The sequence below is a fragment of the Nocardia sp. CWNU-33 genome, assembly GCF_046764895.1.
Lineage (GTDB): Bacteria > Actinomycetota > Actinomycetes > Mycobacteriales > Mycobacteriaceae > Nocardia.
Window position 1 is genome coordinate 1 of the sequence record NZ_JBKOQN010000013.1, and the last position, 55841, is coordinate 55841.

56 protein-coding genes, 1 pseudogene and 1 riboswitch (1 of these 58 running past the window's edge) are annotated in these 55841 nt (G+C 66.2%); of the genes and pseudogenes, 30 read left to right on the top strand and 27 right to left on the bottom strand.

All coding sequences use genetic code 11. The features are described from left to right. From thiG to thiO, 3 genes and pseudogenes are all read right to left on the bottom strand, one after another. Positions 1-134: pseudogene (gene thiG / locus ACLMAL_RS19255) on the bottom strand (thiazole synthase); the annotation flags it as partial. Further along, positions 127-345, bottom strand: coding sequence for a sulfur carrier protein ThiS (gene thiS, locus ACLMAL_RS19260; RefSeq protein ID WP_328406919.1), 219 nt, complete (start codon positions 343-345; stop codon positions 127-129). The gene thiS and the pseudogene thiG, both read right to left, overlap by 8 nt. After that, complete coding sequence (gene thiO, locus ACLMAL_RS19265; protein WP_412000330.1) at positions 342-1439, bottom strand: glycine oxidase ThiO; 1098 nt, start codon at positions 1437-1439, stop codon at positions 342-344. Before thiO ends, thiS begins: the two co-directional genes overlap by 4 nt. 56 nt (positions 1440-1495) lie before the next feature. On the opposite strand from thiO, the gene thiE reads away from it, so the two are divergent. Then, positions 1496-2194: a thiamine phosphate synthase gene (gene thiE / locus ACLMAL_RS19270; RefSeq protein WP_412000331.1), complete on the top strand. Its 699-nt coding sequence runs from the start codon at positions 1496-1498 to the stop codon at positions 2192-2194. 47 nt (positions 2195-2241) lie between these two features. Here thiE and ACLMAL_RS19275 read toward each other — a convergent pair whose 3' ends face one another. After that, the gene (locus ACLMAL_RS19275; RefSeq protein WP_412000472.1) at positions 2242-2955 is read right to left on the bottom strand and encodes an NUDIX hydrolase; all 714 of its coding nucleotides are present in this window, start codon (positions 2953-2955) and stop codon (positions 2242-2244) included. A gap of 117 nt (positions 2956-3072) precedes the next feature. Between ACLMAL_RS19275 and ACLMAL_RS19280 the strand changes: the two genes are divergently transcribed. The 5 genes from ACLMAL_RS19280 (at position 3073) to ACLMAL_RS19300 (ending at position 9814) form a co-directional block, all read left to right on the top strand. Then, the gene (locus ACLMAL_RS19280; protein WP_412000332.1) at positions 3073-4446 is read left to right on the top strand and encodes a hypothetical protein; all 1374 of its coding nucleotides are present in this window, start codon (positions 3073-3075) and stop codon (positions 4444-4446) included. Then, on the top strand, positions 4443-5420 hold the full coding sequence (locus ACLMAL_RS19285) for a glutamate ABC transporter substrate-binding protein (protein WP_412000333.1): 978 nt from the start codon (positions 4443-4445) through the stop codon (positions 5418-5420). Before ACLMAL_RS19280 ends, ACLMAL_RS19285 begins: the two co-directional genes overlap by 4 nt. Positions 5421-5426: 6 nt before the next feature. Further along, a complete protein-coding gene (locus tag ACLMAL_RS19290; protein WP_412000334.1) occupies positions 5427-7955 on the top strand; it encodes a serine/threonine-protein kinase PknG in 2529 nt (842 codons plus the stop codon). Between the two features lie 129 nt (positions 7956-8084). Then, complete coding sequence (locus tag ACLMAL_RS19295) at positions 8085-8459, top strand: hypothetical protein (protein ID WP_412000335.1); 375 nt, start codon at positions 8085-8087, stop codon at positions 8457-8459. Positions 8460-8614: 155 nt separating this feature from the next. After that, positions 8615-9814 (top strand): cytochrome P450 family protein, encoded by a 1200-nt coding sequence (locus tag ACLMAL_RS19300; RefSeq protein ID WP_412000336.1) that lies wholly within the window; start codon positions 8615-8617, stop codon positions 9812-9814. A gap of 41 nt (positions 9815-9855) precedes the next feature. Here the strand turns inward: ACLMAL_RS19300 and ACLMAL_RS19305 are convergent, their stop codons facing one another. The 5 genes from ACLMAL_RS19305 to pta all read right to left on the bottom strand — a co-directional run bounded on the left by ACLMAL_RS19305 (position 9856) and on the right by pta (position 15974). Continuing rightward, on the bottom strand, positions 9856-10821 hold the full coding sequence (locus ACLMAL_RS19305; protein ID WP_412000337.1) for an AraC family transcriptional regulator: 966 nt from the start codon (positions 10819-10821) through the stop codon (positions 9856-9858). Between the two features lie 353 nt (positions 10822-11174). Then, complete coding sequence (locus ACLMAL_RS19310; RefSeq protein ID WP_412000338.1) at positions 11175-12041, bottom strand: alpha/beta fold hydrolase; 867 nt, start codon at positions 12039-12041, stop codon at positions 11175-11177. 139 nt (positions 12042-12180) lie between these two features. Next, on the bottom strand, positions 12181-12285 hold the full coding sequence (locus ACLMAL_RS19315) for a hypothetical protein (RefSeq protein ID WP_412000339.1): 105 nt from the start codon (positions 12283-12285) through the stop codon (positions 12181-12183). Positions 12286-12557: 272 nt separating this feature from the next. Further along, complete coding sequence (locus ACLMAL_RS19320; protein WP_412000340.1) at positions 12558-13775, bottom strand: acetate kinase; 1218 nt, start codon at positions 13773-13775, stop codon at positions 12558-12560. 126 nt (positions 13776-13901) lie between these two features. Further along, positions 13902-15974, bottom strand: a complete 2073-nt coding sequence (pta, locus tag ACLMAL_RS19325) for a phosphate acetyltransferase (protein ID WP_412000341.1) — start codon at positions 15972-15974, stop codon at positions 13902-13904. Positions 15975-16056: 82 nt separating this feature from the next. Between pta and ACLMAL_RS19330 the strand changes: the two genes are divergently transcribed. Then, positions 16057-16563 (top strand): nitroreductase family deazaflavin-dependent oxidoreductase, encoded by a 507-nt coding sequence (locus tag ACLMAL_RS19330; protein ID WP_406234154.1) that lies wholly within the window; start codon positions 16057-16059, stop codon positions 16561-16563. Between the two features lie 99 nt (positions 16564-16662). On the opposite strand, the gene ACLMAL_RS19335 is transcribed toward ACLMAL_RS19330, so the two are convergent. Then, entirely contained in the window at positions 16663-17082 is a 420-nt protein-coding gene (locus ACLMAL_RS19335) for a hypothetical protein (RefSeq protein WP_412000342.1), read from the bottom strand. A gap of 145 nt (positions 17083-17227) precedes the next feature. Next, entirely contained in the window at positions 17228-18238 is a 1011-nt protein-coding gene (fgd, locus tag ACLMAL_RS19340) for a glucose-6-phosphate dehydrogenase (coenzyme-F420) (protein ID WP_412000343.1), read from the bottom strand. 438 nt (positions 18239-18676) lie between these two features. On the opposite strand from fgd, the gene ACLMAL_RS19345 reads away from it, so the two are divergent. Both ACLMAL_RS19345 and ACLMAL_RS19350 read left to right on the top strand, forming a co-directional pair. After that, positions 18677-19432, top strand: a complete 756-nt coding sequence (locus ACLMAL_RS19345; protein WP_412000473.1) for an HAD-IIA family hydrolase — start codon at positions 18677-18679, stop codon at positions 19430-19432. 66 nt (positions 19433-19498) lie between these two features. Continuing rightward, positions 19499-19912 carry a hypothetical protein gene (locus ACLMAL_RS19350; RefSeq protein ID WP_412000344.1) on the top strand — a complete coding sequence of 138 codons (414 nt, stop codon included), beginning with the start codon at positions 19499-19501 and terminating at the stop codon, positions 19910-19912. Positions 19913-20026: 114 nt separating this feature from the next. Here the strand turns inward: ACLMAL_RS19350 and ACLMAL_RS19355 are convergent, their stop codons facing one another. The 6 genes from ACLMAL_RS19355 to ACLMAL_RS19380 form a co-directional block, all read right to left on the bottom strand. Then, positions 20027-20482, bottom strand: coding sequence for a MarR family winged helix-turn-helix transcriptional regulator (locus ACLMAL_RS19355; protein WP_412000345.1), 456 nt, complete (start codon positions 20480-20482; stop codon positions 20027-20029). A gap of 108 nt (positions 20483-20590) precedes the next feature. Then, entirely contained in the window at positions 20591-21232 is a 642-nt protein-coding gene (locus ACLMAL_RS19360; protein ID WP_412000346.1) for a type 1 glutamine amidotransferase family protein, read from the bottom strand. Positions 21233-21470: 238 nt separating this feature from the next. Next, the gene (locus ACLMAL_RS19365) at positions 21471-21917 is read right to left on the bottom strand and encodes an RpiB/LacA/LacB family sugar-phosphate isomerase (RefSeq protein ID WP_328406939.1); all 447 of its coding nucleotides are present in this window, start codon (positions 21915-21917) and stop codon (positions 21471-21473) included. Positions 21918-22011: 94 nt separating this feature from the next. Beyond that, positions 22012-23226, bottom strand: a complete 1215-nt coding sequence (locus ACLMAL_RS19370) for an O-succinylhomoserine sulfhydrylase (RefSeq protein WP_412000347.1) — start codon at positions 23224-23226, stop codon at positions 22012-22014. Beyond that, positions 23223-23639: a rhodanese-like domain-containing protein gene (locus tag ACLMAL_RS19375; RefSeq protein ID WP_412000348.1), complete on the bottom strand. Its 417-nt coding sequence runs from the start codon at positions 23637-23639 to the stop codon at positions 23223-23225. Before ACLMAL_RS19375 ends, ACLMAL_RS19370 begins: the two co-directional genes overlap by 4 nt. 14 nt (positions 23640-23653) lie before the next feature. Beyond that, a riboswitch (SAM riboswitch) is annotated at positions 23654-23770 on the bottom strand. 62 nt (positions 23771-23832) lie between these two features. Then, positions 23833-24288 (bottom strand): hypothetical protein, encoded by a 456-nt coding sequence (locus ACLMAL_RS19380; protein WP_412000349.1) that lies wholly within the window; start codon positions 24286-24288, stop codon positions 23833-23835. A gap of 340 nt (positions 24289-24628) precedes the next feature. Here ACLMAL_RS19380 and ACLMAL_RS19385 point away from each other — a divergent pair, with 340 nt between their 5' ends. From ACLMAL_RS19385 to ACLMAL_RS19405, 5 genes are all read left to right on the top strand, one after another. Continuing rightward, positions 24629-26017 carry an FAD-dependent oxidoreductase gene (locus tag ACLMAL_RS19385; RefSeq protein ID WP_412000350.1) on the top strand — a complete coding sequence of 463 codons (1389 nt, stop codon included), beginning with the start codon at positions 24629-24631 and terminating at the stop codon, positions 26015-26017. A gap of 101 nt (positions 26018-26118) precedes the next feature. Next, positions 26119-26994: an amidohydrolase family protein gene (locus tag ACLMAL_RS19390; RefSeq protein WP_412000351.1), complete on the top strand. Its 876-nt coding sequence runs from the start codon at positions 26119-26121 to the stop codon at positions 26992-26994. 182 nt (positions 26995-27176) lie between these two features. Further along, complete coding sequence (locus ACLMAL_RS19395; RefSeq protein WP_412000352.1) at positions 27177-27788, top strand: SMI1/KNR4 family protein; 612 nt, start codon at positions 27177-27179, stop codon at positions 27786-27788. Between the two features lie 154 nt (positions 27789-27942). After that, on the top strand, positions 27943-29658 hold the full coding sequence (locus ACLMAL_RS19400; RefSeq protein ID WP_412000353.1) for a hypothetical protein: 1716 nt from the start codon (positions 27943-27945) through the stop codon (positions 29656-29658). A gap of 149 nt (positions 29659-29807) precedes the next feature. Further along, positions 29808-29918: a helix-turn-helix domain-containing protein gene (locus ACLMAL_RS19405; protein ID WP_412000354.1), complete on the top strand. Its 111-nt coding sequence runs from the start codon at positions 29808-29810 to the stop codon at positions 29916-29918. Positions 29919-30241: 323 nt separating this feature from the next. On the opposite strand, the gene ACLMAL_RS19410 is transcribed toward ACLMAL_RS19405, so the two are convergent. Both ACLMAL_RS19410 and ACLMAL_RS19415 read right to left on the bottom strand, forming a co-directional pair. Continuing rightward, positions 30242-30898, bottom strand: a complete 657-nt coding sequence (locus ACLMAL_RS19410; protein WP_412000355.1) for a hypothetical protein — start codon at positions 30896-30898, stop codon at positions 30242-30244. Between the two features lie 128 nt (positions 30899-31026). Next, the gene (locus tag ACLMAL_RS19415; RefSeq protein ID WP_412000356.1) at positions 31027-32154 is read right to left on the bottom strand and encodes a cysteine hydrolase family protein; all 1128 of its coding nucleotides are present in this window, start codon (positions 32152-32154) and stop codon (positions 31027-31029) included. Between the two features lie 206 nt (positions 32155-32360). Here ACLMAL_RS19415 and ACLMAL_RS19420 point away from each other — a divergent pair, with 206 nt between their 5' ends. The 3 genes from ACLMAL_RS19420 to ACLMAL_RS19430 are packed head-to-tail and all read left to right on the top strand — an operon-like array spanning position 32361 to position 33443. Beyond that, positions 32361-32963: a hypothetical protein gene (locus ACLMAL_RS19420; RefSeq protein WP_412000357.1), complete on the top strand. Its 603-nt coding sequence runs from the start codon at positions 32361-32363 to the stop codon at positions 32961-32963. Positions 32964-32974: 11 nt separating this feature from the next. Continuing rightward, positions 32975-33241: a hypothetical protein gene (locus tag ACLMAL_RS19425; protein WP_412000358.1), complete on the top strand. Its 267-nt coding sequence runs from the start codon at positions 32975-32977 to the stop codon at positions 33239-33241. A gap of 4 nt (positions 33242-33245) precedes the next feature. Further along, positions 33246-33443 (top strand): TrmO family methyltransferase, encoded by a 198-nt coding sequence (locus ACLMAL_RS19430; RefSeq protein ID WP_412000359.1) that lies wholly within the window; start codon positions 33246-33248, stop codon positions 33441-33443. 76 nt (positions 33444-33519) lie between these two features. Here ACLMAL_RS19430 and ACLMAL_RS19435 read toward each other — a convergent pair whose 3' ends face one another. Beyond that, positions 33520-34002: a DUF456 domain-containing protein gene (locus tag ACLMAL_RS19435; protein ID WP_412000360.1), complete on the bottom strand. Its 483-nt coding sequence runs from the start codon at positions 34000-34002 to the stop codon at positions 33520-33522. 494 nt (positions 34003-34496) lie between these two features. Here ACLMAL_RS19435 and ACLMAL_RS19440 point away from each other — a divergent pair, with 494 nt between their 5' ends. Then, on the top strand, positions 34497-35438 hold the full coding sequence (locus tag ACLMAL_RS19440; protein WP_412000361.1) for a hypothetical protein: 942 nt from the start codon (positions 34497-34499) through the stop codon (positions 35436-35438). 352 nt (positions 35439-35790) lie between these two features. Beyond that, positions 35791-36891 carry a CaiB/BaiF CoA transferase family protein gene (locus ACLMAL_RS19445; protein ID WP_412000362.1) on the top strand — a complete coding sequence of 367 codons (1101 nt, stop codon included), beginning with the start codon at positions 35791-35793 and terminating at the stop codon, positions 36889-36891. Positions 36892-36933: 42 nt separating this feature from the next. Here ACLMAL_RS19445 and ACLMAL_RS19450 read toward each other — a convergent pair whose 3' ends face one another. Beyond that, positions 36934-37638, bottom strand: a complete 705-nt coding sequence (locus ACLMAL_RS19450; RefSeq protein ID WP_412000363.1) for an NUDIX hydrolase — start codon at positions 37636-37638, stop codon at positions 36934-36936. Between the two features lie 370 nt (positions 37639-38008). Then, entirely contained in the window at positions 38009-38827 is an 819-nt protein-coding gene (locus tag ACLMAL_RS19455; protein ID WP_412000364.1) for an SDR family NAD(P)-dependent oxidoreductase, read from the bottom strand. A gap of 132 nt (positions 38828-38959) precedes the next feature. Here ACLMAL_RS19455 and ACLMAL_RS19460 point away from each other — a divergent pair, with 132 nt between their 5' ends. From ACLMAL_RS19460 to ACLMAL_RS19480, 5 genes are all read left to right on the top strand, one after another. Further along, positions 38960-39544, top strand: a complete 585-nt coding sequence (locus ACLMAL_RS19460) for a TetR/AcrR family transcriptional regulator (protein WP_412000365.1) — start codon at positions 38960-38962, stop codon at positions 39542-39544. A gap of 329 nt (positions 39545-39873) precedes the next feature. Then, positions 39874-40542 (top strand): DUF3558 family protein, encoded by a 669-nt coding sequence (locus tag ACLMAL_RS19465; RefSeq protein WP_412000366.1) that lies wholly within the window; start codon positions 39874-39876, stop codon positions 40540-40542. 276 nt (positions 40543-40818) lie between these two features. Continuing rightward, positions 40819-41070 (top strand): DUF4158 domain-containing protein, encoded by a 252-nt coding sequence (locus tag ACLMAL_RS19470; RefSeq protein ID WP_412000367.1) that lies wholly within the window; start codon positions 40819-40821, stop codon positions 41068-41070. A gap of 39 nt (positions 41071-41109) precedes the next feature. Then, complete coding sequence (locus ACLMAL_RS19475; protein ID WP_412000368.1) at positions 41110-42054, top strand: RNA polymerase sigma-70 factor; 945 nt, start codon at positions 41110-41112, stop codon at positions 42052-42054. 80 nt (positions 42055-42134) lie between these two features. Beyond that, positions 42135-43319: an NAD(P)/FAD-dependent oxidoreductase gene (locus ACLMAL_RS19480; protein WP_412000369.1), complete on the top strand. Its 1185-nt coding sequence runs from the start codon at positions 42135-42137 to the stop codon at positions 43317-43319. 161 nt (positions 43320-43480) lie between these two features. On the opposite strand, the gene ACLMAL_RS19485 is transcribed toward ACLMAL_RS19480, so the two are convergent. Continuing rightward, complete coding sequence (locus ACLMAL_RS19485; RefSeq protein ID WP_412000370.1) at positions 43481-44986, bottom strand: PLP-dependent aminotransferase family protein; 1506 nt, start codon at positions 44984-44986, stop codon at positions 43481-43483. Between the two features lie 62 nt (positions 44987-45048). Between ACLMAL_RS19485 and ACLMAL_RS19490 the strand changes: the two genes are divergently transcribed. The 3 genes from ACLMAL_RS19490 to ACLMAL_RS19500 all read left to right on the top strand — a co-directional run bounded on the left by ACLMAL_RS19490 (position 45049) and on the right by ACLMAL_RS19500 (position 46880). Then, positions 45049-45399, top strand: a complete 351-nt coding sequence (locus tag ACLMAL_RS19490; RefSeq protein ID WP_412000371.1) for a hypothetical protein — start codon at positions 45049-45051, stop codon at positions 45397-45399. Further along, positions 45396-45968 (top strand): methylated-DNA--[protein]-cysteine S-methyltransferase, encoded by a 573-nt coding sequence (locus ACLMAL_RS19495; RefSeq protein ID WP_412000372.1) that lies wholly within the window; start codon positions 45396-45398, stop codon positions 45966-45968. The genes ACLMAL_RS19490 and ACLMAL_RS19495 overlap by 4 nt, the downstream gene beginning before the upstream one ends. 78 nt (positions 45969-46046) lie before the next feature. Continuing rightward, positions 46047-46880 carry an alpha/beta fold hydrolase gene (locus tag ACLMAL_RS19500; RefSeq protein ID WP_412000373.1) on the top strand — a complete coding sequence of 278 codons (834 nt, stop codon included), beginning with the start codon at positions 46047-46049 and terminating at the stop codon, positions 46878-46880. A gap of 47 nt (positions 46881-46927) precedes the next feature. On the opposite strand, the gene ACLMAL_RS19505 is transcribed toward ACLMAL_RS19500, so the two are convergent. After that, on the bottom strand, positions 46928-48085 hold the full coding sequence (locus tag ACLMAL_RS19505) for an MFS transporter (protein ID WP_412000374.1): 1158 nt from the start codon (positions 48083-48085) through the stop codon (positions 46928-46930). Between the two features lie 82 nt (positions 48086-48167). On the opposite strand from ACLMAL_RS19505, the gene ACLMAL_RS19510 reads away from it, so the two are divergent. After that, positions 48168-48602, top strand: a complete 435-nt coding sequence (locus tag ACLMAL_RS19510) for a MarR family winged helix-turn-helix transcriptional regulator (protein ID WP_412000375.1) — start codon at positions 48168-48170, stop codon at positions 48600-48602. A 231-nt stretch (positions 48603-48833) separates the two neighbouring features. On the opposite strand, the gene ACLMAL_RS19515 is transcribed toward ACLMAL_RS19510, so the two are convergent. Together ACLMAL_RS19515 and ACLMAL_RS19520 are read right to left on the bottom strand one after the other, a co-directional pair. Then, positions 48834-51437, bottom strand: coding sequence for a LuxR C-terminal-related transcriptional regulator (locus ACLMAL_RS19515; RefSeq protein ID WP_412000376.1), 2604 nt, complete (start codon positions 51435-51437; stop codon positions 48834-48836). A gap of 147 nt (positions 51438-51584) precedes the next feature. Continuing rightward, a complete protein-coding gene (locus ACLMAL_RS19520; protein ID WP_412000377.1) occupies positions 51585-52874 on the bottom strand; it encodes an adenylosuccinate synthase in 1290 nt (429 codons plus the stop codon). 287 nt (positions 52875-53161) lie between these two features. On the opposite strand from ACLMAL_RS19520, the gene ACLMAL_RS19525 reads away from it, so the two are divergent. Both ACLMAL_RS19525 and ACLMAL_RS19530 read left to right on the top strand, forming a co-directional pair. Continuing rightward, entirely contained in the window at positions 53162-53821 is a 660-nt protein-coding gene (locus tag ACLMAL_RS19525; RefSeq protein ID WP_412000378.1) for a hypothetical protein, read from the top strand. Then, entirely contained in the window at positions 53818-54606 is a 789-nt protein-coding gene (locus tag ACLMAL_RS19530) for a site-2 protease family protein (protein ID WP_412000379.1), read from the top strand. The genes ACLMAL_RS19525 and ACLMAL_RS19530 overlap by 4 nt, the downstream gene beginning before the upstream one ends. Positions 54607-54927: 321 nt before the next feature. Here ACLMAL_RS19530 and ACLMAL_RS19535 read toward each other — a convergent pair whose 3' ends face one another. Then, on the bottom strand, positions 54928-55841 hold the 3' portion of the coding sequence (locus tag ACLMAL_RS19535) for an FUSC family protein (RefSeq protein ID WP_412000380.1). 199 nt of this gene lie beyond the right edge of the window; the window shows 914 of its 1113 coding nt (coding positions 200-1113); its start codon lies beyond the right edge, outside the window; the stop codon is at positions 54928-54930.

Sequence of the window (55841 nt, forward strand, 5' to 3'; positions counted from 1 at the left end):
ATCGCGACCGTGGTGAGTTCGGTACCGGAGGCGAGCAATGCCTCCTCGAGCACGGCGAGGTTGTCCGCGCCGCCGGTGCCCATGATCAGCCGGGAGCCGAACTGCTTGCCCGCGATCTCCAGTGCGTCAGCCACCCTGGACCGCCGTGAGCACCTCGATCTGCCAGCCGCGCCCGACCGGCTCGCCCCAGCGGGACTTCGGGAACACCGCACCGTCCACCGCGAGCGCGACGCCCTGATTAGGCAGCCCGAGTCGGTCGAGCAGCTCACGCACGGTCAGTGCTTCGGCGAACTCGTGGTCGGCGCCGTTCACGGTGACACCGATGGGGATTGACGTCGCGGTCATCGAATTCCTCCTGCGGACGACGATAGAGACGGCGCACCGCGCGCCGAAAAGCGTTGCGGATCGGCGGCTTCCGCTGCCGCGAGCACTGTGCCGTCGAGCACGCTCAGCACCGCGTCGGCGGTGAGTGGGACGGCGAGCATGCCGTTGCGGCCGTGTCCGGTCGCGGCGACGATCCGGTCGGTGAGCCGGCCGATCAGCGGCAGATTGTCCGGGGTGCCCGGCCGTGAACCCGCACTGGCCTCGGCCAATTCGTACTCGCCGATGCCGGGCAGCACCGCCTCGGCGTCCGCGATCAGGTCACGGACACCGGCCACGGTCACCGCAGTGTCGAAGCCTGCCTCGTATTGTGTCGCGCCGACAACGATTCCGTCCGCGCGCGGCACCAGATAGACCGGCCTGCCGTGCACGCGGGCGCGGATCACCCGCGTCGGCGGGGGTGTCGCGCCAGGCCGATGCCGTAGGCGCAGGATCTCCCCCTTGACGGGACGGACCGGTAGCTGCGGCCACAAGCCTGCGGAGGCCGCGCCCGCCGCGAGCACGATCTGATCGTGTGGTAGTGCGTCGAGTGCGGCAACCGATTCGGCGCGGAACTCGACCCCCTCGGCCACGCAGGCCTGCCGCAAAGCATCGAGCAGCCGCCGGTTGTCGATGGCGGGCTCCGCGGGTGCGAGCAGACCGGCACGCACCGTGCGGGCCAGTGTCGGCTCGCACGCCCGCACGCCTGCCCGATCCAGCAGGTGTAGCTCGTTACCGCGACCGCCCACCCAGTCGGCCACCGTACGCAGGTCAGCGACATCGGCTCCGTCGAGCGCGACGGTCAATGTCTCATCGGCGACGAAGACATGCACTCCGGTGGCGGCCTCGACACGCCCGGCGAAATCCGGCCAGCGGGCCAGTGAGGCGGCGCCGAATTCGAGGACGCGATCCTCCCCCGGCCAGCCTTCCGACAGCGGTGCCAGCATGCCCCCCGCAACCCATGAGGCGCCGGATCCGACGGCGGGGTCGAAGTTTGTGACCGTCCAGCCAGCCTGTGCGGCCCGCCAGGCCACGGCGAGTCCGATGGCGCCGCCACCGACGACAGCCAAAGTCCGCATCCGTTCCACCTGCCTTCTATTCGCATCCCCACGGTAGCGCGGCTACGGTCGAGGACGTGCAACCCTCCCACCCCAACCGCTCCCTACCGCCCAGGGAGCGTCTGGCAACCGCGCGGCTCTATCTCTGCACCGACGCTCGCCGGGAGAAGGGCGATCTGGCCAAGTTCGCCGAAGCCGCCCTCGCAGGCGGCGTCGACATCATTCAGCTCAGAGACAAGGGCTCGCCCGGCGAGGCGAAGTTCGGTCCGATGGAGGCCAAGGCCGAGCTCGGCGCGCTCGCTGAACTCAAGGCCGCGGCCCGCAGACACGGTGCGTTGGTCGCGGTGAACGACCGCGCCGATATCGCACTCGCGTGCGGCGCCGATGTGCTGCACCTCGGACAGGGCGACCTGCCGCCCTGGTACGCCAGGCGCATCCTCGGACCCGATGTGGTGATCGGGCGCTCCACCCACAATCGCGCGCAGGCCGGACTTGCTGCGATCGACGAGCACATCGATTACTTCTGCACCGGTCCGGTGTGGACGACCCCGACCAAACCCGGCCGCCAGGCCGCCGGACTGGATCTGGTGCGCTCCACCGCCGACGCCCACCCGACCCGGCCCTGGTTCGCAATCGGCGGTGTGGACGGCCCTCGCTTGCCGGAGCTGCTGGCAGCCGGGGCCGACCGCATTGTCGTGGTGCGAGCGATCACCGAAGCCCGTGATCCGGAGGCCGCGGCCCGAGAACTCAAGGCCACGCTGCTCGAAAACGCGTAGGCCGCAGCGCCCCGGCCCGACATCCCGTCGACTTCGGTCCGCGAGCTTTAGGACACCACTTGGACGCGGGTGAGCGAAAGGACCGGGTCGGGCATCGCGGTATCGGCGACCGAGGTCGATTCCGATGCTGCCGCCCTAGCGCCGGCTTCGCGCACGGCCGGGTCGACGATTCTGGCGTAACCACCGGGGCCATCCGGATCCGAATGCAGCCAGACGAACCCTTCGTCGGCCAAATCGACGGTGCGCGGTAGCGCGGCCGCAACGGCGGGGGCGTCCACTACATCGTCCAAGCAGACGCGAGCGGGCGCGGCACGCAGCGACGGCCAGGAGGCGGCGAAGCCGGGGTGCAGCGGACGGGCGTCGACCTCGTCTTCCGGCACCCAGGCCAACGCGGTGCTCTCGCGGTTGCGGCTGGTCGGCAGAGTCATCACGGCATCGGCGACCACGGTCGTATAGGTCCAGCCGCTCGATGAGGTGGCTGTGACCCGCTCCCCGCGCACCCGGACGTCGGCGGGATCGATACCCGCCTCCTCCCATGCCTCGCGTACTGCGGCGTACACGGGCGTCTCGTGGCTGTCGCGCGCGCCGCCCGGCAACGCCCAGGTGCCGCCCTGATGACTCCACAGCGCGCGATGCTGCAGCAACACCGCGGAACCACCGCCGGCCAGCGGAGCGCGCAGCAGCAGGCCGGCCGCGCCGAAGCGGCCCCAGTGCCGCAAGCCGTCGGGGTCATCCGACCAACCGTCGCCGTCACCACGCATCTGCCAAACCATCCTCATCCAGCCATGGCAGGGGTGTTTCACACGCCACGGCACCGGTAAGACCACAATAAACTCCGACACGGCGCGTACGTGCGCCACAAAACCGGGGAGGTGGAGATGGCTCGCACCGAGGAGGCGACGGCTGCGCAGCCGCCGTCGGTCGTTACCGAGCCCGCGCGCAAGCATCTCGGTGCCGCGCGCAACTCGGCGGTGCGTGAGCATCTCGACCCGGCCAATCTGCGATCATTCGCGCAGTCCTCACCGGGGCGGCTCATCGCGATCGGCCTGGTCCTCATCGGCCTATGCATTGCAGCGGGCGTCGTTTCCGCGGTGACGGTGAGCGAACGTCAGCAGGCGCTCGACATCCTGCTCGACGACACCGAGCCGGACGCGCAATCCGCACAGCGGCTCTACACCACGCTGTCCATCGCGGACGCCGCGGCGAGCACCGCGTTCATCGCGGGCGGCCTGGAACCCGAGGCCGTGCGCGACCGATACAGTCAGGCACTCGGCGAGGCATCCTCGGAGCTGGTGATCGAGTCCGGGCCCGCCTCGACGGCATCCGCCGACCCCGACACCAGGCTACGGACCGGGATCGCCACCGGCCTGCCCGTGTATTCGGGTCTCATCGAGACGGCCCGAGCGAACAATCGCAGCGGATATCCGGTCGGCGCAGCGTATTTGAGCGAGGCATCGAATCAGATGCAGACGACGCTGCTGCCGATGGCTCAGGAACTACAGGATCATCGATCGGGCGCGGTCGACGCGGCCCAGCGCCACCATGCGCGGCCACCGTGGCCCGCCATCGTGCTGCTGATACTCGGCTTGGCGTTTTTGGTCTGGGCGCAAATCGAGCTGGCCAAGCGCTGGCACCGCGTGGTCAATCCCGGACTGCTGCTCGCCTCCGCCGCGATGGTGACCCTGTTGGCCTGGACCGTGGCCGCCGGGTCGATCTCGGCCGTGTCGATGATCAACGGCCGCGACGGCGCGGCGGTGCCGGCCTCCCGGTTGACCGAGAGCCGAATCGTGACCCAGCAGGCGCGTTCCGCCGAAACTTTGAAACTGGTGCGACGCGACGCGACCGGCGACTACGACCGCACCTATGATTACAGCATCGCCCGGCTGACCGAACTGCTCGACGGCTACCCGACGCGCGCGCCCGCAGCTGGGGACGTGGCGAATGCCCGTACCGCACTCGCCCGTTGGCGCGCCGCGCACCAGCGAATGAACGAAACTCTCGCCCACGGCGACTTCGACGGCGCGGCAGCGGTCGCGACCGGACCCGGCACCGCGGACGCTGCCGCCCAGGTGGATGCGCTGGACAGGTCGCTCGGCGCGGCGCTCGCGAAGACAAGGGACACCCTGCGCGGCAAGATCTCCCAGAGCGCCCGAGTGCTCGACTTCCTTGCTCCCGGCGCGATGGTGCTCAGCATCCTCGCCGCGAGTTTGGTCGGCCTCGGTCTCTGGCCCCGACTGCGGGAGTACCGATGAAAACCACCCGCGGCATCCTGGCCGCCGCCCTGCTCGCCGTCGCCTGTGCCGGCGGTTGTGCCGGCGACTCGCTCTCGAGCGCGCCGGCCAAGATCATCCGATACGACGAACCGCCGCTGCCGGCCAAGGCCGTTCCGGTACTGCCGAATACACCGATCACGCCACTCGTCGACACGCAATGCGGCGATCCGACCGCCAGCCTGCGGCCGACGGGCTCGGCGGTCGGTGGGCCGACCATCGATGCCATCCGCGCTCGTGGCCGACTGGTGGTCGGACTTGACACCGGCAGCAACCTGTTCAGCTTCCGTGATCCGGTCAGCGGCGCCGTCGTCGGCTTCGACGCCGACATCGCCAGGGAGGTCGCACGCGACCTGCTCGGCAGCCCGGACCTGATCGAATACCGCAGTCTCGGCTCCGCCGACCGCGAGCGGGCGCTGCAAAATCACACCGTCGACCTGGTCGCCAAGACCATGACGATCAACTGTGAACGACGGCAGAAGGTGACGTTCTCCACGGTGTACCTGCGCGCCTACCAGCGCGTGCTCGCGGTGAAGAATTCCGGCATCAACGGCCTCGCCGACCTCGCGGGCAGGCGGGTGTGCGTGGTGCCCGGCACCACCTCACTGGAGCGGATCCGCCACGAACAGCCGGGCGCCACCATCCTTGCGGTGCCGACTTGGGCAGATTGTTTGGTGGTTCTGCAACAGCGCCAGGTCGACGCGGTAAGCACCGACGACGCCATCCTGGCCGGCCTCGCCGCGCAGGATCCCTACTACACCCAACTGGTGGGCGGCAGCATCAGCTTCGAGCCCTACGGCATCGGTATCCCCAAAGGCAACGACGATCTGGTGCGTTTCGTCAACGGGACGCTGGAGCGGATCCGGGCCGACGGCACCTGGACCAGAATCTATCGACAGTGGCTTTCCGTGCTCGGCCCCCCACCGGTGCCGCCGGAACCGACCTACCTGGACTGACCGCCGATGACGAGCCAGCACGGCGCCGACCCTGACAATTCCGCCCGTTCCGGTAGGAATGGTTCGCCTGCGCCGCAGGAGGATTCGGCCGACCACGACCTAGCGGGCACCCAGGCGGTCCGACCTGGGCACGAACCCGCGGCCGAGGAGAACATCGGACCCGACACCATTGCCGCCGAAACCGTTGGACCGGGCACCACCACCGAGGAAACCGTCGCGCCGGACAACATAACCGTCGCGCCCGGCCCCACAGCTGACGATACCGCTGGGCCGGGCACCACCGCATCCGAAGCCGCCGGACCAGGCACCACCGCATCCGGCTTCACCGTCAGCACGCGGCGTCCGCAATCGGAGCCGAACTCGAACGCCACGATGCGGACCTCCGGCCGCAGCGTGCGTAGCACGCGCACCGTCCGCTCACGCCCGACGGTGCGCAAGCTCGGCGGGGGACTGGTGCCCATCCCGACCATCGTGCCCGCCGATCCGCGCGACGCGGTGCTCACCGATCCGGTCGTCTCCGAAGGCAAGCGCTTCTGCTGGCGTTGTGGGAGCCCGGTCGGCCGGGCCACCGCGGTCCGGCCTGCGACGACCGCGGGGACCTGCCAAACCTGCGGCGTCAAATACGATTTCCGACCCTTGCTGTTCCCGGGCGACCTGGTCTCGAACCAGTACGAGATCCAGGGCTGCATCGCACACGGCGGACTCGGCTGGATCTACCTGGCGATCGACCGCAATGTCAGCGACCGCTGGGTGGTGCTCAAGGGCCTGCTGCACGCGGGCGATGCCGAGGCACAGGCGGTGGCCGTGGCCGAGCGCCAATTCCTTGCCGAAGTGGCCGATCCCAGCATCGTCAAGATCCACAATTTCGTCGAGTACACCGGCCAGGACGGCGAGCCGGTCGGGTATATCGTCATGGAATATGTCGGCGGCAAATCGCTGCGCGACATCCTCGACACCTATCCGCGGCCACTGCGGATGCCGGTCGCCGAGGCCATCGCCTATCTGCTGGAGATCCTGCCCGCGCTGGACTACCTGCATTCCGTCGGATTGACCTACAACGATCTCAAGCCCGACAACATCATGATCACCGAGGACCAGGTGAAACTGATCGACCTCGGTGCCGTCGCCATTATCGAAGCGTACGGAAATCTCTACGGCACCCGGGGGTTCCAGGCGCCGGAGATAGCAAGGACAGGGCCGACTGTGGCGTCGGACATCTACACCGTCGGGCGGACGCTCGCCGTGCTTACATTGAGCATGCCGATGGAGCAGGGCCGCTATCTGGATGGAATTCCATACCCCGCAGCACATCCCGTGCTCGAGCGCAACGAGTTCTTCCATCGGTTGCTGTTGTCGGCGACCGACCCCGACCCGCAGCGGCGCTTCCCCTCCGCTCGCGCCATGTCCGCCCAGATGGCGGGCGTGCTGCGCGAAATCCTGGCCTTGCAGACCGGGACCGAGCATCCCCAGCTGTCCACGGTGTTCAGCCCGCAGCGCGCCAGTTTCGGCACCGAGGAGCTGATCAGTCAGACCGATGCCTACGCCGACGGCATCGGCCGCAGCACTCGGCTCGAGGCACGGGAAGTCGCTGCGGCCCTTTCTGTTCCGCTCATCGATCCGGCGGATCCTGCCGCGCCGCTGCTCGCCGCCGCCGCCGTGCACCACGACCCGCAGCAGGCACTGGAAGCACTGCGCGAAGCACGCGAGCGCGCCGAATCCGATCCCGAGAATGCTCCGGAGAGTATGGATCTGGAGCTGACGCTCGCGGAGACGCGGGCGTACCTCGATCTCGGCGAGTCGGCCACTGTGCTGGATATGCTGTCGCGAATACCCGCCGATAACGATTGGCGTATCGATTGGCACACCGGTCAGGCCCAGCTGCTGGAACAGGATTACGAAAAGGCTTTCGCCAGTTTCGACGCGGTGCTGCAGGTGCTGCCTGGCGAAATCGCGCCGAAGCTGGCGCTGGCGGCCACGGCGGAACTGATATTGCAGCAGTGGGATTCCGACGATCCGGAGCAGTGGCGGGTCTACGCCGAGAAGTTCTACGACTCGGTGTGGCGCACCGACCGCGCGGTGGTGAGCGCAGCCTTCGGCCTGGCCAGGCAGCTGGCCACGGCGGGCCGGGTCACCGATGCGGTGCGCGCGCTCGACGAGGTCCCCGTCGCGTCGCGGCACTACACCACAGCACGCCTGACCGCCGTGCTGCTGTTGCTCACCTGCGCGCCGGTGGGCGAACTCGAGGAAGCGACGCTGCACATCGCGGCCTCCCGAATGCTTGTCATACCGAAGGGCGAAGGCCGCGCGGTCCAGATGCGCGTCCTTGTCCTCGGCGCGGCCCTGGCCTGGCTGCAGGCGGGCAATACGCCGAAACGGCAGGACGCCACCCTGTTCGGCGCCCCCTTCACTGACCGCGACCTGCGCGAAGGCACCGAAGCCAGCCTGCGGGCCCTGGCCCGAAGCGCGCCGGGCCGAAACCATCGCTACGCCTTGGTCGACCTGGCGAACGCCATTCGAGCCAAGACCTGGATCTAAGTAAACGTCCGCTCAGCCAGCACCGCACCACGAAACCATGGTCTACCTCGCGACAATCATGACCATGTCACGGTGATCGGCCCTCAACAAACTGGCAGCCGGATCCATGAACCGCGCTAGCATCGCGCGATGGTGAAAGAAAGCCGCCGCCGAGTCCTTACGGTGGGTGAGCAGCAGTACCGCTGGAAGACCTACCACCAGCATGTAAACGGCTGCGAGGAAGTCCTGCGGCTGCGACAACTCGGGTCGGTGGCAGGCCTGACACTGGTCTTCCGCCCCGATGGTGAGCGCAATGTCTCCGACGGCGGGCCGGGCCCGACCGGTGTCATCTGGATTGGTGACCGTTTGCTGAACCTGAACAAGCCCGGCGTGGTTCGCGCGTTCGCCGACGCGGCCGTCGACGCGGGCTGGATGGCCGGGGCATGCACAGTCGGCCGCCGCAATGGCTGGGACCTATTCGATGACGCGTACACCAGCAATACCAACGGCTCATCGACGGTATAGGCACCGGGACCAGATCTGCCCGAGTTCTCGGACACTCACTTTCGTTTTGGTTTCTTCCGGTTCCGGTCTGGGGCCGGAAACTCGCGTATCGCGCGCTCCGCACGCCCGGACGACCGAGAATTCCCTCAGCAATCCGAAATTTGTTGGGAGACAGCATGACCGAGCACGCGATCCAGCTGCCCACTGCGGGAGAGTCCACCTACGACACCTATGACCGAATTCGTGAGCGCGGCGAGGTCGTTCCTATCGAATTGCCGGGCGGGGTGCCCGCCTGGATCGCGACCAGCTACCAGGCCGTCAGTGAAGTCCTTGATGACAAACTGTTCAGTAAGAGTGCCGCGCAGTGTCCCGCCCTGCACGACGGCACCATTCCGGCCGATTGGCCCATGCGCGCACTCACCGATATCGACCACATGCTCAACAAGGACGGCCTCGACCACCGGCGGCTGCGCAAGACCATCAGCCAGGCGTTCACCCCCGCCAGGGTCGCCGCGCTCGAACCGCGCATCGAGAAGATCGCCGCGAACCTGATCGCAAACTTTCCCAGTGGCGACCGGATCGATCTGGTCTCGGCCTTCACCACGCCGTTCCCGGTCCGGGTGATCTGTGAACTGTTCGGCGTGCCGACAGCGGTACAGCCGCAGCTCAAAGACTGGACCACCACGCTCATCTCGCACACCAGTACCGGCGAACAGGCACAGAATGCGATGGCGGGCATGCTCGGCTACTTCGCCGAATTGCTGGAGAGTAAGCGGCGGGAGCCGGGCGACGATCTCACCACCGCACTGCTGCAAGCCAACGCAGAGAACGAGCTGACCGACGACGAGCTGTGCAACATGCTCTGGATAGTGATCGTGGCCGGACACGAGACCACTGTGCATCTGCTGGGCAACGCCGTCGTCACGCTGTGCACCCATCCCGAACAACTCGCCAAGGCGCTGGTCGAGGACCGATGGTCCGATGTCGTAGAGGAAGTGCTGCGGTACAAGTCATCTGTGGTCGGTGCCCTCATGCGATACGCACGCCATGATGTGACGGTGGCGGGAGTCGACATTCCCGCGGGCAGCATGATGATGTGGTACGGCGGAGTAGGCAGGGACGCGCGGCACTACCCGGACGCCGGTACGTTCGATATCGACCACGACCACCGGGACCAGTTGGCGTTCGGTCGCGGACCGCACTTCTGTCTCGGTGCGCCACTGGCCCGACTGGAGAGCCGCATCGCACTTTCCATGCTGTTCAATCGCTTTCCGCGGTTGAGCCTCGCGGGTGATCCGGCGGATATCGAGTACGCCCCGCAGATCAGCACCAACGGACCACTCACGCTTCCGGTGCGGCTCGATTCCGCCACCTAGACGATGTGCGGGCTTCTGGCATCGGGCCCGAGCGGCTCCGGTCAGCGCGCCGCCACCGACTCCGCCACACCGCCGCGCTCGGTGAGTTCGGCCATCCTGCGGCGCCGGAAATCACTTGGCGTCTCGCCGAACCGCGCTTTGAACGCCGTGGAGAACCAGGCGGGGGTGAAGCCACTGCGGATGGCGAGGTCGCGGATGGGCACTGCCTGCCTTGTCGGGTCCTCGAGCAGGTCACGGGCGGCGCGCAGTGCCTCGTCCCGACGCACATCACGGAACGTGGTACCCGACTGCTGCAGGACCGTTCGCAGCTGCCGTGGAGACCAGCCCAGTGCCTGTGCCGCCGCGGGCAATCGCACGTCACCGTGGCCGACGTTCGCCCGCACATATCGCCGAACATGCTCGGCTATCTGCGCATGCTGAGACCGCTGCGGATGGGTGTCTCCGAGCGAGATCAAGGACAGCAGTTCGGCGATTCGATCGCAGACCGCGTTGAACTCACGGTCGGACAGGTTCGACTGTTCGGCGTGGGCACTACGGATCATCGCCTGTGTGATGCGGCCGAGGCCGGAGTTCAGGTCGAGCACCCTGGCGCCTGGGCCGGAAGACCCTGCTCGATGGTCGATCTCGGTGCGTGGCACCTGGAACGCGTACGCCGACAAATCCGGAATGTGTAGCTGGCACACGTCATCGAGGGCGGTCAACGCGGCATGCCCGGGATGCGTCCACGTCACCTCATCCCGATAACGGACCGAGTACAAGCCCTGTTCGGGGAGGACGACCCAGTAGAAGTCGTCGCAGGGACCTCGGCGGATGTGCGTTCGCGTTCGGTAGGAGGTGCTGGTTCCACGCTGCTCCCAGCGCAACAACCGATAGACGGTCGACTCCTGAACCGTCAGCCCCGAATGCCAGCGCTCGGGGTCACGGTACTGATAGTCCATCCCGACGAAGCTGTTGGCGACGGTCGTCCACGACTGCGAATCGCTCGCGGTCACGCGATAGCACTTCATAGTGACCACCCTCGCCGTCGGCTCGCAGATATCGTATTGTGCACCAGCACATGACGTCTGCACCACGATTTACGCCCGGCCAGCTGGTCACCGTTTGCGGGCCGCGAACCTCATTGACCCGCAAGCACATTCGCCGATACAGCACCACCGAGCCCAGCATGGCCGATCCGCAGGCAACTCACCACCAGCCACGGCTGACGATAGTTTCGAACGCTCACCAAGAAAAACCCGGCTGGGGGAAGACCGGTCGGGTCGGAGCTGCCGGAACAGTCGGCACGAAACCCCGGGAGCTACCAGATGCCACGGCCTGTGCCGGTGGCTGCACATTACAGCCACCAGGTCCGGTCGATTCCCTACCCCGCCAGCACCGCACGCAACTTGGTGGCGAAGCCGTCCGGGTCACCCTGCTGGCCGAACTCGCCGCCGAGGAAGCCGCCGTGGTTGCTGGGGAAATCCACCGGCGTCGAGCCCAGCTGTTCGGCGACGGCTACGCCGGCCCGGTAGGCCAGTTCTCCTTCCGATTCCACGCCGATGGCGACGACGATGCGGGTGGCGACGGCGCGCAGTGCTTCGAAATCGTGGATGTAGTGGGTGGTCGGGACGATGTTCTGGCCGACGAGTGCGTCGTTGCGGGAGCCGTCGTCCTCGGTCGGGAGGCCGAACATGGTGGGATCGACCGGGAGGGCGGAGAACTCGGCGGGGATTTCGCCTTTGAGGCTGATCAGGGTGATGAATTTCGCCATGGCGAGGCCGAAGCCGTCGCTGAGGTAGGTGTCGTGGATGTGCGTGGTGGCCGCCAGTGCCTGCTCGCTGTCGGGGAGGTAGCGGACGGCGGGGGGCTCGTGTGCGACGAGGGTGCGGACGTGGTCGGGATGCTTGGCGACCAGGGCGAGGGCATTGACCGCGCCGCCGCTGCTGGCGAAGAGGTCGATCGGGCCGCCGCCGACCGCGTCGATGACGCGACGCAGGTCGTCGGCGTGCAGGTCAGGGTTGGATTCGCTGGTGGGGTCGGTCTTTTCGCTGCGGCCGGTGCCGCGCGGGTCATAGGTGACGACCGTGCGGTCGGGGAAGCGGGCGGCCAGGCTGACGAATCCACTGGCGTCCATGGGCGAGCCGATCATCATCAGGATCGGCTCGTCGCGGGCCTGCTCTGCTTGGCGTACGTCGTAGGCGATTTCGGCGCCGGGGGTTTCGACGGTGTAGGTCTCGAGCTCGGTCATGGTGGTCGCTCCTTCTTTGTTGGTTGTTCGTACAGACGAAGGGGGGCATCGAAACTCATCGGTCGGTCCGCAGAAGCCTGCACGAGAACACCGAGCGTCCGCCGCACCGGTGGACTGGTGCGACTGCCTCGATCCGTGACTACTTGATGATCTTGGTGATCTGGCCTGCGCTTACTGTTCGGCCGCCCACACGGATGGGGAACTTCAGCCCGAGCTCCATGGCGATCGGCTGAATCAGCTGCACGTGAGCAGTTTGTCCACAGGCACCAAGAAAAAACCCGGCCGGAAGGGAAGACCGGCCGGGTCGGATCTGTCGGAACAGTCGGCACACCGAAACCCCGGGAGCCGCGTGCACTCAGCGAGCTCCGGGGGCAGCCGGAGCGAGCAATTCGGGAGGGGCGAGGGCATCGCTGACCCGAGAGCACGCGGAGCGGGTCGCCCGGGATTTCGGTGGGCCGGCGAACTCGATCCGATACCAATACTGGCGTATCGACCATGAGGTTTTCGTGAAGGTTTCTAGACCTGTTCGGCGGCCACCACGCGCTGCGCCGCGCGGGCGATGGCCAGCTCCTCATTGGTCGGAACAACCAGCACGGCCACTTCGGCTCCCGGTGCCGAAATATGCCGGGCCGTACGGTCTTTCGCGGTGTTGAGCGCGGGTTCGACCGCAATGCCGAAGCGGGAGAGCTCGGCGAGGGTGTCGGCGCGAACCTGTGGGCTGTTCTCCCCGACACCCGCGGTGAAGGTGATGGCGTCGAGGCGACCCAGCTCCACCAAGTACGCGCCGAGGTAGCGGCGCAGTCGGTGGATGTACACGTCGTAGGCGAGCTTCGCCGCGGCGTCACCCTGATCGATGAGCCGTTGCAGCTCACGGAAATCGTTGACACCCGAAAGCCCTTTCAGGCCCGAGTTCCGGTTCAGGAGCTCGTCGACCTGGTCGATATTCAGATCGGCCGAGCGCATGAGGTGCGGCACGATGCCCGGGTCGAGATCGCCGGACCTGGTGCCCATCACCAAGCCCTCCAACGGGGTCAGACCCATTGTCGTGTCGACCGGCTGACCGCCCTTGATCGCCGAGGCCGAAGCGCCGTTACCCAGGTGGAAGACAATCTGATTCAGGTCGGCGGGATCGCGATCGAGCAGCTGCGCGACCCGCCCGGAGACGTATTCGTGCGAAGTGCCGTGAAAACCATATTTCCGAATGCCCTGCGCGGCAGCGACCTTCGCATCGATCGCGTAGGTCTTCGCGGCATCGGGCAGGCTGTGGAAGAACGCGGTGTCGAACACCGCGACCTGCGGTACGCCCGGCAATAGCCTCCTGGCACTCTCGATGCCCGCAACATTGGCCGGATTGTGCAGCGGCGCAAGCGAAGACAGCTCCGAAATCGCGGTGACCACGGCATCATCGATCAGCGTCGGCTGGTAGAACACCTCGCCGCCGTGCACCACTCGATGCCCGACCGCGTGCACGCCCTCACTCGCCAGATCGCGTCCGGTCTCGGCAAACATCTCGAAAACCAGCCGCAGTCCGGCGGTGTGATCGGCGACCGGCTCATGACGCTCGACGGTCATTCCCTCGGCACGATGCTCGATCCCGGCGTTCGCCTCGCCGATCCGGTCGACCATGCCCGAAGCCGCGACAGCGCTCGACTCCGGGTCCAGCAGCTGGTATTTGATCGACGACGAGCCGGAATTGATGACCAGCACCAGACCATCGGCACGTTCGCTGCTCATGACGCCTCCTGTGTCCCGCGAGAGTTCACATCGCCTCCAGCGTCCTGCGGTGCTCTCGCACACGTTCAGCAACCGCGATCACGATGCGAATGTTCCGCATTGCCCCTGTGCCGCGGGACACCCCCGTCACTCTCCGTGCGCCTGAATCGCGGTGATCGCCACGGTGTTGACGATGTCGGCGACCAGAGCGCCGCGGGACAGATCGTTGACCGGCTTGCGCAGCCCCTGCAGCACCGGGCCGATGGCGATCGCGCCCGCACTGCGCTGCACTGCCTTGTAGGTGTTGTTGCCGGTATTGAGATCGGGAAACACGAACACCGTTGCGCGGCCTGCCACCTCGGAATCCGGCAGCTTGGTGGTGGCGACGGTCGGCTCGATCGCTGCGTCGTATTGAATCGGGCCCTCCACCAGCAGTTCCGGCGCACGCTCGCGGACCAGTTTGGTCGCCACCCGGACCTTGTCCACATCGGCGCCGCTGCCCGATTCACCGGTCGAGTACGACAGCATGGCCACCCGCGGTTCGATGCCGAACCTGGCCGCGGTGCCCGCCGAGGAGATCGCGATATCGGCCAGCTGCTCCGAAGTCGGATCGGGGACCACCGCGCAGTCGCCGTAGGCGAGCACCCGGTCGGCAAGGCACATCAGGAACACACTGGACACCGTGGCGACGCCGGGCGTGGTCTTGATGATCTCGAACGACGGCCGGATGGTGTGCGCCGTGGTGTGCGCGGCACCGGACACCATGCCGTCGGCAATGCCCTTGTGGACCATCATGGTGCCGAAATATGAGATGTCGGTCATGGTTTCGCGGGCTCGCTCGACGGTCATGCCCTTGTGCGCGCGCAGCTTCGTGTACTCCGCGGCGAAATCATCCAGATATCCCGAAGTGGCGGGATCGAGCACCTGCGCGGCGGCAATATCGACGCCCAGTTCGGCGGCGCGGGCCCGGATGGACCCCTCGTCACCGAGAATGACCAGGTCGGCGATCTTGCGCTGTAGCACCCGACCCGCGGCACGCAGGATGCGGTCGTCGTCGCCCTCGGGCAGCACGATGCGCTTGCGGTCCGCGCGCGCCCGCTCGATGAGCTGGTACTCGAACATCTGCGGGGTCACCACCGAGCTGCGCGGAACGTCGATGCGCCGCAACAACTCCGCGTCGTCGACCCGCTGCTCCATCAGCGCGAGAGCGGTGTCGACCTTGCGCGGGCTGCCCGCCGACATCCGGCCGCGGGTGCGGTAGGCGGCACTGGCCGTGTCGTAGGTGCCGAGTTCGGTGGTGAGGATCGGCAGCTTCGGTTTGAGACCGGTCATCAGTCGCGCAACCGCGGGATGCGGGAGCATGCCGCCGTTCATGATGATGCCCGACAGCGACGGAAAGCCTTCCGCCTCATGCGCATTCACCACGCTGAGCAGCACGTCCGAGCGGTCAGCCGGCGCGATGACCACGACGCCGTCGACAAGCCGCTCCAGAATGTGTTCGGCCGTCATGCCGCCGACCATGATCTCCAACGCCTCGCGCTGCAGCAATTCCTGCTCGCCGCTGTACATTTCGCCGTCGATCGCGGTGGACAGCTCGGCCATGGTGGGCGCAATCAGCAAGGGCACTTCCGGCAGCGTCCAGGACGGCACATCGAAGCCCTGCAAGGCCGAGCACACCTCGTCGAGTTGGTCCGGATCGCAGCGGTTGGCGATGATCGCGACCAGCTGCGCGTGCTCGAGGGCCAGTTCGCTCGCGCACAGCTCGGCCAGATGCCGCACCTCCTCCGGGGTGCGGCCGGAGCCGCGCACCACCAATAGCACCGGTGCGCCGAGGTTCACCGCGATCCTGGCGTTGAAACGCAGCTCGCTGGGGCTTGCCACGTCGGTGTAGTCGCTGCCGACGATCACCACCGCATCGCACATCTTGGCGACCTCGTGGAAGCGCATCACGATCTCGCTGATCGCGGCATCGGGATCAGCGTGCACCTGGTCGTAGGTGACGCCGGTGGCCTGCGCGTAGTCGATATCGGCTGTGCTGTGTTCGAGCAGCAGTTCGAGAATGTAATCCGGCTCGGTGGTCGAGCGGGTGATCGGCCGGAACACCCCGACCCGAGCGGCGGTCGCACACAGCATCTGGAGCATCCCGAGCGCCACCGTCGATTTTCCGGTGTCACCCTCCGGAGACGCGATGTACACAGCGGATAGAGCAGCTTCGGCCATGGTCGAAGCTTAGTAAACGGATGGCAACTCCCCGCCTTCCCGAGTCTTCAGGAAGCTTCTCGCAACGCCGTATAGTCCGGGCATGGCTGAGCAGTTCCCGGACCGGCAATGGGGTTCGCGCACCAATGTTCTTTCCCGCGCAGCGAATAAGCTCGCGGCTACCAAGCCCGGTTCGTGGTTCATTCGGAAGATCACGCCGCTGGATCGTGCACTGCTCGAGCGCACCGACGCCAAGTACACCGTGCTCGGCCCGATCGGTGCGCCCGTCATCCTGCTGACCAGCATCGGCCGCAAGTCCGGCGAGCCGCGCACCCAGCCGCTGCTCTATGTGCACGACGGTGACACGTTGTACGTGATCGGTAGCAACTTCGGTCAGGCCAAGCACCCGGCCTGGACCGCCAATCTGCTGGCGAACCCGCAGGCCACCGTCGCTATCGCGGGTGAACGCATCCCCGTCCAGGCCACCCTGGTCGCCGAGGCCGACAAGGACGCCGTCTTCGCCCGCTTCGTCGAAATCACCGGCGCCTACGACGCCTACCGCTCCCGCACCACCCGCGACCTGCGCATCTTCGCACTCACCCGCGCCTGAGATGTGCTCACGACTGGTCTTTCGCCTGCCGCAGTCCCTCGAAGGACTCGATGATGTGGTGACGGCGACCCATGCGGTGGCCGCCACCACACCGTTGATCTAGCCCCCGAAGCTACCGGTTGCTGGCTTGGCGGCGGGGACGGTGACAGTGACCAGCTCCGACAACTCGTATCCCGCGTCGCCCGCGCAGCCTCCCCTGGCCGTGATCGTCGTCCCCGGCTCGAGGCCTTCCAGCGACGTCTTGATCGTCTGGCCGGGGTTGGCCAGCGACTCCGGTCGAGAACCGCCGAAGAACACGTGGTTGTTGTCGGGTCCCACGCCGGCCTCGGCCCAGCATTGACCCTGGTCGTTCGGATTGTGCAGCGTCGCGGTCACCGTGCCCGGTCCGGTGCCCGCGAAGGTGATGTCAGGGGCCTTGAACGGCGTCGCGGCGCTTGCGGGCGCTGCGGTAGTGGGGGCGAACATAACGGCCGCGGCGGAGGCGGCAAGGAGGACGGCTCCATGAATTCGTCGGTTCATCACATGACCGGATCATTCCCTGGAACAGCCTTCAGCACAACAAAATTCGCCGCCAGAGCTGGGGATACCCACTAGAACGCACAGCGCGAGCGGTGGGACATGGCCGCGGCAACTGTCACGAGCGCCGCGTGGCCATGTTCGACTGTCAGCCGAGCGCGCGCAGGCGCGGAGCCAGGTCGCGCTGGAAGAGGTCGAGGAAGCGGCGCTGGTCGTGGCCGGGAGCGTGGAAGACCAGGTGGTTGAGGCCCGCGTCCAGGTAGGGCTTGATGAGGTCGACGGCCTGGTCGGGGTCGCTCGCAACGATCCAGCGCTTGGCGATCTGATCGATGGGGAGGGCGTCGGCGGCGGCCTCCATTTCGATCGGGTCGGTGATGCTGTGCTTCTGCTCGGGGGTCAGCGACAGCGGTGCCCAGAAGCGGGTGTTCTCCAGGGCCAGTTCGGGATCGGTGTCGTAGGAGATCTTTATCTCGATCATTCGGTCGATGTCGTCGACGGTGCGGCCTGCCTTCGCGGCACCCTCGGCGACGGCGGGCATCAGCTTCTCGGTGTAGAGATCCATGCCCTTGCCGGAGGTACAGATGAAGCCGTCACCATCGCGGCCCGCGTACCGGGCCACCAATGGACCGCCCGCAGCGATGTAGACCGGGATACCGCCCTTGGGGACGTCGTAGATCGAGGCGCCGACAGTGCGGTAGTACTGACCGTCGAAGTCGGTGCGCTCGCCGGTCCACAGTGCGCGCATCAGGTCGACCGATTCGCGCAGACGGGCGAAACGCTCCTTGAATTCCGGCCATTCGCCGGTGAACCCGGTGGCGATCTCGTTGAGCGCCTCACCGGAGCCGACGCCCAGCATGATCCGGTCCGGGTACAGACAGCCCATGGTGGCGAAGGCCTGCGCGATCACCGCGGGGTTGTAGCGGAAGGTCGGGGTGAGCACCGAGGTGCCGAGCTGGATGCGCTCGGTGCGCTCGCCGACCGCGGCCATCCAGGCCAGCGAGAACGGCGCGTGCCCGCCCTTGTGGCGCCACGGCTGGAAGTGGTCGCTCACGGTGGCGCTGTCGAGCCCGTGTTCCTCGGCGAGCACCGCGATCTCGACCAACTCCCGAGGACCGAACTGCTCTGCCGATGCCTTGTACCCGAGCTTGAGCTCACCCATGTGCGCCACTCCTGTCGCTTAGCTGCCACGGTTCGGGTGCGGGCGTTCCCGCACCCCGTTTCGGCCGTATCAACGCTTCATCGTGTCGCGATAGTCCGCGTCGCGGCACGACGGTCCTCCGCGTTTCAGACGGCCGTCCTCGACCATAGTCAGCGACCGACCCCGATGTGTGCAGGGTCGCACCGAGTCGATCCCTTACCCACGATCACCTGGACAGGCGGCTGCTTCGCGTTCACTCAGCCGGCGCAAACGGCTGCCTCGCGTTCACACAACCCAGGCGCAACCAGCTGCTTCGCGTTCACACAACCCAGGCGCAAGCAGCTGCTTCGCCTCAGCTCAGCCCGATGCAAGCGGCGACGGACTTCGTCCGGCTGCGTCATAGTGGACAATTGACCGGTGACCGCCATTGATGAGCCCATCCTGTCCTATCTCACCGACATGGACGGCGTGCTGGTGCACGAGGACCACATGATCCCGGGCGCGGACAAGTTCCTGGCAGAGCTGCGGTCCAACGAGATCCCGTTCCTGGTGCTCACCAACAACTCGATCCGCACCCCGCGTGACCTGCAGGCCCGACTGCGCCACACCGGATTGGACATTCCGGAAGAGGCCATCTGGACCTCCGCCCTGGCCACCGCCACCTTCCTCAATGACCAGCGCCCGAACGGAACCGCCTATGTCGTCGGCGAATCCGGGCTCACCACGGCGCTGCACGAGATCGGTTACGTGCTGACCGACAGCGATCCCGACTATGTCGTGCTCGGCGAGACCCGCACGTACTCCTTCGAGGCGATCACCACCGCCATCCGCCTTGTCGACCGCGGCGCCCGGTTCATCGCCACCAACCCGGACCCGACCGGCCCTTCCCGCGACGGCCTGCTGCCTGCCACCGGCTCGGTCGCCGCCCTGATCACCCGCGCGACCGGCCGCGACCCCTACTACGTCGGCAAGCCGAACTCGCTGATGATGCGGTCGGCCCTACGCCGCATCGGCGCCCACTCCCAGTCCACCGTGATGATCGGCGACCGAATGGACACCGACGTCATCTCCGGACTCGAGGCGGGGATGCGAACCATCCTCGTCACCACCGGCATCTCCACCCGCGCCTCGGTAGAGCAATTCCCCTACCGCCCGACGCTGGTTGTCGATTCGGTCGCGGACCTGGTCGGCCGTACCAGCACGCCTTTCGACTAGCCCCTGCACCAGCGTCACCCTCGCGACAGTGCGGGTCCCACCAGCGATGTTCGCCATACTGACATCATGGAAACCTGGTTCGACGCAGCACGTGCGGCGGAGACCGGCCATGACTGGGATGCAGCGATCTCCGCAGTCAGCGCTGTTGCCGAGTGCTACAGCGCAGACCATAACCGGCACGATGCGCATCTGTGGCACATGGATCTACTCGTGAAAGCGAGACGCCTCGACGAGCTAGCCACGCGGGGTGAGACCGACGTCCACGCGCGGCGCAGGCTGGACCGGTTCCTGTACGAGGACGGTCGCGACCGCGATCTCCGGCAACGGGCCCAGCATGGGGACAAGACCGCGCTGTACTTGCTCGTGAAGCTGCTTTGCCAGCGAGGGGAGCAAGCCGCTGCTCAGCAGGTGGTAGCCGAAATTGATGGCACCGATGAATACGCGCTGGGCCTGGCGAGACAGCGGCTGACCGACATATAGCACACAAACCGCACGTCAGTGTTGATCAGGACTTCGAACATCGACAGCTTCCGGTCCGGCGGGCGAGGTGTCGTCACCCAGCGGTCAGGAATCCCCGAGATCTGGTCGGCGCGATCAGGATTCGGTGTCGGTGATGGCGTCGAGGGCGGCGGATAAGGTGGTCAGCACATCCACCGTCAGGGCGAATTTTTCTGGGCCGAGTTCGGCCGCCAGTCGCTGTGCCATCACGGCGTGATGGGGGTTGATGCGCTTGATGGCGTCGCGACCGGCGTCGGTGGGCGCCACCAGTTTCGCGCGGCGATGGGCGGGGTTCGGGCGGTATTCGGCAAGTCCCTTGTCCACCAACAGATCCGCGATGCGCTGCACGCTCTGGCGGGTAATGCCCATCGCCCTGGCGATGCCCGCCACCGGAAGCGGTTCGCGCAGCACCGCTCCGAGCACTTGCCACCAGGCCGCAGTAATGCCCCCGGGTTGGGCGAGTTCTTCTGCGATCGTGAGGAATTGGCCGTTGAGCCGGAACGAGGTGATGGCGGCGGCGCTGAAGAGCTCCTGTTCAGGTGTGTCACTCATGCCGAGCAACCCTCCTGTGCCGCACGGCTTTCGGTGCCGGGCATGCCACCTCCTCGATGTGGATCGTCGGCGATCCGACCGTTCGATCGGATCGCCGTGGATTGTCCCTCAGTGGGAGGTTCCCGCCATCTGCGCCTCGTATTCGGCGAGCACGGCATAGCCTGCCGGATCGCTGTGCGCATAGAGCCGGTACCAGCCGTCGAGCACGTGCGGCTCGTACACACCGAGCCTGCCCAGCACCTCGCGGGCGAACTCGAAGGGTGCGGTCCCGCTCGCGGTGATCAGATCGCCGTCGGTCACCGCAGGCTCGTTCACGTAGCGGTCGCCGCCCGAATATCCGCTGTAGGCAAGGAATTCCGCGACATTACTGGTGTGCGCGCGAGTGTCGAGCAGACCCTCCTTCGCCAGCCCGAAGGTGGCGCCACAGATGCCCGCGACCGGCACACCCGCATCGAGGAACGCCCCGGCCAGCCGCGCGAACGGGGCAAGTTCACCCGTAACCCACGTATCCGCGCCGGGCAGGATCAGCATCGCGCTGTCAGCGGGGGCGAGGTCGGCGATCGCCACATCCGGCACAATCCGCACCCCGCCCATTGTGATGATCGGATCCATGGTCAGCCCGACCGTCTTGACCTGGAACTTTCCGGGCTCTTTATGCCAGGCGTGCTTGTTGATGTGCGCAGTGGCGGCACCAACCTCCCAGTCGGCGAGCGTGTCATAAACGGCCATGTGAACTGTTTGCGTGGACATGACAGTATCCTGTCATATTTGACAGGATACTGTCAACACTGTCAGGCCGGCTGGCGGTAGTTGCGTTGTTCGGACTCGGGAGGTCATCGACGGTAGCGAAATGGCGGTTGGTTACGAAGGCAGAGCAGCCATTCGACTACGCCCGGGCACACGCGACACCACGGGTTCAGGCGCTCGACAGCACGGGCAAAGGCGCGCGACCTGCGGATCGGCGAAGGAACGGGCCGACCCGATTCGTTCAGCGGGTGCGCTCGAGCTTCGAGAGGTGCGCGATATTGGCTCGATCATCCGAGTCCGTGCTCGGCTCCGTCACGAACCAGGCGTCGAGGATCTCCGTCAGCAGGGCACTCGAGGTCGTCCGCAGGCTCAGCGCAAGGACATTCGCGTCATTCCACTTGCGCGCACCGGCCGCGGTGGCGGCATCACCACACAGCGCGGCCCGGATACCGGCCACCTTGTTCGCGGCGATCGACGCACCGGTTCCGGTCCAGCAGCAGACGATGGCTTGCTCGGCTCGCCCCTCGGCGACATCACGCGCCGCCGCCGCACTGGCCCAGGCCCAGTCGTCGCGCTCCACCTCGGAAAGCGCCCCGTGCGCGAGTGTCTCCAGCCCGCGCCGATGCAGCTCCTCGATCAGTTCCTTCGCCACCCCGACACGCTCGTCTGCCGCCACCGAGATCCGCATACGTCCAGGGTAGGCACCCGGCGGCGCCGCAGGTCGCCGAACGGGACATCACCGTGCTCGTTCTCGACGATGTCCCGCTCGCAGCGCGGACGCTCTAGCTGAGAGCGTGGTCGAGGTCGTCGAGAAGGTCTTCGACGTCCTCGAGGCCCACCGAGATGCGGACGACGCCGTCGGTGAGGCCGATGGTCGCCCGACCTTCCGGGCCCATGGCGCGGTGGGTGGTGGTGGCCGGGTGGGTGATGAGGGTCTTGGAGTCGCCGAGGTTGTTGGAGATGTCGACGATGCGCAAGCGATTGAGCACCTCGAAGGCGCGCTTCTTGCCTTCATCCGCAGGCGCGTTCAGCTCGAAGGTGACCACCGTGCCACCGCCGCTCATCTGGCTCACGGCCAGTGCGTGCTGCGGATGTGATTCCAGGAAGGGGTATTTCACCCAGCCGACAGACTTGTTGCCCTCGAGGAACTGAGCGATGCGCAGCGCGGATTCCGTGGAATGACGCACCCGCAGCGGCATCGTCTCCAAGCCTTTGAGCAGGGTCCACGCATTGAACGGGCTCAAGGCGGGACCGGTGTGGCGCATCAGATTCTTCACCGGGCCGTCGATGTAGTCCTGCGCACCGAGAATCGCGCCGCCGAGCACCCGGCCCTGGCCGTCGATGTGCTTGGTACCGGAATACACCAGGACGTCGGCGCCGAGTTCGAAACCACGCTGCAGCAGCGGCGTGGCGAAGACGTTGTCCAGCACCACCTTCGCGCCCGCGGCGTGTGCGAGTTCGGTGACCCGGCGCACGTCCACCAGCGTCTGCATCGGGTTGGCAGGCGTTTCGAAGAACACCGCCTGGGTGGGCACCGACAGTGCCTGCTCCCACTGATCCAGGTCGTCACCGTCGACGAAGACGGTTTCGATCCCCCAGCGCGGCAGAATCTCGTTGCACACCACGAAGCAGGAGCCGAACAGGCTGCGTGCGGCAACCAGTCGGTCACCGGCGCCGAGCAGCGCGCCGAGCGCGGTGAAGACGGCGGACATGCCGCTCGCCGTGGCGAAGCAGGCTTCGGCGCCATCCATCAGCCGCAGCCGCTCCTCGAACATGGCGACCGTCGGGTTGCCGTAGCGGGAGTAGACGAAATGTTCGACCTCGCCGGTGAACGCGGCCTCGGCGGCCTCGGCGCTCTCGTAGACGAAGCCGGAGGTCAGATACAGCGCTTCGGCCGTCTCCTCGAAACCGGAGCGCCGCAGGCCACCGCGCACGCCCAGGGTCGCCGGACCGACGCCATCGGGCAGTGGCTTGTCGAAGGAGCCTCCGGTGATCACGACTGCCGCCACGGGAGGCCGATGGCCCGCCAGCCGGAGCCGCCACGATGACCGGTCGCGTCGAGGCCGCCCTCGAAGCCATCCAGCACGTTGTAGGACGGTCCGATCCCGATCCCGGTCGCGGTGTTCGCGGCATGCGCGGAACGCTGGCCGGAGCGACACAGGAACACGACGGGAGCCTCCGGGTTGCGGCCGTCGAGCGCCTGGGTCAGCTGCTCGACGAACGCACCATTGCGGGTGCCGGTGCCGTCGACCCACTCGATCAGCACCGTCGGGCGCTCGATCGATGTGGTGTCGGGAACTCCGACGAAGCGCCATTCGGCTTCGGTACGCACGTCCACCAGGACGGCTTCGGGGTTGTCCCGCAGTAATTCCCACGCCTGCTGCGGGGTGATGTCACCGGCATAACTCATGTGGACCTCCTGTGAATCCGCTCTTGCCGCACCTGGGTTTCGGTGCGCGGCCAGGTCGTCACCCGGAGCACCCCGCCGCGGAGGAGGGTTGCCGACCAGCAAGCCGGGGCTTGACGCTGGTTCTCATGACCTGGTTCTGAGATTGCCTGGGCGGGGGTCACCCTGTCAAACCCCAGTTCACGACGCGGGATGGTCAACCGCAGATGAGCCAGCGGTCGCCCGATCGCGTCAGATTCCAGGTCACCGTGGCTGCCTTGCCGTCGACCTCGGTGGTGACCGTCGCCTTCGCCCGGTCACCGTCGACCATCGGATTCTCGATTTTTGTTATCTCGACGGTCTTTCCGGTTTCGAGGCCGCCGAGCTGGGTGGCCAGCGACGACTTGCGCTCGTCGAATCCGTCGCACGCCACACCCGGCGGCGGCATGATGTCGCTGCGACCGCGAGCCTCGGCGTAGTTGCGGACCGCCGCCGCGATGCGGTCTGCTTCTGTGACATTTTTCTCAGCCGGTGACAGCAGCCCGCCGAGCACGATCCCGACGACCACGATGACCGCGACCACCGCCGCCGCGATGAACGGCCACGGGGTGCGGGAGTCGGTCTGGTCGACCTCGATTACGGCGTCGCCGTCGGTGTCTTGCTGATCGGTCATGTTCACGATGATCCCTGGTCGGCGGGGTTATCGAGCGCCCACCCCCGAACTCGGCGACACGCCGCGGAGGATCCGTGCGCGCAGCGGTTACCTCGGGGCACACCGTGGGTAAGCAGTGGGAGGCAGGCCGTCGTGGCCGCAAGCCGGTCACCGCACCGGCGCGGGCTGCCACGCGGACCACCGATAGAATCGCGAGACTGCGGCCTGCTGTCATAGCTGATATGACAGCGAGTCGGCACCAGTGTCCGCACATCAGGTGCAACCACAGCGGCGCGTCGAGTTAGCCTAGGCTAAGACCGACGCCATTAATTGTTTTCGACCTTAAGGGTGCGCGTAAGAGATGACCGAACAGAGTGCAGCGACCCGCCCGCTCCGCATCGCGATCGTGGGCGCAGGGCCGGCCGGCATCTACGCCGCCGACGCCTTGATGAAGTCCGATGCGCAAGTGTCGATCGACTTGTTCGAGCGCATGCCTGCTCCGTTCGGGCTGATCCGCTACGGCGTCGCGCCCGACCATCCGCGCATCAAGGGCATCATCACCGCCCTGCACAAGGTGCTCGACAAGCCGCAGGTGCGCCTGCTCGGCAACATCGACTACGGCACCGACATCACCCTCGACGACCTGCGCACCTTCTATGACGCGGTCATCTTCTCCACCGGCGCCAACGCCGACCGCGCCCTGGACATCCCCGGCATCGGTCTCGACGGCAGCTACGGCGCGGCGGACTTCGTGTCCTGGTACGACGGACACCCCGATGTGCCGCGCACCTGGCCGCTGGAGGCCGAGAAGGTCGCCGTCCTCGGTGTCGGCAATGTGGCGCTCGACGTGGCACGGGTGCTCGCCAAGACCGGCGACGAACTGCTGCCCACCGAGATTCCGCCGAACGTCTACCAGGGCCTCAAGGCCAACAAGGCGGTCGAGGTCCACGTGTTCGGCCGCCGCGGCCCCGCCCAGGCGAAGTTCACCCCGCTGGAGCTGCGCGAGCTGGACCACTCCCCGACCATCGAGGTCATCGTCGACCCGGAAGACATCGACTACGACGAGGGCTCCGAGGCCGCGCGCAGGCACTCCAAGCAGGTCGACATGATCGCCAACACCCTCGAGCAGTGGGCCATCCGCGACGCGGGCAACCGCCCGCACAAGCTGTTCCTGCACTTCTTCGAGTCCCCTTCGGAGATCATCGGCGAGAACGGCCAGGTCGTCGGCTTGCGCACCGAGCGAACCCAGCTCGACGGCACCGGAAACGTCAAGGGCACCGGGGTGTACCGGGACTGGGACGTCCAGGCCGTGTACCGCGCTGTCGGCTACCTGTCGCAGAACCTCACCAACCTGCCCTTCGACGATCAGGCAGGCACCGTGCCCAACGAGGCCGGTCGGGTGATCGGTGACGAGAACGCGGACGGCGCCGACCGCTACCTGCCCGCCACCTACGTCACCGGCTGGATCAAGCGCGGCCCCGTCGGCCTCATCGGCCACACCAAGGGCGACGCCAACGAAACCGTGGCCTGCCTGCTCGACGACAGCACGAACTTCACCCCGGCCGCCCAGCCGGAACTGGACGCGGTGACCGCGTTCCTGGAGAGCAAGGGCATCCCGTTCACCACCTGGCAGGGCTGGTACCGCCTGGACGCGCACGAGCGCGCCCTCGGCGAGCCGGAGGGTCGCGAACGCGTCAAGGTGGTCGAGCGTGAAGACATGCTGCGTGCCAGCGAGCCGCACAAGGTCTGAGCCCCGCTCGGTGTGATCGCACCGGATCCAACCATGCAGGGAGCGGAAATACTGTCACGTCTGCGGCAGCGAAAACTCCGACACTGAGGCATTCTGTACAAGTGTTCGATGCCCATGTCCATATCTTCGACCCGCGGTTCCCGCTGGCCGAGAACGAGGGTTACCTGCCCGACCCGTTCACCATCGCCGACTATCGAAAGCGCATGTCGCGCTTCGATATCGGCGGTGGTGCCGTGGTCAGCGGCTCTTTCCAAGGCAACGATCAGACCTATCTCAAGGCAGCGCTCGCCGAATTGGGCGAGGGCTGGGTCGGGGTAACCCGCCTCGATCTCGACGCCACCGACGACGAGATCATCGAACTGGACCGGATCGGCGTGCGTGCGCTGCGCTTCAACCTCAAGCGCGCTGCCGCCGACATCACCGGCATGACCCTGCAGGCATTGCGCGCCCACGAGCTGGTCGGCTGGCATGTCGAGGTCTACATCGACGGCCAGATGCTCGGCTCGCTGCAGCCGGTCATCTCCAAACTTCCCGCCTTGTCCATCGACCATCTCGGCATGTCCGACGAGGGCCTGCCCTACCTCCTCGACCTGGTCGACCGCGGCGCCCGCGTGAAGGCAACGGGTTTCGGCCGCGTCGCCTCGAATGTCGCCAAAACGTTGCGCCGCATTCACACGGTGAACCCCGAAGCCCTCATGTTCGGCACCGACCTGCCCGGCACCCGCGCAGGCCGCCCGTTCAAGGACTCGGATGTGGATCTGATCTGCGACGTCGTCGGCACCGACATGGTCAAGGTCCTCGAAGACAACGCCCGCGCCTTCTACCGGCTGCCGGCCAGGAAACGCGACATCCCCACCGATCCGAACCGGACCACCCCCATGTTCCGCGCGGAACAGCCGACGTTGCCCTTGCGCCGCGACGAACTTCCGAAATTCGAGGCGGTGGCGGACACCATCCCGTTTCCGGCGATCGAATAGCGACGTCGGTAGCCTCGACGGAGACGGCCGAAACCACGCGGTGATGCTCTCGTTGGAGCCGGGTGGTGCACGGTAAGTGCCAGCAGCTGGGAGGGGAACGCCTGGGCGCAGCTCAGCCGACGCGTTCAGCACTTCCCACCTACGGAAGTTTCGAAATCCATTGCACCCCTATCGTTTCGGCCGTGGCGAAGTTCGAGGAAGTCCTCTCATCCTTCTGGCGGTACCCAACCGACGACGACCATGTGGCGTTGACCGACGCGGCGATCCGAGACGCCGAGGAAAAACTCGGTGTGCGACTTCCCACCTCGCTGTTGCGCCTGCTCCGGGTACGCAACGGCGGCATCGTCTCCGACCGCTGGGACGCCTTTCCCGTCGAGGGGTCGGGGTGGTCGGAGCATTACGCGTGCTTCGACTACCTCAACGGCATCCGCGACGAGGATGATTTCACACTCCTGGATACGCCGGACATGGTGCAGGAGTGGGAACTTCCCGCACCGGTCGTGCTCCTGCACGGCGATGGGCACTGGTGGGTCGCGCTGGACTATCGCGCCTGCGGCCCGACAGGCGAACCATCGGTCGTAGAAATCGACTCCGATGGACCGGAAGTCGTCTATCTCGCATCTGATTTCGAGTCGTTCGTCGAGGGGCTGACCTCGTCCGAACAGTTCTCGAGAGCTGATCAGCTCGCTGTAGCGACCGCCGACGCCCTGGCCGCTGAAGTTCACGCTGGAGCTCGAGCTCCGAAAATTGAACTACCAGACCGACTTCCACGCACAGGCCGGCCACCAGGATGAGGAAGAAACCGACAATGCCGAGGGGCGCCCGAGAAAGGGTACGGTCGGAAACACCGGCATCCTTCCTCTTTCGGGGTTCCGGTAGTAATCGCCGAAAATCCAACGAAGTTCGGTGTTGGTCCTGGTAGTCGGTACGGTCCGCTATGTTGCGACGGTGATGAAGATCGACTCGGACAGGCTGCAGGCCCTGCTTGCTGAACACTCGGTGACGCAGCAGTGGTGGCGGCTCCGCAGCCAAGCAGGGGAGTTGCTGGATCACGTGCGGGTGCTGGCCACCGATGCGGACCCGAGGATCCGACGACAGACATGGGATGCGCTGGATCTGCTTGTCGACGACAGCAATCGAGACGCCTTTTATCGGCTGCTGATAGACGGTCTCGCTGCAGCACAATTCCGCACGCTGCTGACCGACACCGATCCGGTGGTCCGAACGCGGGTGTGCTGGGTGAGAACTCGCACTGCCCCCGATAAGAAGCATCTCGTCACGATGGCGCTGGAGCTGCTGGCGGACGAGCGCTTCGACTATGCCTGGCCGGAATGCATCGAGGTGCTGCGCAGGCCGATACACTTCGACATCCTGGTCGGCGCGCTGGCGGATGCGCCGAGCGAAGGGCTGGGTGATCGGCTGTTGGTCACCCTCGGCCTGCCTGCCGCGACTCGCTTGCCTGAGATCCCGCTCGAGCAGCCGGCCTCGCCCATCGACTGCTCACAGCGGTTGAGCAATCGGTGCGACGATGTCGTTGCCACACGCCGATGCAAGCACCTTCCTGTTGTTGTCGCGCTGCTCGGTAGTTCGTTCGAATCGGTCCGCAACGAGGCGATGTGGGCACTTAATCGTTCGGGTCCAGGCACGGCCGATCTATTGCGGTCGGTGCGGCGGTCGGACCCGTCGGTGCGGCGAGCAGCACTGGTGATGCTTGCCGAGTTCGGGTGGGATCAGATCCCTGCGGAGGATCTGGTGATACTGCGGCGATTGATCCAGCTGAAACAGCGGGACCAGGCACCCGAACCGCTACACCTCTCGGGGCTGAACGGAGCGTGGTACGCCTTGCCGACCACCGATCAGGCCGCGGTCCTGGACGCACTCGACCTCACTGATCCAGTTCCTGCGACGATGCGCATGGGATTCGCCCCATGGCAAGGGGCGCGACCGCAGGCCATGCCCACCGACCGTTGGGCTAACCAGAAAGGCGACTTCTGGACCGAGAACGCACAGCGGTACAAGAGCGACCCCAACCCCGAGGTGTTCGTCACCCCGGCACTGGACGGGTGGACCCTGGTCTTCTGCTGCAACGAGACACTCGGTGGAATGACACCAGGCTCGACCTCGGTGCCAAGCCGGTACGAGATGTATCGGCGGATAGAGCAATTGAGCCAGCGGTTCGGAACCGCGCACTGGTACGAACAGTTCGTCGACGACTTCGTGCCGACTACCTGGAGCCAGTGGTGCATCGCCCGGGACGGCGAAATCCACCTGCACTGTGTGTCTTCCGACGACGTCAGGGTCTATCGATGCCAGGAAGACAACCCCATAGACTCACTCGACGAGCTGAACGCGTGGATCGAAGCCAACGACCACAGACGCGAGCCTCGCCCGGCTCGAGAGGAACAAGCTCGGGCAAAAGCGTACGCGGCCATGCTGGAGGAGCGTGGCGGGGACGATCGCTTGCCCATAGAAGACGAGGAGCCCGAGTATCCCCTCATGGCAGACTCCGCGCAGGACCTGGTATTCGGAGCAGGTGCAGTGGCACAGCGATTGTCGATAGACCTGGAGAGCCTCGGCCCTCACACCCCGGTCCAACACACCGGAGTACTGGCCACACCACGCTCGCTACGACACCGCCTACGCCGCGGCGCGCTACCGATCTGACCCACAACGCAACAGTCTCGGCACAAACCAGATCCGACGACCTCATCGGCGAAGGCACCCTCGAAGGCCTGGAATCCGCCCGGGCCGCTGCCGAGGCGGCGGCTCGGCCAGCCGCTCTGACCGAACTGCAGGCGCTCGAAGCCCGCGAGATGTACGACGAAACCGACCAGCAAGGCCGGAGCCGATACACCGTCGCTCAGATCGCCGACACCTTCAGCGTCTCCCACAAAACCATCTACCGCTACCTGACCACAACCTGAACCCCAGCCTCTACCAAGCGAAATGCCGAACTTCGTTGGATTTTCGGCGATTACTACCGAAACGCCCTTTCGGCCCGGCGGGAAGCATCGAGATGACTATCCCCAGCAGCCCCACCAGGAATTACCAGGCCGACAAGTAATAAGAACCACCCCTGATAAGCGTATGTTTCCACAGGGAGCCCGATCCAACGACGGGCGACTCAGAGGCGTCGGCGACTGCCGATCCCCGGAAAGTCGAGCAGCAACGCGGGGCCTCGACACGCCTGTCGCAGTTCGTGACCTGTGGTTGCGGACAATCGAGCTGGACTGCTGTCGCTCCGTCTTCAGGTAGCCGCGCGGTGGCTCATCCACGGCCCGCCGACAGCGGAGCGCGTGGCCTTGAAGCCCGGTTCGAGGTCCAACACATCGATCAATGTCGGATCCTCGTCGATGGCATGGCTGAGACGCCCGATCCGGCCCTCGTCGCGGGCAGCGGTGGGCCCGATGAGCTGCCACAGTTCGTCGTCATCGTCATTGGAGACCAGCAGGACGGGCTCCTGCTTCTCGAAGACCTCCGGGGTCTGGATACACGGCGTCAACAGCAGCCAGTGGCGCATCCACCAGGCCCGCGGGTCGCTCGCCATCACCTGGTCGGCAACCCACCATACAAACGGCAGGTCTGGGTGGGCGCGGGCCTGCTCGGCGGTCAGATCGGGGCCGCCCTCCGGCACCCGCTCGAACGGCTCGTCCACAAGCGCGAATGCGTACCCGCCGTTGCGGTCGAGAACTACTGCGTGGAAAGTTCCGCCGCCCGGGTTCCCAGCCCCGAAGCCGAGGGAGAGCCGTCCGACGTGCGGGTCGGAACCGGTTACCCAGCCGAATGAATACGACGCGAGTTCGCCTCCAGGACCCACGAACTCGCCGAACGCCCGCCGATCCATCCCGGTCGCGTCGGGCGTCGGTACCTCGATCAGCTGACCCGCTGTAACTTGTCCATCCACGAGCTGATCTTAGTTGCACTTAGAACTCAGTTCAGAATGAGTTTGCGGAGGCACTGACAGCGGGAACTCACCCATCATCCTCACGTCGGGCAAGATGCCCGACGCCCGCTCGTACCCGGCTTGTGTTGTCAGCTTGGTTCCGGGATGCCGATCTCTTCGCTGAGTTCCGGGGTGAATACGACCATCACGTTGTCGAGGCCGAGCCAGAAGTTGTAGCCGGTTCCGGAGGGGCCGGACGTGCCTGCCGCGATCCATACGGCCTTGTCGTCGATGCCGAGACGGATGGCCGCCGGGTATCGGATTCCGTCGTCGGGATGGTTGTCCCAACAGATGTCGGCTGTGACGATCGGTTTGTCGACCAGATCGACCCAATACTGACCGACGGTTGCCGGTACCGGCTTGATGCCGCCGAGGTCGAGTCGAAGGACCTCGGACATCGGTTTGCGGAAAATCTCCATCCCGTATTCGGTGAAGGCATCGGTGGTTCTCGCCGAGTAGTGCCGGCCGCTGTCGGTGATCAGTTCGACGCCCATCCGCGGTTCGTCCCAGCCGGGACACTCCCATTCATCGACGTAGATGTCCTCATCGTCGGTGGTCAGCAGGTAGTACACGACCTCGGTGATGCGCTCACCGCGCAGTTCGGCAACGATCGCCGTCAGTGACTCCTCGGCGCATTGGATTGCCTCCCGTGACATGCGTTGCGGTGTCGGTGACGGCAGCCACTCGGCGCAGGTGACGACCTCGAAACCGCGACTGGGGAAAACGGTATCCATGAAGAAGTCGTGCATTGTCGGTTCGGCGTCGGCGCAGCCGTCGCGCAGAACGATCACCCGGTAGTCGCGGTCTGCTGCGTCGTAGCACGTTGCAGCTACCATTGCGCTGGTGGCGACACCTGCGATCGCGAGCGTGTCGACACCGTTCGCACGGAGTATGAGGTCGAGATCGGTGCCTGCGAATGCGCTGGCACGGCGCTTGGACACGATGACATCCTTTGCGGCGACCGGCAATTCGATCTCCGTTCCGGGTGCCCCCTCATGAAAGGCGTCGCTCGCTTCGTGGAAGGTTCGGAACAACTCGCTGTGTCGCGGCAAGTCGATTCCATTGGGGCGCAGGGCAAATCGCACGAACACTACAAGCGTGCCGACCTCGCGAACTCGGGGGAGCAGTTCGTACAGTGGGTCCACCACCTGTGCGGCGAATGGATAGTTGGTCGTGATGCCCCGCTGGACGTCCCCGATGATCAGTGCTGTGTTCACGATTGACCCATCTTGCCCGACTTCACCGCTGGAAGTTGAAGGAGGTGGCTTATTTTGAGTTCAGACCTTGTTCAGGACAACGCAGCTCGGGTATCAGTAGGGGTCGGGCATCCTGCCCGACTTCGTGGGCTGGAAGGGGAAGGTTTCAGCTGAGGTGAGGCGGGCCGAAGCTGATGACGAACCGTTAACCGGCCATTTTGCGTGCGATGGCGCATCAAGCCATTGACCTCGGGCATTTTCCGGAAGGGCTGCGGCTCGCTGAAGCCTCGGTGAGCGGCACTCGCTACCAGGCCGCCTGTCCACGTGAGCGGGCGCTCTTGAAGGTTGTGCACGCCAAGGCATTGAGCGCGGCCGGCTATGTCGCCGAGTCGGCGAAAGCCCTTCTCGAGGCTGAACAGGACCTTTCAGCCGCTTCCGACTCGGATCGCGAGCCCGCGCGGGTGTTCTTCTTCTCCGAAGCCAGCCTCGCGCACGAAACCGCGTGCGCACTGCGTGATGCAGGCAACCTTGTTGGTGCCGCCGAGCAATTCCAACGCAGCGTCCGCAAACGCAAGGCTACGACGTTTACCCGGACTCACGCGGTTACGCTTGGCTATCTTGGCACTGCGCAGGCTCGCAGCGGCGAACTCGAAAGTGCGTGTGCTACATGGACATCTGCGCTTAGCGCGATGGAACGGGTGCAGTCAGGACGAACCCGGAACGTTGCCCGTGACATACGTGCAACGGTGGCGCCTTATCTCGGTCGGGTCGCCGGCGTGAACGAGATCGACGACCGAGCCGCAGAGTATCTGGCCGCAAATGGGAAGTAGGACAGAGGTATATGGCTGACGAAGTGTTTGAAGTGGTGCCGGTTGCATATGTGGTCGGTGGCCGCCACGAACCTACTGACGATCACTGGGGAGGTGCCGAGGCAATCATTCGCATTGATAACAGCCGGTTCTCCGAAGAGTCGGTCCAAGGCTTGGACGCGTTCAGTCACCTCGAGATCGTGTTCCGGTTCCACTTGACCGATCAAACGGATCTGCACTTCGGCGCGCAGCGCCCGCAACAACCCCGAATGGCCGAAGGTCGGCATCTTTGGACATAGGAATATGCGGCGGGTCAATTGGCTTGGGGTATCCCGTACACGGCTGCTACGCGTCGACGGGCTGGATCTGCACGTAGCTGAGCTGGATGCCGTGGACGGCACACCCGTGCTGGACATCAAGCCGTGGTTTGAGGAGTTCGGCCCACGTGGAGAGATTCGGCAAGCTCCATGGTCCAGCGAGATGCTGAAGGACTACTTCTAGGACGTGCACTAGGGTTGCCCCTGAGAGCGAATGGATTTCGCGTCGTGTCGCAGCCCTGGCGTCGGGATGACCTGAGTTACGCCACTATCGCGCCGATGACCCACACTCCCGTCGCCAGCAGCGCACCGAACAGCTCGATCAGCATCGAAAGTCCGACACCCTTGAGCGCGTGAACTGTTGCCTGCCAAGCCTGTTGGTTTTCCCGGAGCCGCTGAAGTTCCGAAAGGTAGACGCCGAGAACAAATCCCACGAACAGACCGACCACCGGGATCACGAAGAAGCCGACGATGCCCAGGACCGCCCCGAGGAAAAGGGCCCGGTTGGAGACACCCGCGTCCTTCATCTTTCGGCCGGGCCAGGTGTATTTGATGATGCCCGACAGCACGAGGAACGCGGTTGCGATCGCAAACACCGTCCACGCGGTCGCACCGCCCTGGACGAACGCCCAGACCGCAATCGCACCGAAGATCAGGATGACACCGGGGAGTATCGGGACGATTATCCCCAACAGCCCCACCAGAATTACCAGGCCGACAACGACCTCACCCCACACACTCACTGCTGGTCCCTCCGGTAGTGGCGTCGTGTCACGCTGCCTGGATTCTGGCGTATCGGCTGGTTCCGCGCAGAGGCGGCCGAGGTGAGCACCACCGTTGCCGAGGCCGAGCGCTTGGGCGCAAAGGTATTGGTGCCGCCCACGACGAACGAATCCGGCTTGGCCTTCGCTCAGCCCGCAGACATCTAGGCAATCGACTAGCTACCTCCACCCCGCCACCGACGGCCTAAGCCCTCATGGGGGTGCGTCGTGATGCGGCGCACCACCCCCCGCGAAGTCGCGTACGAAGGCGGACAGTTCGTCGGTGGTCGAGGGCGGCCAGCAGGCAGGTGGTCTCCCGAGCCGTTTTGTCGGCGAACTCGGGGTCCTCGCCCGCGTTGCAGGTCTCAATTCCTGACGTTCAGCTATACATCAGCTACTAGTATCGCCATGGGTGCCACGCCAGGAGGCCACGGCGCAGTAGAGCGGTCGAACATAACAGTGAAAGGGAAATATCCATGCAGCGATCCAGTCTCTACCGTGCGCTCGCGGTCACCGTGACCGCCGTCGTCGCAGCCACCGGCGCGCAGCTCATTGCCGGATGCGGCACTGCGTCGTCACAGCCGTGGCCCGGTAGCGGTAGCGCCGAGCAGGTCACCCTTGCCGCAGACAAGTCGGGGCACCGATGGGCGTCCGCCGCGTCCGCCACCGTAACGCCCGGGGTGCAGACCAACACCCAGGGTGCGAGACAGTGCACCGCGAACTACACCTTCGTCGACGATGCCGGCAACGTGTACCTCGGTCAGGCCGCACACTGCGCGGGTACGGGTATCGGCAACCTGACAGACCCCGACGGCTGCACCGCCGACAGTCTCCCTCTCGGCACCGCGGTCACCTTCAACCGTGGCGGCCTACTGATGTTCCCGGGTGAGGTCGTCGGCACCGGTCACCTTGTCTATAGCAGCTGGCTGACGATGCAGCGGGACGGCGAGCAGGACCGTAATACCTGCGCCTACAACGATTTCGCGTTGGTGAAGATCGCCCCCGAGGACCTCGGCAAGGTCAACCCGAGCGTGCCGTACTGGGGTGGTCCCGTCGGCATCAACACCACCGGAACCGGCATCGGTGACCGCGTTTACGGCTACGGCAACTCCGGCCTGCGGTTCGGAATCGCCGAACTGTCCCCTCGGACCGGCCAGAGCAAGGCCGACGGGCTTGTTACCGCCGGTTGGACACACGCGCTGAGCGTGCCCATGCCGGGGATACCCGGCGACAGCGGCGGGGCCTTCCTCGACCGCAACGGCTATGCCCTCGGCACGCTATCGACTCTGAACATCGGTTTGCCGATCGTCAACAACATCGGTGACATAAGCCGCGAACTTGCTTACGCCCGAGCACATTCCGGCATCTCGGGACTCTCGCTGGTCCTCGGCACCGAACCGTTCGACCCGAACCGCTGAGAGAAGCTGTCAGCTACGACGATGTCGAGCGGGAACAGCGCACGCAGAATGCGTCCTGAGCTCGCTGTAGTGGCGCCCGACCTGATCTGGCGGCGGGTCGATGACTTCCTCGGCCAGTGTCGGATCGGTCGATAACAATGCCGACCTGCCCGGGTGACGCCGGAGGCGCACTTCAAGACCACGCTCCACAGGCTCATTGCGGTCAACCGATTCGGCCGGTTCTGAGCGCAGAGAGGTTCCGGACGGGGGATCCGACGTTATTGTCATACTGTCAATACACCCCCCGGGCCGCTCCCGGGGCGGACGCACCGCGTCGCCGGTGCACTGGATCAACGACGAACCGAGGTAGGGCGTGAGCACACCAACCACCGCCACCAAGCAGGGCCCGCTCGCGGGCATCAAGGTCATCGAGCTGGCCGGTATCGGTCCGGGTCCGCATGCGGCACTGCTGCTGGCCGATCTCGGCGCAGACGTGGTGCGGGTGCAGCGACCCAACCTGCTCCCCGGCTTCATGGAACGGCCGCAGTGGCGTGGGCGCACCATTGTCGAGGCAAATCTGAAGGATCCGGCCGATATCGAGAAGGTCCTCGGACTCGTCGAGAAGGCCGATGTGCTGATCGAGGGCTTCCGCCCCGGTGTCACCGAGCGTATGGGCCTCGGGCCGGATGCCGCGCTGGCGCGCAACCCCCGCCTTGTCTACGGCCGGATGACCGGATGGGGACAAGACGGCCCGCTCGCCGACCGCGCGGGCCACGACATCAACTACATCTCGCTGACCGGTGTGCTGAACGCGATCGGCCGCAAGGGTGAGCGTCCGGTGCCGCCGCTGAACATGGTCGGCGACTTCGGCGGCGGCTCGATGTTCCTGGTGTTCGGCATCCTCGCCGCGCTGGTGGAGCGGCAGAGCTCCGGCAAGGGCCAGGTGATCGACGCGGCGATGATCGATGGGGCCCTTGCCCTTTCGCACATGATCTGGGGCATGCGCGGCATGGGCCTGTGGTCCGACGAGCGCGGCACCAACCTGCTCGACACCGGCATGGCCTTCTACGACACCTATGAGACCTCCGACGGCAAGTACATGGCTGTCGGCGCGATCGAGCCGCAGTTCTACGCCGAGCTGCTGAAGGGCCTCGAGATCGATCCCGAGGGCCTGCCGATGCAGATCGACCCCAATGGTCAGGACCAGCTGAAGAAGCTGTTCACCGAGAAGTTCAAGACCAAGACCCGCGACGAGTGGGCGGAGATCTTCGACGGCACCGATGCCTGCACCACCCCCGTCCTCACCTTCACCGAGGCCGAGCAGAACCCGCACATCGTCGCCCGCACCGGCCTGATCGAGCTCGACGGCGTCGTCCAGCACGCACCCGCCCCGCGCTTCTCCCGCACCCCCAGCGCCACCCCCACCCCGCCACCGACGGAGGCGACCCCGTTCGAATCCGTCTGGGCCGACTAGGCATTCACCGCACTACGCGAACGGCACGTTGGCACTCGGCAGCTACCTGCGTGTCCAGTCGGGCTGAACGAAGTCGGCTATTCGAGCTTCGGACGGGTCCCGGCCGAGCAGGACGATCTCGCGGAACTGCCAGAGCATCGCGCCGGTAGGGGCGTGGATCGTCATGTCACTGCCGAGTCGCATCTGCAGCAGGCCTCGGCCTTCGGTGACAGGTGCCGGCGTGTTGTCACGGAGTGCGGACTGCCGCACGGCCTCCCGAGGGTGGACCCATCGCGGTGTGTCGTCGGCGGCCAGTCGAGCGAGATCCACCGGATGGACGGAATGGATCTCGGCTGGGCTCGGCGTCAGATCGGTCGTATCGGCGAGGGCCGCCACGAACGGGGTGATCACGAATCCCGAAGCGGCGGGGAAATCGTCGAGCCTGCCGAGCAGGTCGGCGGGAGTCGCGGTCAGGCCGAGTTCCTCGTGCAGCTCTCGCAATGCGGCCTGCTCGGCGGTTTCGCCGTCGTCCAGTCGGCCGCCGGGCAGCCCCCACTGCCCGGCATTGCGGCCTCGGTAGGCCCGCTTGATGACGATCACCGATGGTCGTCCGCCGGCTTGCTCCACCACGCACAACAACACGGCAGCCCGACGGATGCCTGGGGTATCCGGAACTTCGATGTGCGGAAACTCGCTCAGCCGCACGTTCGCGAGCGCACGAAAGTCATCGACGTTCTCGGGGACACGCGGTCCCGTGGTGGAGCCCATACCCGTCGATACTGCCCCACCCGTCCCGGTGACGGTTCACCTCCCACCCACCTGCCGCCCATCAGTCCAGTCGACGACCCAGAGCGGCCCAGCCGCACGCAAGGATTCCGTCGAACGAGAGGTGACGGGGCGGTTTCTCGGCACATGCCGCACCTCGGCGGGCACCCTGCAGGGCGTCGTCGGGTGTTCGGTTCCGGGCGACCGAGCGCGCCCCTTCCCGGCCTTCCATCCGGCTCGGCGACGCGATCGCTTTCGTCGACCCCGATTCGGCCACACCGCTCGACTGCGGCAACCACGGGCGAAACCTCCCCTCGCGAGCGCCCTTGCACTCTAGGGCTGGACGCGGTTCGGGGCGGGAATGCTTCGGGCCCTATGCAGCCGCGGCGCCGGCCGGGCCGGCGGCATCGGCCACTCCACGGGTGACCAGTTTTGCGATTCGCGCCACGAAAGTGCGTGGGCGGCGGGGCATCAGGTGGGCCGAGGCGAAGTTCCCGGCACCGGGGACGACGTAGCCCTTGTTGCGCTCGAGCGCGCGCAACGCGGAACCCACCACCCCCTCAGCGCTGCCGAACGGTGCACCGATGGCGGCTTTTCGAGTGCCGACCACGTCGAAGAACTCGGTCTCCGTCGGGCCGGGGCAGACAGCGAGGACCTTGATGCCGCGGTCGCGGTATTCGCTCCACAGCGACAAGCTGAAGTTGAGAACGAAGGCCTTGCCCGAGGCGTAGGTGGCGAAGTAGGGCGCGGGTTGGAAGGCGGCGGTCGAGGCGACGTTGACGATTTCGCCGCTACCGCGTTCGAGCATGCCCGGCAGCAGACGGCGGGTGAGGCCGGCCAGCGCTACGACGTTGACCATCAGCTGGTCGTGTTCGCGATCGGCGGCGAGTTCCTCGAAACGGCCCGCGCTGCCGAAGCCCGCGTTGTTGACGAGGGTGTCGATCGAAAGCCGGCGGGCGGCAAGCTCGTTCGCGATGCGAGCGGCGGCGTCGGGCTCGGCGAGGTCCTGGCCGATGACCTCGACTCGGACGCCGTGGCGGTCGCGCAGTTGGGCGGCAAGGGATTCCAGGCGGTCCAGTGAGCGGGCGACCAAGACGAGGTCGTGGCCGCGGGCGGCGAGGGCGGCGGCGAACTCGGCGCCGATGCCGGAGGAGGCGCCGGTGACGAGGGCGGTTTTTCCAGAGCGGGTCATGTCTAACTCCTTCGATCGGATGCAACACAACAGTAGCTGTATTTCCAAAACATGCAACATCGATGTCGCATCTAAATCTGGAACTGAATACCGCATGTACTATGTCCAGCAGATAGCAGCGAAGAGGAGCCCATGCCGTCCACATCCGCACGCCCCTTGCGCGCCGACGCCGAACGCACCGTGCGCGCCATCCTCGACGCGGCCGAGCGGGTACTGAGCGACAACCCGAACGCGACGCTGGAACAGATCGCGGAAGTCGCGGGCGTCGCGCGGACCACCGTGCACCGCCGCTTCGCCAACCGCGAGGATCTGGTGCGCACCATGGCGATCACCGCGTGGCGGCGAATGGACGCGGCGGTCGATGCGGCCCGCCCGCAGACCGCACCGCCGCTCGTCGCGCTACACCAGGCGACGGCCAATGTCATCCAGATCAAATACGGAGCTGCGTACGCCCTCGATCGCATCGACGTGAGCGACCCCGAAGTCGCCCGGATCCAGGCAGACGTCTTCGCGAAATGCGATGCGGCGTTTGCCCGGGCGCAAACCGAAGGCGTCATCGCACCCGACGCCGACCTCACCTGGGTGCGCCGCGTCTATCTGGCACTGATCACCGAAACCGTGCACGGCGCAACCGAATTGGACACGACGACAGACCCGGACACGCTCGCGAGCCGCGTCATAGACACCCTCCTCAGCGGCGTCGGACGCGGGCGGTAATCGACCGACGCACGTATCCGGCCAGTTGGACACTAGTGTGAGGATCGGGTCCCGGCTGATCGGTTGGGTGATGGCCGATACCAGCGATGTAACCGCGACGCGAGAAGCGGCGGCGAGTCCGCAACGCCGCCGATCCGGAACGGGGTTCGCCTCGGGTCCGGCGCGCAGGCTGGGATCGGGTTCCTGACCTCGCGGCACATCCTCCGGCTAAGCCTCCCACTATCGGGGCATCCAGAAGTTTGCTGAGCCGTCGGTGCCAACCGCAGAGTCGGGCAATAGGGAAGGTGTGTCGCTCCCCGAAAATACTTGATGATGAAGGGGTTTCGCGAATGTCCGATAGAGGGAAGTCGATGGGTGCCATGGTGGTGGCCGTCGGCGCTGCAGTGCTACTCGCGGGATGCGACGGCAGTTCCAGCACCAGCCAGCCGACCCCGGGCAACTCGCAGGCGGCGACGACAACCATTGCGGCCGCGACCACATCCGCTGGGGGTGCGACCACATCCGCGGGGGGCGAGGACTCGAACACCGGAGGTGCGAACACAACGGACGCACCAGCGCCCGCCCAGCAGTCCGCGACAGTGGCGCCCGCCGCGCTCTGGGACCCCTGTGGGATATCCGACGCCGATATCACCAAGCAGGGATTGCGCGTCGACAGCAAGGCGGCGCTCACCGGATCCGACAGCTCAGGCGATAAGAGCTGCCGTTGGCAGTCCCTCATGGGCAAGTCCGAAATGACGATCGTGTCGACCCGGAATACGGTCCAGGACTTGATGCAGAGCGGCCGCTATGTGGATTTCAATGCACTGTCGGTCGGCGACCGAGCGGCCCACCAATATCGTGCTGCCCAGGACACGAATAAAATCGGCTGCTACATCGGCATTACGGTGCCGGGCGGCCTCGTCGCATTCGTCACGCGGAATCTACAGCCCGATGCGCCCGAAGAACCATGCGTCGGGGCGCGTCGTATCAGCGGCGCGCTGGTCGGGTATCTCCCCTGAGCGCCTCGCAAGGCAACGATGGTAGCTGGAATACGGTGCGCGACAACGACTGTCAGCTGACCTCGGACGGTGACACCAACCTCATGGGATGGCACAGGTGGTGACAGGTTCCCCCGAAATGCCCGAATTCACTGTGACACAAAGTTTTACAGGACTGTTTCGCGGTGACTATGGGTTGGGAAGTGCCTGTTAGAGGGAAGTTTTCACGTTCAGGGTGCGGTTGGTGCTCGGGTTGGCCGCCGATGATGTTGGTCGGTGTGCTGGAGGGTGCAGTTCGTGGCGACGCGGGTGTTCGCGGACGAGGAGTTGGAGCGCCTGCGGGGCCCCGGAGATCAGCCGCGACGAGCTGATCCGGTTTTCACCCTGGCTCCGGCGGATCTGGCGGTTGTTGATCCAGGGCGGGTGCAGGGTCCGGCGGACCGGTCGGGTTCGGCGATTGCTTTGTGCACCTTGCCGCGGCTGGGGTTCGGGCCGGACAGGGTCGTACCTGCGCCGCCGGTGGTGATAGCGCGGCTGGCCGAGCACTGAAGGTGGACGCGGCACGTGCAGGTGGACGACGATGGGCAGATGTCGCTCAGTACACGCGAGGCCGATCTGTTCGAGAGTTACCGGGGCCGTTTGGAGGCGATTGCCTACCGGCTGCTGGGGTCGGCGAGCGATGCCGAGGACGCGGTGCAGGATGCGTTCCTGCGGTGGCATGCCGTGGACCGGGAGCACATCGAGACACCCGAGGCGTGGCTGACGAAGGTGCTGACCAATATCTGCCTCAATCAGCTCACCTCGGCGCGGGCGCGACGGGAAACCTATGTGGGGCAATGGCTTCCGGAGCCGGTACTGGCCGGTGACCGGATGCTCGGTCCGGCCGACACCGTCGAGCAGCGCGAGTCGGTCTCCATGGCGATGCTCGCGGTCATGGAGCGGCTCACGCCCAATGAACGGGTGGTGTACGTGCTGCGTGAGGCATTCGGCTACTCGCATCGCGAGGTCGCGGAGATCCTCGACCTCACCGAGGTCAATTGCCAGCAGATCTACCGGCGGGCCAGACAGCATGTCAGCACCGAGCGCTCCCGGACCACGGTCGATGCGGAAGCCGCGCGCCGGATCGTCGAGGAATTTCTCGCCGCGGCCCTCAGCGGCGATACCGAGCCACTGATCCGGTTGCTCACCGACGATGCGGTCAGCATCGCCGACGGCGGCGGCAAGGTGCCCGCCCGCAAGACGCCCGTCCTCGGTGCACTCGGCATCGTGCGCTACCTGCGCGAGGTGTTCCGTGGAACCAAGGCCAAGCGCGATCTGGTCGGCGGCGTGCCGTCGCTCTATCTCGTCGAGGTCAATGGCGCTCCGGCCGCACTGGTCGAGGTCGACGGGCGGGTGTACGGCGTCTTCGGCTTCGATACGACCGCCGAGGGCGTCGCGAATATCCACATCCAGCTCAACCCCGACAAGCTGGAACACATCACGCGCCAGTGGAGGGCCGCCGGACCTCAGCGACCCTTCACCGTGGGGTGGTGATTCACCTCACAGTCCATAGCTGTCAGGGTTTGCGGGGCTGTCCGGTTCAGGAGGTGAGTCCAACCCGATAGGAGCAAGCCATGAAGCACCGCATTGTCGTTCTCGGAGCCGGGTACGCCGGAGCCAATGCCGCTGGGCGCCTGGCTCGGCGACTGCACCCCGACGACACCGAGATCGTTGTCGTCAACGCTGATCCCGATTTCGTGGAGCGGGTCCGCTCGCACCAGCTCGCGGCCGGACAGAAACTGGAGCGCCGCAGGCTGATCGACGTCTACGCGGGTACCGGCGTACAGGTGCGAATCGCGCGGGTCACCGCCGTCGACGCCGACCGCAAGACAGTCGCGCTCATCGACGACCAGGGCGTCGACGAGATCGCTTACGACACACTCGTTTACGCCCTCGGCAGCACCTCGGCCGACAATGGCGTCCCCGGCGTCTCCGAGCATGCGTACGCCATCGCGGGCAAGCCGTCCGCGCTGCGGCTGCATGAACGGCTGCAAGAGCTCGACGCGAGCGGCACCGTGTTGGTTGTCGGAGGGGGCCTCACCGGCATCGAAGTGGCCACCGAGATCGCCGAGTCCCGCCCCGATTTGCGCGTATCGATCGCGGCCCGCAACGGTTTCGGTGACTGGCTCAGCACAAAGGCCCAGCAGCACCTGCGCAGTACCTTCAACCGCCTCGACATCGCTGTGCACGAGCACGCTGACATCACGCGCGTCCGAGCCGAGGGTGCGGTCACCGGCGACGGCAGCGTGATCCCTGCCCAGGCGACGGTGTGGACGGCCGGTTTCGCGGTCCACCCCATCGCCGCGGCCACCAGCCTCGAGGTAGATGAGACGGGCCGTATCGTCGTCGACGCCACCATGCGCTCGGTCTCGCATCCCGACGTGTACGCCGTCGGCGACGCCGCACTGGCACAGGGCGCGGGCAACAAACCGCTCCGCATGTCCTGCGCGTCTGGCGTCCCCATGGCCCACCATGCCGCCGACGCCATCGCCGCCCGCCTGACCGGCCGCAAGGTCCCCCAGAAGACCATCGGCTATGCCGTCCAGTGCATCAGCCTCGGCCGCCACGACGCCATCATCCAATTCGTCACCCCCGACGACCAACCCAAGCCCTCCGCTAGCACCGGCAAGACGGCCGCCCGCATCAAGGAGTTCGTCTGCAAGTCCGCAGCATGGAGCATCACCCACCCGACGAATATGCTCCCGACCCGCCGCCGCCACATGATCGTGGCCGCGGAGGCGCTCGCCGTCACCGCGTGACCCCGCACCACCGCGTGGGCCCTGTCGGACGACGACCCGACACGGCCCGCGCCCGGGCGGATCCCGGCCGATCGGGTGCCGGTGATCGCCGCGCATGTGTGCACCTGGTACGCGCCCAGCGCATGGCCGTGCATCCCGAAACCCTTCGGGCCGAACAGGTCTCAGTAGCAGGTCAGCGGCTGGAGCGGGTCGGCCGCGCGCGGGGTCAGCGCTTGATAAGCGGCGGCAATCGACTTGACCGCGAGTCGGAGTTCGGGTTCCGGATGGGTGAACGGCAGGCGCAGGAAACGTTCGAAAGCGCCCTGTACGCCGAATCTCGGTCCGGCGGCGAGCAATACGCCGTGGTTGGGGGCGGTGGCCGCGAGGGCCGTGGAGACCGGGGCCGGAAGTTGAGCCCAGACGGACATACCACCGGCACCGGTGGTGACGCGCCAATCGGGTAGTTCTTCGGTGACCGCCGTCAGCAGAGCGGCACGCTGCGAGAGCAGTTGACCACGGCGGCGGTCGAGGATGGCCTCGGCATGCTCCAGCAGGTAGGTGGTGGCCAGCTGGTCCATCACGGGGGTGCCGAGGTCGACGGTGGAGCGGATGCCGAGCAGCTTGGTGATGAGCGCCTGGTTGGTGCGGATCCAGCCGACGCGCAGGCCGCCCCAGAAGGACTTCGAGGCCGAGCCGATGGTGACGATCTCGGTGCCCTTGGCGAAGGCGGCGACGGGCGGTGGCGGGGTGGCATCGGTCAGGTGCAGGTCCATCATGGACTCGTCGATCACCACGGTCATGCGGGTGTCGCGGGCGATGGCAGCCAGTTCCGCGCGGCCCTCGGCGTCCAGCAGCAGGCCGGTCGGGTTGTTGAAGTCGGGCACCAGGTAGGCCAGCGTTGCCGCGGTTTGCCGTGCGGCACTGCGGATTCCATCGAGATCCCAGCCCGAACCCGGGGTCTCGGGACGCAGGGGCACCGGCACCGGGCGGGCGCCGACATCGCGGATCGCCTCGATGGCGTTCGGATAGGTGGGGTGGTCGATCAACACCCGCGCCGCCGGAGCGGTGAGCACATTGAGCAGCAGCCGCAAGCCGTGCTGGGCGCCGAGGGTGATCAGGATCTGGTCCGCTCCGGTGGGCAGGCCACGCTCGGTGTAGCGACGTGCCACCGCCTCGCGCAGCGCGAGCACGCCGACCGGGTCCATGCCGTGTGTCATGAGGTAGGGCGGAAGGCCCTGCAGCGCTGTCGAATACGCGTCCTGCATTTCCAGCGGCGCGGCCATGGCGGCGTAGGTCATGTCGATGGTCGGCAATTCCGGCTGCGCCATCAGCGCGAGAATGCTGCGCGCAGGCTTGGCGCCGTCGTGCTGGATGGCGGGCGGCAGGGCCACGGTGCTGCGGGAGCCCTGCCGACTGATCAGGTAACCGTGCTCGCGCAACAACGCGTAGGTGGAGGTGATGGTCGTGCGGCTGACGCCGATGGTGGCGGCGAGGTCGCGTTCGCTGGGCAGGGCGACGCCGAGTGGGGCCCTGCCGTCGTGGATGAGCAGCCGGATGCCCTCGGCAAGGGCCAGGTAGGCCGGGCGCGCGGACCTGCGGGACTCACCGGATTCCCCGCCCTCGTCTGCACTGCGCCACTGCCCCAGGTCCCGAGCCAAGCTGGCAGCACCGATCACTCTTGTCGACATAAAGTCCAGTATCAACCAAGTGGATATTTCTTGGCAAGGCCAGTCGGCGCAAGCTGTCCGTTATGACCGCAATCGTGACGGTGCTCGTCCTCGGATTCTGCACATACCTCATCTACCACTACGCGCCGAAGCGGTCGGAGGAGATCTTCCGGATCGACCGGTTCCGCGCACCGGGCCCACTGACCGACTGGCCTTCGTCGTACTACGAAGACCAGCGCCGATACTCGGATCTCGCCGCGATCTACGGACGCAGCGACATGCCGGATCCCGACCTGGGGAGCGCGGCGCGACCGGCCGTCGCCGCGCAGCGCGCGGAATCCGGACCGATCGCCACACGCAAACCAGTCCAGTTATGCAAAACTGGACTTGTCCGTAAAAATCTGTCGGCTGCGGGAGGCACACTGACGGTATGAGTGAATCCGCTCGCGCGTCCACCGGGGCGGCGCTCTTCGACACCGCGATCGGGATCTGCGCGATCGCCTGGAACGAGGGCGCCGTCATTCGCTTCCAGCTGCCCGAGTCCAGCCCCGCGGCCACCCGGGCACGGATCACCCGCCGCCGCAGCGGCAGTGCCGACAGCACCGAAATTCCCGAGCAGACGCCGACCGGTCCGATCGCCGAAGCGATCGCAGGCATCCGCGCCCACCTCGACGGCAGCCTCGACGACCTGCGCTGGATTCCCTTGGACACCAGCACGATTCCCAGCTTCCACCGCGCCGTGTACGAGGTGGCCCGAGCCATCGACCCGGGCCACACGCTCACCTATGGGCAGGTCGCCGACCGCATCAATGCTCCCGGCGCGGCCCAGGCCGTCGGACAAGCGTTGGGCCGCAACCCGATTCCCCTCATTATCCCGTGCCACCGGGTACTGGCCGCCGACAACGCCCTGACCGGTTTCTCGGCCCCGGGCGGCATCACCACCAAACAGCATCTCCTGGAGATCGAACGCACCCCCGGCTTCGGCGAGCCGACACTGTTTTGAATCGCACCGATTAGTTCGTCCGGCCCGCGCCGTCTTATCTCTTGAAGCAACGCACGCGCTATCAGGAGAAGAACGACCATGGAGACTGTCACCTCGGCCGACGGCACCGTCATCGCATTCGACCGGCACGTCGGAGGCGACGCCGGCACAGTGATTCTGATCGGGGGCGCATTCAGCTTCCGCAAGTTCCCCAAGATGGTCGAGATTTCCGAGACCCTCGCCAAGCAGTATGGTTTGACGGTCGTCAACTACGACCGCCGAGGCCGTGGCGACAGCACCGATACGCCGGGCGAGTACAACGTCGATAACGAAATCGACGATATCGCCGCGCTGATCGAGGCGGTCGGCGGGTCGGCCGCCCTGTTCGGCTGGTCATCGGGTGCCATGCTCGCGCTGCGAGCCGCGGAATCCGGCCGGGTGCCTGGCATCTCGCGCATCGTCGCGTTCGAGCCACCGTTCGTCGTCGATCGTGAAAACCACGTACCGCCCGCAGATTTGACCACCGAACTGCATGCGCTGATTGCCGCGGATCGCCGCGCGGAGACTGTGCGGTTCTATATGAACAAGGCCATGGGTATGCCGCGCGCCATGGTGGCGGTCATGCGATTCACCCCGTACTGGAAGGGCCTGCTGGCCACCGCGTACTCGATTGCGCACGACTGGGCGGTGGTGGAACCGTTCATGCGCGGCGAGGCCCTGCGCACCGAGGACTGGTCACATGTCACCGTGCCGACGCAGGTGATCTCCGGTACCAAGAGCATCCCGCTGCTCCGCAAGGGCGCCAAGGCCATTGCCGCCGTGCTGCCCGATGCCGAGCACAAGGAGCTCGCGAAACTCAGCCATAACCCGTCGATCGAGATCCTGGCCCCCGCCGCCGCCGAATTCCTCACCCGGGCCGGATCCGACGCTTGATCGGCGCGGCCTGCGGCGACGATCCAACCGCCGCAGGCCTGTTGCGATCAGACGGCCGGCACCGGTCGGCGATCGCGGTGCACCATGTACACCGCGATCACCAACCCCGCGAAGGTCAGCAGCGCGCCGACGAGATAGATCGACCGCAGGCCCAAGGCACTGTCGCCGACCTGCCCGCCGAGCCACCCCGCGAACGCGGCGGCCAGCTGAAATCCGGAGGCGTTCACCGCAATGGCCAATGTCGGTGCGGCACTGGCGGTTGCCATCACCCGAGTCTGCATCCCGGGAATGATCGCGAATCCGAACACGCCGATCACGAAGGTCGATGCGGCCACCGACGTCGCATCCGTGCCGACCGCCCACATCACCGTCAGCGCGGCGGCAAGGCAGCCGAGCAACCCGGCCACCGAGGGCAGCAGGGATTTGTCCGCCATCCAGCCACCGAGAAAGTTTCCGATGACCGCGCCGACGCCGTACACCAGCAGCAGGATGGGCACCGCGCCGTCGGCGAATCCGGCGACGTCGGTGAGCAAAGGCGCGATGTAGCTGAAGACCATGACCAGCCCGACATTGCCGACGGCCGTCAGCGCGATCGCCATCTGGACATCACGGTTGGCGAAGACCCGCAGTTCCGGCAGCACCGGCCCGGTCGCGTGCACCGGCGGCACCGGAACGAACCGCAGCACCATCAGCACTGCGCCGGCCGCGAAGACCCCCACCGTCGCGAATGTTGCTCGCCAGCCGAAGCTTTGGCCGATGAGTGTACCGATCGGGGTGCCGAGAATGATGCCCAGATTCATGCCGAGTGCCACTTTCGCCACCGCGGCGGACTGTCGATCCGGCGGTGCGGTCGACACGGCGGTCGCGATCGCGACGGCGAAAAATGTAGCCACGACGAGTCCCGCGGCGCCTCGCGTGATCAGCAGCATCGCGTAGTTCGGAGCGACCGCCGACCCGAGATTCGCCAGTACTGCCACCGCGACGAGACCGATGATCAGCGGTTTACGAGCCAGTCGCGCGGTCGCAATGGTGATGACCGGCCCGCCGACGATCATGCCGACGGCATAGGCGGCGACCAGCAGACCGGCCGCGGAAACGGACACCGACAGATCGGCGGCGACGTCCGGGAGAATGCCCGCGATCACGAATTCGCCTGTGGTGAGGCTGAAGACGACGAGCATGAGCGAAAGCAGCGAAAGTGGCATCCACGTCCTCCACGATAGTTCTAACTGTAATGATTTGAATTAGAACTATCACAGTTCGAATCATCAGCGCTAGACTCGAGCCATGGCAAGACGGCCGGACACGTCCGCGGACAGCAAGATCGACCGGGATATGTGCAGGCTGGTGCACCAGTTCGCGCACCAGCTCGACACCAACGCGCGTCGCGTTGCCGACGAACTCGGCCTGACGCCGACTCAGGTCGTCATGCTGCGTGAGCTCTCCGAACCGATCACCGCACGAGAACTCGCGGCCCGCATCTTCTGCGAACCGTCCAACGCGACATTCGTCCTCGATCGACTCGAACAGCAGGGCCTGATCGAACGGCACCCGCACCCGACCGACCGCAGGGCGAAACAGATTGTGCTCACCAAGACCGGTCACGACCGCCGCGCCGAGGTACTGGTCGGCCTGCATACCGACTCACCGCTGTCGCCGCTGACGACAGTCGAACAGGAAACCCTGCGCGATCTACTACAACGGCTGGTCGCGCCGGAGTAGCAGCGGCGTGATGGCGAGGGTGGATGGTCGCGCCGAAACCGGCGCCGCAGGTCCACCGAGGATGGCGCCGACCAGGATTCGGGTCAGGCAGTACAGCCTCTGCACGTGCGCACGCACCATAGCCGTAGCCCGGATGTCGTCAGACCGGACGAAACCGGCTCGACGCTAATGAAGTGACCGCCTCCTCCGTTCCGCGAAAGCGACCATCGCCGGTCGGTGGAGTATGCCGCGTCATCCGGAGCCCGAGTCGCCTCGCATCAGCGCGCCCAGCGACTCCCGGTCGGTGACATCCATTTTGATGCAGGCGCGATAGAGATGGCCTTCGACGGTGCGCACCGAGACGGTGAGGCGGTCGGCGATTTGCCGGTTGGACAGGCCCGCCGCAACGAGATTCGCGATTTCGCGTTCCCGAGAGGTGAGTGGCAGCGGCTGGGCAGCCTGACGCAGCGCCGGGGTGCTCGCCCCACCGCAGGCGGCGGACAGTCGGTTTGCCGCCGCGGCGGACTCCAGCAGACGGCGGCGATCGCCGCCACGTTCGTGCGCGGAAGCGGCTTGGGCGGCAGCGTCCGCGGCCGAGAGCAGCGCGCCGATCTGCTCGAATTCGGCCGACGCCGCATCGAGCCCCGGCCCGTCGTGGGCGGCGAGCGCGACCGCGTGCTTGGCCTGTGCCTGCACCAGCCTGCCGTCGATTTTGGCTGCCAGATCGGCGAGTCTGCCCGCGACCGAATGATCGCCGAACCTGGCAGCCACGTGCAGCGCCATCGCCTCGATGGCGTGCTGATGCGACCGGGCGGCGGCGTCGGCCGCGCCCATCGCCGATCGGATGGCCGGGGTGACAGTGCCTTCGGCGGCGGCCATGCAGGCCTTGGCGATCTCCAGCTGCGGGTCGTACACCGCGCTGTGTCTGCCACTGCGCGCGGTGACCTCCGCAATGGTCTCGGCCGCCTCGGTGGTGCGACCGAGCGCCGAATATGCCTCCGCCAAGCGGATTCTCGCGGGGATCATCCAGGCCGCCGCGCCCTCCATCGAGAGGGCAGCCACCGCCTGTTCGAGATGCTCGATGCCGTCGAGGAATTGACCTTTGGCCACGTCGACGGTGCCCTGCAGAATCTTCGACATGCCCCACGCCAGATACTGGCCCGGCGCGGAATAGCCGAAATATGCCGCGGCGCAACGCCGCGCTGCTTCCAGGTCGCCGGTCAAGGTCAGCGCGAGCACCTCGGCGTGTGTCGAAATGAACCGGTTGAGCCCATCGATGTGGGATTCCACCTGGTGCCCGCGTGTCGCGTACTGCCGGGCGGCCTCACCTTTGCCCATCAGTGCCAGGGCAAGTCCACCGCCGAACGACGCCCACCACACCGCCCACGGCGGCGATCCTGCGGCCGACATCACGGATTCGGCATCGGTGAACGCATCGTCGAGCCGGTTCTCATTGACCGCGCACGCCGAGGCGAGTCCGGTGAGCGTAGCCACGATTTTCGGATGCTTCGCCCTGGCCCGGATCGACGCGAGCACCTCGTCGGCGCGATCGGCATCACCAACGGCCCACAACAGATTCGAGACCCGAGTGCTGCCCCAACGCGCCAGCTGCACTTCGTTCAGCTGATCGGGATCGAACGTGGCGAGGGTACGTTCGGCCTCGATGCGGTGACCCTGCCAGAGCAGCGCCCGCGCGAGCAGATCCGCCGCCTCGACACCGCCCTGGCGTTCCACCGCCGCCCTGGCGAAACGCTCACCGAGCGGCAGGTTCGCCAGCCCGATCGCATCTGCCGCCGCGGCCTCGAACAGCTCGAGGTCGGCGGATTTATCGCTGTCCAAGGCCAATTCGGCCAGCCGGATGCGGTCGGCGGCGGAATTGATGCGCCGCTCCTTGAGCGAGGAGTACAGCCGTCCACGCAGCCTGCGGGCCGAGGCGATGCCGAGCCTGCGCCGGATCACCTCACCGAACAGCGGGTGGTTGTAGCGCACGATCAGTCGGTGCGAGTTCGCGACAACCCTGATCACACCACGGTTTTCGGCAGCCTCGACGGCTTCCTCACCGGCCAGCTCGGCAAGCACGTCGAGGTCGATCGGCTCACAGAAGGTGAGCAACTCGAGCACCCGCAGCACCGGCTCCGGCAGTTGCTCGACCCGATCCTCCAGCAGCGCGGCCAATTCCGAGGTGACCGCGGCTCGGCCGCGCAGCTGCCACACGCCGTTGACCTGACGCAGCGTGCCCGCCTCGATCGCGCCCTCCACCAAATGCCTGAGAAACAGGGCATTTCCACCGGAGGACTCCCACATGAGGTTGGCGGTGAAGCCCTCCAACTGCCCACCGAGCATGGACTCGACCAGGTCGACGCTCTGGCGCTGGGTGAACGGGCTCAGGTCGATGCGCAGCAGATGGCCGTCTTTCCACAGCGAGGTGACCGCGTCGGGAACCGGCACCCCGCTGCGGACCGTCGCCACGATATAAGCGGCCTTATCGATGGCAAGCTGCAGCAGCAGCGTGGCCGACAGTTGGTCGAGCAGGTGTGCGTCGTCGACGCCGATGATCGTGTGCCCGTCCGCGAGCAGCGCTTCCCGCGCCGCGGACATGAACGTCACCGGATCACGGGCTGTATAGACCCCGACCATGTGCGCGAAGACGCCCAGCGGGATGCTCCGCGCCGATTCGGTGCCCGCCACCCATCGAATATTGCCGCCGATGGCGGCCGTCGCCTGTCTCGCCAGCGTCGTCTTGCCCACCCCGGCGTCGCCGGTGAGCACCGTGCCGACATAGTCGGTACCACTGAGCGCTGCGCGGATCGCCTCGAACTCGGTCTCGCGCTCGATCATCGGCCAATTCCGAGCCATGCTCTAACTGTAGTTCTTCACCGATCATGATCGAAGCCAACGAACGATGAACTGCCACAGCAATTCAGACGGTTTCTGTCCCTAGTCGGCGCGGGCGGACAAAGTCAGCCCACACCGCGCCGAACCGATTACAGACCGGTCAGCCGCTCAGGCCAACACGTCGTGGCGGACAATGGTCTGATCACGACCCGGGCCGACACCGATGCACGAAATACGTGCACCGGAGAGTTCCTCCAACCGCAGCACGTATGCCTGCGCGTTGGCGGGCAGCTCCTCGAACGTCTCGGCCTGCGAAATATCTTCCCACCAGCCGGGCATTTCTTCGTAAATCGGCTTGGCGTGATGGAATTCGGTCTGCGTGGTCGGCATCTGCTCGACCCGCTCGCCGTCGATCTCATAGGCGACGCAGATCGGCACGGTCTCCAGGCTGGAGAGCACATCGAGCTTGGTGAGGAAGAAGTCGGTGACGCCGTTGACCCGGGTCGCGTAGCGGGCGATGACCGCATCGAACCAGCCGCAACGGCGGGCCCGGCCGGTGGTCACGCCGACCTCGCCGCCCTGCTTGGCCAGGAACTCACCGTAGTTGTCGAACAGCTCGGTCGGGAACGGGCCCGAGCCGACGCGGGTGGTGTAGCACTTGAGGATGCCGAGCACCGTGTTGATCTTGTTGGGCCCGACGCCCGCGCCGACGGCAGCGCCGCCCGAGGTCGGGTTGGACGAGGTCACGTACGGGTAAGTGCCGTGGTCGACATCGAGCAAGGTGCCCTGCGAACCCTCGAGCAGCACGGTCTCACCCCGTTCCAGGGCTAGATTCAGCTGCAGTCGGGTGTCGGCGATGCGGTGGGAGAAGCTCTCCGCCTGCTCCAGCACCTCGTCGACAACCTGCTGCGGATCGAGCGCGCGACGGTTGTAGATCTTCACCAGAACCTGGTTCTTGAACTCCAGCGCCGCTTCGACCTTCTGGGTGAGGATCTTCTCGTCGAGTACGTCGGCAACCCGGACGCCGACCCTGGCAACCTTGTCCTGATAGCACGGGCCGATGCCGCGACCGGTAGTGCCGATCTTCTTGTTGCCGAGGAAGCGCTCGGTGACCTTATCGATGGCCACGTGGTACGGCATGATCAGGTGCGCGTCGGCCGAGAGCAGCAGACCCGAGGTGTCGACGCCGCGCTCCTCCAGTCCGGCCAGCTCCGCGAGCAGCACGCCGGGATCGACGACGACGCCGTTGCCGATGACATTGGTCACGCCGGGGGTGAGGATGCCGGAGGGAATCAGGTGCAGCGCGAACTTGTCGCCGTTGGGCAACACCACGGTATGGCCGGCGTTATTGCCGCCCTGGTACCGGACCACCCATTGCAACCTGCCACCGAGCAGATCGGTTGCTTTGCCCTTACCCTCGTCGCCCCATTGGGCGCCGATCAGGACGATTGCCGGCATTGTCTCGTCTCCTACGGTTCGACGCGCAACACCCCGGGGGATGGCAGCCGACGAAGTCGGCGGGGCGGGAAAAGCCCAGTGTTGCAGCTACCTGCCGTATTGAGGCGGTGGCCGGAAGCACAGTCTAGCCGAAGCACCGACGGCGGCAGCGAACCGGTTCAGCCCGTAGGCTTGGCGACCGTGTCTCCAAAGCCGTACGCGGCTAGGGTGACACCCGAAGCGGACCAAAAGCAGGGGGTTCGCGGAAACCGACGGTCGTCGGCCGGACCAGGAGGGTGTACCGCAGTTTGAGTACCCACGTTCTCCGTTGCGACGGCGCACCGGTACCCATCGCTCTCGCGTCGTTACCGAACTCCCAGACCTCTGCCATTCCGGATACCGGCCACATCGATGGGCTGCTGCCCGTGCTCGCCGCCGACAGCCTGCCCCGGCTGATCGTGCTCGGCGCCGATGCCGCACTCGCCGCAGTATTGACCCACTTGATGCGGACCGAACGGTTGCACGTGGAGATCGGTTACGTGCCGGTCGACAAGACCTACGGCTCCCGCGCCTACCAGACCGGCACCGGCAATGCGGCGGCCAAGCGGGCACTGGCGGGCAGGGCCAAGGAAACGCCGCTGATCCGCGACGACACCGGCACCGTGCTGGTCGGTCGCGCGACGATCACCGGCCCCGGCGGCGACAAGCTGGAGGGCGAGGCCTACGTGGACGACACCTTGCTGTTCTCCGGCACAGTGAAGGCCATGCACATTTCGCCGACGCTGGAGATGCCCGGCGTTCGTGCTGCCGCCCGGAAGGGCATACGCAAGCGCCGCTGGGTGGCGGGCCGTGCCGCACAGCTCGGCACCCCCGGTGCGGTGGTGACCCGTGACGGCATCGCCAACGACCGCGTCGTACCGCGCTCGACGTTCTATCGACATCACGAACCCTGGCTATTGGTCCGATGAACCGTTCGTTCCCCAAGGGTCGGCGCTCCGGTCTCGGCGCAGTCCGGCCGAGCCCTATCTTCCTGCTCGTCATCGCGATCACCGTGGCAGGCGGCGTCTTGGCCTGGGGCGCCGAACTCGATTCGACGCGGGCGAAGTTCGGCGTGTTCGTGTTGGTGCTGTTCGGCTGGATCATCACCGTCTGCCTGCACGAGTTCGCACACGCCTTCACGGCATGGCGGGCGGGCGACAACGAGGTCGAGCTGCGCGGCTACCTCACGCTGAATCCACTCAAATACAGCCACCCACTGCTGTCGATCGTGCTGCCGATGGTGTTCATCGCACTCGGCGGCATCGGCCTGCCCGGTGGCGCGGTCTACGTGCGAGCAGCCGACTTCAGCCCGCGCACCCAGCGACTCATCAGCGGCGCAGGGCCTGCGACGAACGCGTTCTGCGCGGTCGTGCTGCTGGTGATCGTGCGCCTGCTCGGCAGCGCGCAGTCCCATCCCGCGTTCTGGTACGGGCTCAGCTTCCTGGCGTTCCTGCAAGTCACCGCAGCGCTTTTGAACATCCTGCCGATCCCGGGAACCGACGGCTACGGGATTCTCGAGCCGTCGCTGAGCTATCAGACCCGGCGTTCGCTCGACCAGTTCAAGCCGTTCGGCATGCTGATCCTGTTCGCGCTGCTTTTCACGCCTGAAATCAACAGGGTGTTCTTCGACGCGGTCTATGCCTTGTACGAATTATCCGGCGTCCCATCCGACTGGTCGCGTTTCGGCAGTTTCCTGACTCGCTTCTGGACCTGACGCTCGGGGCCGAGCATGCGCCCCGCGATCGACCGCGCAGATCGCCCGGTCCGAATGCCAGGACCGGGCGACCGATCTCCGCCGACCGCGGTGCGCCCGGCCCGGCCGGCCACCACACCGAATGGCCGGTTGAGCGTGCACAGTCGTGCGAAGTGGTGCACCGCAACACCCCTCGTACTGCGGTTACCACTACACGCTATGACCTGCAGCGCGCGGGAACACGAGTAGCGGACTACTCCAAGATCAGCATTCGGACACCAGGCGGGTGGTGCGGCACGCTCGCAGATCGATCGAATGTCCGAAATCCGCTGAGTAGTCCGGTCATTCCGCCGGCGGCACGTGCGGATGCGGCACCGTCGGCGGCAGCAGCGCCATGGCGGAAATACGCTGCATGCCGCACACCTGCATGAGGTCGACCACCATCGAACGCACCTGCGCGAACACCACGTGTGCCGAAAGCCCAGCGCCCACAACGAGTTCCGGCCGCGCACTCTTGGCGACCGAGCGCAGCACCCGCGCCGCCTCGGCCTGGTCGGGCTGATCGCCCGGGTCGGCGAGCATCATCCGACGCACCACATCGACGGCCTGTGCGAGTCGCTCGACCAGGTCGATCAGCCGCGGGTCGAGGATTTCGTCGTCCTGCACCAGCGTGAGCGAACGGCGCAGCAGCACCCTGGTGTTGCGGATCGCGTTGTCCAGCGGGTCAGCGGTGGCCCGGATGCGTTCCAGACGCGTGCGCGAATTCCAGTACAGCGGCGAGATCCTGCTGATCTCCCTGCCGCCCTCCAGGGTTGAGCGCAAACCATCGATCTGCGGCTGCGTCGCGCGGGCCGAGTCCAGTACTGCGCGAATCTTGTCCGGGTCCTGCTCGAGCAGACCGTCCGCGCATTCGGTGAGCGATTTGCCCATCACCGCAAGAACTTCCGCGGCCTGCTCGCGGGCCCTGCGCACCGGATGCAAAGGAATCGACGCAACGACGACCACACCCACCAGCCCGCCGACCAACGCGTCGATCATGCGCGAGAAACCACCGCCCGCCGAAGGCGGCAACAACGTCGCGACCAGCACAGCGGAGCTGGCGGCCTGCATGGAGATGATCGAGCCACCGTCGAGGAACACCGTCGCCGCCATCGCGACGGCCACCACCAGAGCGATCTGCCAGACCCCGGTGCCCGCGCGGGTGATGAACAGATCGCCGATGCCGATGCCGACCGCGACGCCGACCACCAGCTCCA

Excerpts from the sequence above, each read along its gene's own strand:
- thiS (WP_328406919.1), bottom strand. The coding sequence starts at position 345 with ATGACCGCGACGTCAATCCCCATCGGTGTCACCGTGAACGGCGCCGAC.
- thiO (WP_412000330.1), bottom strand. The coding sequence starts at position 1,439 with ATGCGGACTTTGGCTGTCGTCGGTGGCGGCGCCATCGGACTCGCCGTG.
- ACLMAL_RS19275 (WP_412000472.1), bottom strand. The coding sequence starts at position 2,955 with ATGCGTGGTGACGGCGACGGTTGGTCGGATGACCCCGACGGCTTGCGG.
- ACLMAL_RS19280 (WP_412000332.1), top strand. The coding sequence starts at position 3,073 with ATGGCTCGCACCGAGGAGGCGACGGCTGCGCAGCCGCCGTCGGTCGTT.
- ACLMAL_RS19285 (WP_412000333.1), top strand. The coding sequence starts at position 4,443 with ATGAAAACCACCCGCGGCATCCTGGCCGCCGCCCTGCTCGCCGTCGCC.
- ACLMAL_RS19290 (WP_412000334.1), top strand. The coding sequence starts at position 5,427 with ATGACGAGCCAGCACGGCGCCGACCCTGACAATTCCGCCCGTTCCGGT.
- ACLMAL_RS19295 (WP_412000335.1), top strand. The coding sequence starts at position 8,085 with ATGGTGAAAGAAAGCCGCCGCCGAGTCCTTACGGTGGGTGAGCAGCAG.
- ACLMAL_RS19300 (WP_412000336.1), top strand. The coding sequence starts at position 8,615 with ATGACCGAGCACGCGATCCAGCTGCCCACTGCGGGAGAGTCCACCTAC.
- ACLMAL_RS19305 (WP_412000337.1), bottom strand. The coding sequence starts at position 10,821 with ATGAAGTGCTATCGCGTGACCGCGAGCGATTCGCAGTCGTGGACGACC.
- ACLMAL_RS19310 (WP_412000338.1), bottom strand. The coding sequence starts at position 12,041 with ATGACCGAGCTCGAGACCTACACCGTCGAAACCCCCGGCGCCGAAATC.
- ACLMAL_RS19320 (WP_412000340.1), bottom strand. The coding sequence starts at position 13,775 with ATGAGCAGCGAACGTGCCGATGGTCTGGTGCTGGTCATCAATTCCGGC.
- pta (WP_412000341.1), bottom strand. The coding sequence starts at position 15,974 with ATGGCCGAAGCTGCTCTATCCGCTGTGTACATCGCGTCTCCGGAGGGT.
- ACLMAL_RS19330 (WP_406234154.1), top strand. The coding sequence starts at position 16,057 with ATGGCTGAGCAGTTCCCGGACCGGCAATGGGGTTCGCGCACCAATGTT.
- ACLMAL_RS19335 (WP_412000342.1), bottom strand. The coding sequence starts at position 17,082 with ATGAACCGACGAATTCATGGAGCCGTCCTCCTTGCCGCCTCCGCCGCG.
- fgd (WP_412000343.1), bottom strand. The coding sequence starts at position 18,238 with ATGGGTGAGCTCAAGCTCGGGTACAAGGCATCGGCAGAGCAGTTCGGT.
- ACLMAL_RS19345 (WP_412000473.1), top strand. The coding sequence starts at position 18,677 with ATGGACGGCGTGCTGGTGCACGAGGACCACATGATCCCGGGCGCGGAC.
- ACLMAL_RS19350 (WP_412000344.1), top strand. The coding sequence starts at position 19,499 with ATGGAAACCTGGTTCGACGCAGCACGTGCGGCGGAGACCGGCCATGAC.
- ACLMAL_RS19355 (WP_412000345.1), bottom strand. The coding sequence starts at position 20,482 with ATGAGTGACACACCTGAACAGGAGCTCTTCAGCGCCGCCGCCATCACC.
- ACLMAL_RS19360 (WP_412000346.1), bottom strand. The coding sequence starts at position 21,232 with ATGTCCACGCAAACAGTTCACATGGCCGTTTATGACACGCTCGCCGAC.
- ACLMAL_RS19365 (WP_328406939.1), bottom strand. The coding sequence starts at position 21,917 with ATGCGGATCTCGGTGGCGGCAGACGAGCGTGTCGGGGTGGCGAAGGAA.
- ACLMAL_RS19375 (WP_412000348.1), bottom strand. The coding sequence starts at position 23,639 with ATGAGTTATGCCGGTGACATCACCCCGCAGCAGGCGTGGGAATTACTG.
- ACLMAL_RS19380 (WP_412000349.1), bottom strand. The coding sequence starts at position 24,288 with ATGACCGATCAGCAAGACACCGACGGCGACGCCGTAATCGAGGTCGAC.
- ACLMAL_RS19385 (WP_412000350.1), top strand. The coding sequence starts at position 24,629 with ATGACCGAACAGAGTGCAGCGACCCGCCCGCTCCGCATCGCGATCGTG.
- ACLMAL_RS19405 (WP_412000354.1), top strand. The coding sequence starts at position 29,808 with ATGTACGACGAAACCGACCAGCAAGGCCGGAGCCGATACACCGTCGCT.
- ACLMAL_RS19420 (WP_412000357.1), top strand. The coding sequence starts at position 32,361 with ATGGCGCATCAAGCCATTGACCTCGGGCATTTTCCGGAAGGGCTGCGG.
- ACLMAL_RS19425 (WP_412000358.1), top strand. The coding sequence starts at position 32,975 with ATGGCTGACGAAGTGTTTGAAGTGGTGCCGGTTGCATATGTGGTCGGT.
- ACLMAL_RS19430 (WP_412000359.1), top strand. The coding sequence starts at position 33,246 with ATGCGGCGGGTCAATTGGCTTGGGGTATCCCGTACACGGCTGCTACGC.
- ACLMAL_RS19440 (WP_412000361.1), top strand. The coding sequence starts at position 34,497 with ATGCAGCGATCCAGTCTCTACCGTGCGCTCGCGGTCACCGTGACCGCC.
- ACLMAL_RS19450 (WP_412000363.1), bottom strand. The coding sequence starts at position 37,638 with ATGGGCTCCACCACGGGACCGCGTGTCCCCGAGAACGTCGATGACTTT.
- ACLMAL_RS19455 (WP_412000364.1), bottom strand. The coding sequence starts at position 38,827 with ATGACCCGCTCTGGAAAAACCGCCCTCGTCACCGGCGCCTCCTCCGGC.
- ACLMAL_RS19460 (WP_412000365.1), top strand. The coding sequence starts at position 38,960 with ATGCCGTCCACATCCGCACGCCCCTTGCGCGCCGACGCCGAACGCACC.
- ACLMAL_RS19465 (WP_412000366.1), top strand. The coding sequence starts at position 39,874 with ATGTCCGATAGAGGGAAGTCGATGGGTGCCATGGTGGTGGCCGTCGGC.
- ACLMAL_RS19475 (WP_412000368.1), top strand. The coding sequence starts at position 41,110 with ATGTCGCTCAGTACACGCGAGGCCGATCTGTTCGAGAGTTACCGGGGC.
- ACLMAL_RS19480 (WP_412000369.1), top strand. The coding sequence starts at position 42,135 with ATGAAGCACCGCATTGTCGTTCTCGGAGCCGGGTACGCCGGAGCCAAT.
- ACLMAL_RS19485 (WP_412000370.1), bottom strand. The coding sequence starts at position 44,986 with ATGTCGACAAGAGTGATCGGTGCTGCCAGCTTGGCTCGGGACCTGGGG.
- ACLMAL_RS19490 (WP_412000371.1), top strand. The coding sequence starts at position 45,049 with ATGACCGCAATCGTGACGGTGCTCGTCCTCGGATTCTGCACATACCTC.
- ACLMAL_RS19495 (WP_412000372.1), top strand. The coding sequence starts at position 45,396 with ATGAGTGAATCCGCTCGCGCGTCCACCGGGGCGGCGCTCTTCGACACC.
- ACLMAL_RS19500 (WP_412000373.1), top strand. The coding sequence starts at position 46,047 with ATGGAGACTGTCACCTCGGCCGACGGCACCGTCATCGCATTCGACCGG.
- ACLMAL_RS19505 (WP_412000374.1), bottom strand. The coding sequence starts at position 48,085 with ATGCCACTTTCGCTGCTTTCGCTCATGCTCGTCGTCTTCAGCCTCACC.
- ACLMAL_RS19510 (WP_412000375.1), top strand. The coding sequence starts at position 48,168 with ATGGCAAGACGGCCGGACACGTCCGCGGACAGCAAGATCGACCGGGAT.
- ACLMAL_RS19515 (WP_412000376.1), bottom strand. The coding sequence starts at position 51,437 with ATGGCTCGGAATTGGCCGATGATCGAGCGCGAGACCGAGTTCGAGGCG.
- ACLMAL_RS19520 (WP_412000377.1), bottom strand. The coding sequence starts at position 52,874 with ATGCCGGCAATCGTCCTGATCGGCGCCCAATGGGGCGACGAGGGTAAG.
- ACLMAL_RS19530 (WP_412000379.1), top strand. The coding sequence starts at position 53,818 with ATGAACCGTTCGTTCCCCAAGGGTCGGCGCTCCGGTCTCGGCGCAGTC.